At 70.1% G+C, this 41,038-nt stretch carries 40 protein-coding genes; 13 read left to right on the top strand and 27 right to left on the bottom strand.

The window, feature by feature from the left end; all coding sequences use genetic code 11:
- Nucleotides 1–94: 94 nt before the first annotated feature.
- The 6 genes from QSG27_RS09720 (at nt 95) to QSG27_RS09745 (ending at nt 6,004) form a co-directional block, all read left to right on the top strand.
- On the top strand, nt 95–1,129 hold the full coding sequence (locus QSG27_RS09720) for a site-specific tyrosine recombinase XerD (protein WP_306705562.1): 1,035 nt from the start codon (nt 95–97) through the stop codon (nt 1,127–1,129).
- 142 nt (nt 1,130–1,271) lie between these two features.
- A complete protein-coding gene (gene aceB, locus QSG27_RS09725) occupies nt 1,272–2,876 on the top strand; it encodes a malate synthase A (protein ID WP_306705564.1) in 1,605 nt (534 codons plus the stop codon).
- 235 nt (nt 2,877–3,111) lie between these two features.
- On the top strand, nt 3,112–4,038 hold the full coding sequence (locus QSG27_RS09730; RefSeq protein WP_306705566.1) for a DMT family transporter: 927 nt from the start codon (nt 3,112–3,114) through the stop codon (nt 4,036–4,038).
- Between the two features lie 87 nt (nt 4,039–4,125).
- On the top strand, nt 4,126–5,082 hold the full coding sequence (locus tag QSG27_RS09735; RefSeq protein ID WP_306705568.1) for an acetyl-CoA carboxylase carboxyltransferase subunit alpha: 957 nt from the start codon (nt 4,126–4,128) through the stop codon (nt 5,080–5,082).
- A gap of 7 nt (nt 5,083–5,089) precedes the next feature.
- A complete protein-coding gene (locus tag QSG27_RS09740) occupies nt 5,090–5,644 on the top strand; it encodes an MAPEG family protein (protein WP_306705570.1) in 555 nt (184 codons plus the stop codon).
- A gap of 99 nt (nt 5,645–5,743) precedes the next feature.
- On the top strand, nt 5,744–6,004 hold the full coding sequence (locus QSG27_RS09745) for a hypothetical protein (protein WP_306705572.1): 261 nt from the start codon (nt 5,744–5,746) through the stop codon (nt 6,002–6,004).
- Nucleotides 6,005–6,036: 32 nt separating this feature from the next.
- On the opposite strand, the gene QSG27_RS09750 is transcribed toward QSG27_RS09745, so the two are convergent.
- The 9 genes from QSG27_RS09750 to rpmH form a co-directional block, all read right to left on the bottom strand.
- The gene (locus QSG27_RS09750; protein WP_306705574.1) at nt 6,037–7,020 is read right to left on the bottom strand and encodes a magnesium transporter CorA family protein; all 984 of its coding nucleotides are present in this window, start codon (nt 7,018–7,020) and stop codon (nt 6,037–6,039) included.
- 14 nt (nt 7,021–7,034) lie between these two features.
- Nucleotides 7,035–7,358, bottom strand: a complete 324-nt coding sequence (locus QSG27_RS09755; protein ID WP_306705575.1) for a hypothetical protein — start codon at nt 7,356–7,358, stop codon at nt 7,035–7,037.
- A 23-nt stretch (nt 7,359–7,381) separates the two neighbouring features.
- A complete protein-coding gene (gene argB / locus QSG27_RS09760) occupies nt 7,382–8,281 on the bottom strand; it encodes an acetylglutamate kinase (RefSeq protein WP_306705635.1) in 900 nt (299 codons plus the stop codon).
- Nucleotides 8,282–8,370: 89 nt separating this feature from the next.
- Nucleotides 8,371–9,633 (bottom strand): cation:proton antiporter domain-containing protein, encoded by a 1,263-nt coding sequence (locus QSG27_RS09765; protein ID WP_306705577.1) that lies wholly within the window; start codon nt 9,631–9,633, stop codon nt 8,371–8,373.
- 4 nt (nt 9,634–9,637) lie between these two features.
- Nucleotides 9,638–10,300 (bottom strand): ribosome biogenesis GTP-binding protein YihA/YsxC, encoded by a 663-nt coding sequence (gene yihA, locus QSG27_RS09770; RefSeq protein WP_306705580.1) that lies wholly within the window; start codon nt 10,298–10,300, stop codon nt 9,638–9,640.
- A gap of 144 nt (nt 10,301–10,444) precedes the next feature.
- Nucleotides 10,445–12,184, bottom strand: a complete 1,740-nt coding sequence (yidC, locus tag QSG27_RS09775; protein ID WP_306705583.1) for a membrane protein insertase YidC — start codon at nt 12,182–12,184, stop codon at nt 10,445–10,447.
- Between the two features lie 26 nt (nt 12,185–12,210).
- Complete coding sequence (gene yidD / locus QSG27_RS09780) at nt 12,211–12,531, bottom strand: membrane protein insertion efficiency factor YidD (RefSeq protein WP_079285227.1); 321 nt, start codon at nt 12,529–12,531, stop codon at nt 12,211–12,213.
- Nucleotides 12,528–12,995, bottom strand: a complete 468-nt coding sequence (rnpA, locus tag QSG27_RS09785) for a ribonuclease P protein component (RefSeq protein WP_306705585.1) — start codon at nt 12,993–12,995, stop codon at nt 12,528–12,530. The genes yidD and rnpA overlap by 4 nt, the downstream gene beginning before the upstream one ends.
- A 5-nt stretch (nt 12,996–13,000) precedes the next feature.
- A complete protein-coding gene (gene rpmH / locus QSG27_RS09790) occupies nt 13,001–13,135 on the bottom strand; it encodes a 50S ribosomal protein L34 (RefSeq protein ID WP_149468452.1) in 135 nt (44 codons plus the stop codon).
- Nucleotides 13,136–13,364: 229 nt separating this feature from the next.
- Here rpmH and QSG27_RS09795 point away from each other — a divergent pair, with 229 nt between their 5' ends.
- Nucleotides 13,365–14,882, top strand: a complete 1,518-nt coding sequence (locus QSG27_RS09795) for a hypothetical protein (RefSeq protein ID WP_306705588.1) — start codon at nt 13,365–13,367, stop codon at nt 14,880–14,882.
- Nucleotides 14,883–14,971: 89 nt separating this feature from the next.
- On the opposite strand, the gene QSG27_RS09800 is transcribed toward QSG27_RS09795, so the two are convergent.
- From QSG27_RS09800 to QSG27_RS09815, 4 genes are read right to left on the bottom strand one after another with little or no spacing between them, the layout of a single operon-like run.
- Complete coding sequence (locus QSG27_RS09800) at nt 14,972–15,895, bottom strand: glycosyltransferase family 2 protein (RefSeq protein WP_306705590.1); 924 nt, start codon at nt 15,893–15,895, stop codon at nt 14,972–14,974.
- Nucleotides 15,895–16,878 (bottom strand): glycosyltransferase, encoded by a 984-nt coding sequence (locus QSG27_RS09805; protein ID WP_306705591.1) that lies wholly within the window; start codon nt 16,876–16,878, stop codon nt 15,895–15,897. Before QSG27_RS09805 ends, QSG27_RS09800 begins: the two co-directional genes overlap by 1 nt.
- A 29-nt stretch (nt 16,879–16,907) precedes the next feature.
- Nucleotides 16,908–18,074, bottom strand: coding sequence for a hypothetical protein (locus QSG27_RS09810; protein ID WP_306705593.1), 1,167 nt, complete (start codon nt 18,072–18,074; stop codon nt 16,908–16,910).
- Nucleotides 18,075–18,082: 8 nt separating this feature from the next.
- Nucleotides 18,083–19,501 carry a hypothetical protein gene (locus QSG27_RS09815; protein WP_306705595.1) on the bottom strand — a complete coding sequence of 473 codons (1,419 nt, stop codon included), beginning with the start codon at nt 19,499–19,501 and terminating at the stop codon, nt 18,083–18,085.
- A 248-nt stretch (nt 19,502–19,749) separates the two neighbouring features.
- Between QSG27_RS09815 and QSG27_RS09820 the strand changes: the two genes are divergently transcribed.
- Nucleotides 19,750–21,702: a right-handed parallel beta-helix repeat-containing protein gene (locus tag QSG27_RS09820; protein WP_306705597.1), complete on the top strand. Its 1,953-nt coding sequence runs from the start codon at nt 19,750–19,752 to the stop codon at nt 21,700–21,702.
- Nucleotides 21,703–21,714: 12 nt separating this feature from the next.
- Here the strand turns inward: QSG27_RS09820 and QSG27_RS09825 are convergent, their stop codons facing one another.
- The 9 genes from QSG27_RS09825 to QSG27_RS09865 form a co-directional block, all read right to left on the bottom strand.
- A complete protein-coding gene (locus QSG27_RS09825; RefSeq protein ID WP_306705599.1) occupies nt 21,715–22,248 on the bottom strand; it encodes a DUF16 domain-containing protein in 534 nt (177 codons plus the stop codon).
- Between the two features lie 114 nt (nt 22,249–22,362).
- A complete protein-coding gene (locus QSG27_RS09830) occupies nt 22,363–23,511 on the bottom strand; it encodes a glycosyltransferase family 4 protein (RefSeq protein ID WP_306705601.1) in 1,149 nt (382 codons plus the stop codon).
- On the bottom strand, nt 23,511–24,704 hold the full coding sequence (locus tag QSG27_RS09835) for a glycosyltransferase (RefSeq protein WP_306705603.1): 1,194 nt from the start codon (nt 24,702–24,704) through the stop codon (nt 23,511–23,513). The genes QSG27_RS09830 and QSG27_RS09835 overlap by 1 nt, the downstream gene beginning before the upstream one ends.
- Nucleotides 24,701–25,972, bottom strand: a complete 1,272-nt coding sequence (locus QSG27_RS09840; RefSeq protein WP_306705605.1) for a glycosyltransferase family 4 protein — start codon at nt 25,970–25,972, stop codon at nt 24,701–24,703. The genes QSG27_RS09835 and QSG27_RS09840 overlap by 4 nt, the downstream gene beginning before the upstream one ends.
- A gap of 6 nt (nt 25,973–25,978) precedes the next feature.
- Nucleotides 25,979–26,947, bottom strand: a complete 969-nt coding sequence (locus QSG27_RS09845) for a GDP-L-fucose synthase family protein (RefSeq protein ID WP_306705607.1) — start codon at nt 26,945–26,947, stop codon at nt 25,979–25,981.
- Between the two features lie 13 nt (nt 26,948–26,960).
- A complete protein-coding gene (locus QSG27_RS09850; RefSeq protein WP_306705609.1) occupies nt 26,961–27,962 on the bottom strand; it encodes an NAD-dependent epimerase/dehydratase family protein in 1,002 nt (333 codons plus the stop codon).
- Nucleotides 27,963–28,000: 38 nt separating this feature from the next.
- The gene (locus tag QSG27_RS09855; RefSeq protein ID WP_306705612.1) at nt 28,001–29,356 is read right to left on the bottom strand and encodes a nucleotide sugar dehydrogenase; all 1,356 of its coding nucleotides are present in this window, start codon (nt 29,354–29,356) and stop codon (nt 28,001–28,003) included.
- Nucleotides 29,357–29,588: 232 nt separating this feature from the next.
- Nucleotides 29,589–31,034 (bottom strand): flippase, encoded by a 1,446-nt coding sequence (locus QSG27_RS09860; protein WP_306705614.1) that lies wholly within the window; start codon nt 31,032–31,034, stop codon nt 29,589–29,591.
- 146 nt (nt 31,035–31,180) lie between these two features.
- Complete coding sequence (locus QSG27_RS09865; RefSeq protein ID WP_306705616.1) at nt 31,181–33,457, bottom strand: GNVR domain-containing protein; 2,277 nt, start codon at nt 33,455–33,457, stop codon at nt 31,181–31,183.
- A gap of 226 nt (nt 33,458–33,683) precedes the next feature.
- Between QSG27_RS09865 and QSG27_RS09870 the strand changes: the two genes are divergently transcribed.
- Nucleotides 33,684–34,376 (top strand): Crp/Fnr family transcriptional regulator, encoded by a 693-nt coding sequence (locus QSG27_RS09870; protein ID WP_306705618.1) that lies wholly within the window; start codon nt 33,684–33,686, stop codon nt 34,374–34,376.
- 91 nt (nt 34,377–34,467) lie between these two features.
- Complete coding sequence (locus tag QSG27_RS09875) at nt 34,468–34,659, top strand: YgaP family membrane protein (RefSeq protein WP_306705620.1); 192 nt, start codon at nt 34,468–34,470, stop codon at nt 34,657–34,659.
- A gap of 76 nt (nt 34,660–34,735) precedes the next feature.
- On the opposite strand, the gene QSG27_RS09880 is transcribed toward QSG27_RS09875, so the two are convergent.
- Both QSG27_RS09880 and QSG27_RS09885 read right to left on the bottom strand, forming a co-directional pair.
- Complete coding sequence (locus QSG27_RS09880) at nt 34,736–35,320, bottom strand: ActR/PrrA/RegA family redox response regulator transcription factor (protein ID WP_306705622.1); 585 nt, start codon at nt 35,318–35,320, stop codon at nt 34,736–34,738.
- Between the two features lie 14 nt (nt 35,321–35,334).
- Nucleotides 35,335–36,675 carry an ActS/PrrB/RegB family redox-sensitive histidine kinase gene (locus tag QSG27_RS09885; RefSeq protein ID WP_306705624.1) on the bottom strand — a complete coding sequence of 447 codons (1,341 nt, stop codon included), beginning with the start codon at nt 36,673–36,675 and terminating at the stop codon, nt 35,335–35,337.
- A 107-nt stretch (nt 36,676–36,782) separates the two neighbouring features.
- Between QSG27_RS09885 and QSG27_RS09890 the strand changes: the two genes are divergently transcribed.
- From QSG27_RS09890 to lpxD, 3 genes are all read left to right on the top strand, one after another.
- Nucleotides 36,783–37,583, top strand: coding sequence for an ABC transporter ATP-binding protein (locus QSG27_RS09890; protein ID WP_306705626.1), 801 nt, complete (start codon nt 36,783–36,785; stop codon nt 37,581–37,583).
- Nucleotides 37,570–38,418 (top strand): ABC transporter permease, encoded by an 849-nt coding sequence (locus QSG27_RS09895; protein WP_306705628.1) that lies wholly within the window; start codon nt 37,570–37,572, stop codon nt 38,416–38,418. Before QSG27_RS09890 ends, QSG27_RS09895 begins: the two co-directional genes overlap by 14 nt.
- An 80-nt stretch (nt 38,419–38,498) precedes the next feature.
- Complete coding sequence (gene lpxD / locus QSG27_RS09900; protein ID WP_306705630.1) at nt 38,499–39,614, top strand: UDP-3-O-(3-hydroxymyristoyl)glucosamine N-acyltransferase; 1,116 nt, start codon at nt 38,499–38,501, stop codon at nt 39,612–39,614.
- 97 nt (nt 39,615–39,711) lie between these two features.
- On the opposite strand, the gene QSG27_RS09905 is transcribed toward lpxD, so the two are convergent.
- Genes QSG27_RS09905 through QSG27_RS09915 form a run of 3 tightly spaced genes read right to left on the bottom strand, consistent with a single transcriptional unit; the run spans nt 39,712 to nt 41,006 of the window.
- Complete coding sequence (locus QSG27_RS09905; RefSeq protein WP_306705632.1) at nt 39,712–40,221, bottom strand: pyridoxamine 5'-phosphate oxidase family protein; 510 nt, start codon at nt 40,219–40,221, stop codon at nt 39,712–39,714.
- A 36-nt stretch (nt 40,222–40,257) separates the two neighbouring features.
- Complete coding sequence (locus tag QSG27_RS09910) at nt 40,258–40,887, bottom strand: histidine phosphatase family protein (RefSeq protein ID WP_306705634.1); 630 nt, start codon at nt 40,885–40,887, stop codon at nt 40,258–40,260.
- Nucleotides 40,884–41,006 carry an adenosylcobinamide-GDP ribazoletransferase gene (locus QSG27_RS09915; protein ID WP_306705637.1) on the bottom strand — a complete coding sequence of 41 codons (123 nt, stop codon included), beginning with the start codon at nt 41,004–41,006 and terminating at the stop codon, nt 40,884–40,886. The genes QSG27_RS09910 and QSG27_RS09915 overlap by 4 nt, the downstream gene beginning before the upstream one ends.
- Nucleotides 41,007–41,038: the final 32 nt, after the last annotated feature.

The following is a 41,038-nucleotide window of genomic DNA, read 5'->3' on the forward strand; positions in this document are numbered from 1 at the left end:
CGGTGGTGGCGCGGGTGGTGGCCGCCCTGCGCGCCGTCGGGCTGGACGACGACGCCCGCGCCATCGCCCGTGAAGCCGCCGCGGCCCTGGCCGGATGAGCCCCATGCCCAAAACGACCCAGCCGAAAGCCCAGCCGGCCAAAGCCCACCCGAAGCGGCGCGGGCGCCCCTGCAAACCGCGCCCGGTCGCGGCGTCGCCCCATGTGGATGCCTTCCTGGACATGCTGACGGCGGAGCGGGGCGCGGCGCTCAACACCCGCGTGGCCTACGAGCGCGACCTTGCCGACCTCGGCCTGTGGCTGGCCCAGCGCGGGCTGCCGCTGGACAAGGCGGGGACGGAGGATCTGCGCGCCTACCTCGCCTTCCAGTATGTGGAGGGCGGGCAGAAGCCGGCGCCGCGCACGGTGGCCCGCCGCCTGTCGGCGATGCGCCAGTTCTACCGTTTCCTGGTGTCGGAGGGCCGGCGGCAGGACGACCCCGCCTCGGCGCTGGACAGCCCCAAGCAGGGGCGCCCGCTGCCCAAGATCCTGACGGTGGAGGAGGTCACCCGTATGATCGACTCCGCCCAGACCCGCGGCGGGCCGGAAGGGCTGCGGCTGGTCGCCCTGCTGGAGGTGCTCTACGCCACCGGGCTGCGCGTGTCGGAGCTGGTCGGCCTGCCCATGGCGGCCATCCTGCGCGACGGGCGCGGGCTGATCGTGCGCGGCAAGGGCGGGAAGGAGCGCATGGTGCCGCTGTCCGAACCGGCCTCCGCCGCTCTGGCCGTCTATCTGCCCTGGCGCACCCACTTCATCCTGGCGGGGCGGGAAAACGGGCCGGTGGCCTTCATGTTTCCCTCGCGCAGCTCCACCAACGGGCACCTGACGCGCCAGCGATTCGCGCAGTTGCTGAAGGAACTGGCCATCGAGTCGAACATCGACCCGGAGAAGGTCAGCCCCCACGTCCTGCGCCACGCCTTCGCCACCCACCTGCTGGACCGCGGGGCGGATCTCCGCTCGGTCCAGAAGATGTTGGGCCACGCCGACATCGCCACCACCCAGATCTACACCCACGTCGTGTCGGAGCGGCTGAAACAGGTCGTCCACGAACATCACCCGCTGGCCCGGCGAAAAACCGTTCGTACGCAATAGCGTTGCGCGCAAAGGGGTTGGTCCTTTCAAAAAATGCCAATCCGGCTATGGCGGGTCCTCCCGCTGTGGTATAGCCCTTGTTCCAATGGGGGTGGCCGGCGTCCGCGCCGGACCGCCGCGCGACGAACAGGGGGGGAACCGCATGGCCACGACCATTTCCGGGCTTGAGATCCTGGGTCCGATCAAGCCCGGCTTCGAGCAGATCCTGACGCCGGAGGCGCTGGCCTTCCTGGCGGAGCTGGAGGGCCGGTTCGGGTCGGAGCGCTTGCGCCTTCTCGACGTGCGGACGAAGCGGCAGGCGCTGATCGACCAGGGGCACAAGCCGGACTTTCTGCCGGAAACCCGCGCCATCCGCGAGGCCGACTGGACCGTCGCGCCGCTGCCGCACGACCTGCTCGACCGCCGGGTGGAGATTACCGGGCCGGTGGACCGCAAGATGATCATCAACGCGCTGAATTCCGGCGCGAAGGTCTTCATGGCCGATTTCGAGGATTCGAGCTGCCCGTCCTGGGCCAACCTGATCGACGGCCAGATCAACCTGCGCGACGCCGTGCGCCGCAGCATCGCCTTCGACGATCCCGCCTCGGGCAGGAAGTACCGGCTGAACGACAAGACCGCCGTCCTCAAGGTGCGCCCGCGCGGCTGGCACCTGGAGGAGAAGCACGTCCGTCTCGACGGCGAACCGGTGTCCGGCGCGCTGTTCGACTTCGCCCTCTACGCCTTCCACAACGCGCAGGAGCTTCTGGCGCGCGGGTCCGGCCCCTACTTCTACCTGCCGAAGCTGGAAAGCCATTTCGAGGCGCGGCTGTGGAACGAGGTGTTCACGGTGGCCGAAGATTACCTGAAGATCCCGCACGGTTCGGTCAAGGCCACCGTTCTGGTCGAGACGATCCTGGCCGCCTTCGAGATGGACGAGATCCTCTACGAGCTGCGCGACCATTCCGCCGGGCTGAACTGCGGGCGCTGGGACTACATCTTCAGCTTCATCAAGAAGTTCCGCAACGACCCCGCCGCCGTCCTGCCCGACCGGGCGGAGGTGACGATGGCGACGCCCTTCCTGCAATCCTACAGCCTGCTGGCGGTCAAGACCTGCCACCGCCGCGGGGCGCCGGCCATCGGCGGCATGGCGGCCTACATCCCGGTGAAGGACGATCCCGCGGCCAACGAGACCGCCTTTTCCAAGGTCCGCGCCGACAAGGAGCGGGAGGTGTCCAACGGCCATGACGGCACCTGGGTGGCGCATCCCGGCCTCGTCCCCGTCGCGCGGGAGGTGTTCGACGCCTACATGGCGAAGCCCAACCAGATCGACCGCAAGCGCGCCGACGTCACGGTGACCGCCGCCGACCTTCTGGCCGTGCCGGAGGGGCCGAAGACGGAGCGCGGCCTGCGCAACAACGTGGCCGTCGCCATCGGCTATCTGGAGGCGTGGCTGCGCGGTGTCGGCTGCGTGCCGCTGTTCAACCTGATGGAGGACGCCGCCACCGCGGAGATCAGCCGCACCCAGCTCTGGCAGTGGGTCCACCACGGCGCCACGCTGGACGACGGGCGCCCGGTGACGATGGAACTGGTGGACGAGACCATCGCCGAGGAACTGGCCGCCTGGAAGGCCCGCGTCGGCGACCGCGCCTTCGACACGGGGCTGTACGAGGAGGCCGCGGTGATGCTCCGCGACCTCGTGGAGCGGACGGACTTCGTGGATTTCCTGACCCTGCCGGCCTACGACCGCATCGTCGCGCAAGGGGCGTGAGGCCCCCTTTCCAAGCCCTCACCTGAAGGCCCCCACCCTATCCCTCCCCCGTTGCGCAGGGGAGGGGACTGCCGCCGCCTTGCAGAAGGCACCCTCCCCTGCGCAGCGGGGGAGGGCTGGGGAGGGGGCCATGCGTGCAAAGCGCTTTCCCAAGGTGCCCGACCTGCTTGGCAAAAGGCGGGGACTCGCCATGTTCGCTGACCTGCCCGCGTCCCGAGCCGGAGGTTTCGTTCCCGTGTCCACACCCGCCACCGTTCCGCCGGCGTCGCGCGGGGTCGAATCGCTGCTTCTCCTGCTGTCGGTCGGCGGGATGATCGGGGTGATCTTTCCCGTCACGAAATACGCGCAGGCGGCGGGGGTGCCGCCGCTGCCCTGGGCCTTTTCCATGACGCTGGGCGCCGGGCTGCTTCTGGCCGGGCTGGCGCGCATCAAGCGGCAACCGCTGATTCCCGCCGGACCGTCGAGCGGGCGCCGGCTGCGCTATTTCGCGGTGTCCGGCCTGCTGTCGGTGGCCCTGCCCAACGTGGTGCTGTTCTTCGTGCTGCCGCCGCTGGGGGCGGGGCTGTCGGCGGTGGTCTACACGCTGCCGCCGATCCTGACCCTGCTGATGGCCGTGGCGGTGCGGATCGAAAAGCCGGACCGTGGGCGGGTGGCCGGCATCCTGCTGGGCTTTGCCGGTGCGCTGATGATCGTCGGGCCGCGCGGCAGCCTGCCCTCGCCCGATCTGGCCGGCTGGATGGCGCTGGCCTTCGCCATGCCGCTGTCGGTCGCGGCGGGCAACGTCTACCGCACCGTCGCCTGGCCGCCGGGGGGCCAGCCGGTGGCGCTGGCCGCGGGCACCATGCTGGGCGGGGCGGCCTGGGTCGCGCTGGCCCTGCTCGGCACCGGGGCCATGTCGGAGCTGCCCTTGCTGGGGCTGGTGCCGGGGCTGGCCCTGCTCCAGATCGCGGTGACGGCGCTGACCTATGTGCTGTATTTCCGGCTCCAGATCGTCGCCGGGCCGGTTTATCTCAGCCAGATCGGCTATGTGGCGACCTCCGTCGGGCTGGGCACCGGGACGCTGCTGTTCGGGGAACGCTATTCCCCCTGGGTGTGGAGCGGGGCGGGGGTGATCGTGGCGGGCGTGCTTCTGGTCAGCTTTGGCCGCCGTTTCGCGCGATAAGCTGTGGCATCGCCGCCGCGCACCGTGGTACCAAGGCCGGTCCGCGACGTCCGCGTCCAATCTTATTCGGTCCGTGATCCTTCCGGCATGCAAACCTTCCTGGAATTCGAAAAGCCGATCGCCGAGCTTGAAGGCAAGATCGAGGAACTGCGCCATCTGACCAACGCCGGCGACATCAACATCGCCGACGAAGTCACCAAGCTGCAGACCAAGGTCGACAAGCTCCTCCGGCAGACCTACGCGAAGCTCACCCCGGCGCAGAAGGTGCAGGTGGCCCGCCACCCGAACCGTCCGCACTGCCTGGACTATGTGAAGGGGCTGATCGACGACTTCACGCCGCTGGCCGGCGACCGCGGCTTTGCCGAAGACCGCGCGGTCATCGGCGGGCTGGGCCGGTTCCGCGGCCGCTCGGTCGTGGTGATCGGGCAGGAGAAGGGCCACGACACCGAAACGCGCGTGCGCCACAACTTCGGCATGGCCAAGCCCGAGGGCTACCGCAAGGCCCAGCGCCTGATGGACCTCGCCGACCGCTTCAAGCTGCCGGTCGTCTCGCTGGTCGACACCGCCGGCGCCTTCCCCGGCGTCCAGGCGGAGGAGCGCGGCCAGGCCGAGGCCATCGCCAAGAGCATCGAGCGCTGCCTGCGCCTGACCGTGCCCATGGTGGCCGCGGTGATCGGCGAGGGCGGGTCCGGCGGCGCCATCGCCATCGCGACCGCCGACCGGGTGCTGATGCTGGAGCACGCCATCTACTCCGTCATCTCGCCGGAAGGCTGCGCGTCGATCCTGTGGCGCAACCCCGACATGGCCGGCGAGGCCGCCGTCGCGCTGCGCCTGATCAGCCACGACCTGAAGGAGCTCGGCGTCATCGACCGGGTGGTGAGCGAGCCGATCGGCGGCGCCCACCGCGACCCGGCGGAGATCGTCAGGGCGCTGGGCGACGCCATCGAGGAGTCGCTGGGCGACCTGGACGGGCTGGACGGCGACGCGATCCGCGCCCAGCGCCGCCAGAAGTTCCTCGACATGGGCCAGAAGGGCCTGGGGTAAGACGCCCGTGGCCGCCCCGCAGACCCGTCCTCTGAAGACCCGTCCTCCGAAGGCCCGTCTTCTGCGTCTGGCGGCCACCGTCAACCTGTCCGCCGTGGCGGCCACGCTGCTGGCCCTGTGGCTTCTGCATCCGCTGTTCGCGCCCCCGCCCGGCATCGCCGATCCGGGGGCGCGCATGGCCTTCTGGGGGCGGCTGGCCCTGTGGCCGGCGCTGGTCCTGTGCCTGACGGTCGGCGGGGTGATGGTCGCCCGCGCTCGCTCCGTCGCGCTGAACCCCATCGACGATCCCGAATCGCGCCTCTACCGCATCGCCCAGCGCGTGCTGGCCAACACGGTGGAGCAGACGTTGATCTTCCTGCCCGCCCTGGCGGCGCTGGTGGCGCAGATGCCGCTTCCCGACCTGGGCTTCGCCCGGCTGGCGGTGGCGCTGTTCGTGCTGGGCCGCCTGCTGTTCTGGGCGGGTTATCTGATCCACCCCTATGTGCGGGCGCCGGGTATGGCCATCACGCTGACGGTCAACCTTGTCGTGCTGGGCTGGGCGGCTTTGCTCGCCGTCGCCTGATTCCTCCCGGTTTTCACAACCTGTTTCCCCAAGGAGTCCGACTTATGGCATAGGAGGTGCCGCATAACGCGCGCACGCCTTCCGACCGTCGGAGTCGCCATGAGAGTCCTGTTGCGCTGCCCGTCGCTGGTTCAGATCGGGTTGTCCGCCATCCTTCTGCTGAGCGCTCTGCTCGAACTGTTCGACACCATGCTGGAGGACGTCATCGGCGTGGAGATCGGCGCCGCGCATGGCCTGTTCGTCTTCGCCACGGCGAAGATCCTCAAGGAATGGGCGGAGGTCCGCAAGGAATTCTCCGAGACGCGGGAAAAGCTGGGCGGAGTGCGGAAGACGGAAGCGGCCTCGCCCGGCGCGAATTGAGCGGCGCGAATTGAGCGGCGCGGCGGCGACGTCTACAGCCAGCGCCGCCGCTTGAAATAGAGCATGGGCAGCGCCGCCGACAGGATCATCAGCATGACCGCCAGCGGGTAGCCCAGCGTCCAGCCCGTCTCCGGCATGTGCGCGAAATTCATGCCGTAGACGCTGGCGACCAGCGTCGGCGGGAACAGGGCGACCGTCAGGATCGAGACGATCTTCACGATCTCGTTCTGCTCTACGTTGATCCGGCCCAGCGTGGTGTCCAGCAGCAGGCTGACCTTTCCCGACAGGAAGCGGGCGTATTCGCCCAGCCCCGTGACGTCCTGCAGGGCCGCACGCGCCCAGCGCCGGGTCCGCTTGGCCGGGGTCCAGCCCTCGCCGCGGGCCAGGAAGGTCAGCATGCGGTTGAGCGTGGACAGGCTGACATGCGCCTTGCCGACCAGATGCCCGGTGTGGCCGATGCGCTTCAGCGTGCGGGTGTCGTCGCGCCGCTCCCCCTTGACCGGCAGGGCGCGTCCGCGGAAGGACCGGCTGCCCATGGTGTCCAGCTCCAGCCCGACGCGGCGCAGGACGGCGGCGGTGCGCTCCACCACCCCGTCCAGCAGGGCGGCCAGAACGGCCTCCGCCGTGGCCTCCGCGCCGCCGTTGCGGGTCACGCGGCGGCGGACGGCCAGGAAGGGCTGCGGATCGACGGTGTGGATGGTGGCGAGCCGCCCGCCGGCCAGGACGAAGCTGACGGGGACGATGCGCGGCTGGTCGGTGTCGGCCCAGACCAGGACGAGCGCCGTCATGTGCACGGCGCCGGGGGTGATGCGCAGACGGCTCGATTCCTCGATCTCCGCCATCTGCTCCCTCGTGGGCAGCTTGACGCCCATCAGCGCTTCGGCGCGGGCCAGCTCCTCCGGCGTCGGGTTCTGCAGGTCGAGCCAGACCGCCTCGACGGGCAGCGGGGCGGTGACGCCCTCGGCCTCCCTGGCCCAGCGCAGCCGGTCGCCGTCCCGGGCGAAGACGTGCAGCATGGCGGCGGCCCGCCTTAAACGAGGCGGCCGAGACGGCGGGGTTTGCGCGGCGGGGCCGGTTCGGCGGGGCCAGGGAGGCTGAGGGCGTCGCCGCCCCCCGCGTCCGCCGGCAGGTCGAGCGGCGCGCCGTCCTTGCGCAGCGCGTCCTCCAGCTTGCGCCGGAAGGCGCCGCCGTCGTCCTTGGAGTCCAGGAAATGGCCGACGGCCTCCTTGGCGGAGTCGCGGTCGTACGGGACCTTGCCGAAGACCGACAGCTTGGCGCGCTCCAGCAGCTTCGGGTCCATCCGTTCGCGGATGGCCTTCATCTGGCGGAGCAGATCCTTGCGGACGTCGGACATGGCGGTCCCCCTCGCTTCCCCGTTCAGTCGCGGCCGATCAACGTGCCGGCCCCGCCCTCCGTGAAGATCTCCAGCAGCAGGGCGTGCGGCACGCGGCCATCCAGGATGACGGCGGCGTCCACGCCCTGTTCCACGGCGTCGATGCAGGTCTCGATCTTCGGGATCATGCCGCCGGTGGCGGTGCCGTCGGCGATGGCGGCGCGCGCCTGGTCCAGCGACATGCGCGGCACCAGCTCCTTGTTCTTGTCCAGAACGCCGGCGACATCGGTCAGCAGGAAGAAGCGGGTGGCGCCCAGCGCCGAGGCGACGGCGCCCGCCGCGGTGTCGGCGTTGATGTTGTAGGTGTCGCCGTTGCGGTCGAAGCCGATCGGGGCGATCACCGGAATGATGTCCGACTGGGCCAGCGAGGTGAGGATCTGCGGGTTCACCTGATAGGGCTCGCCCACGAAGCCGAGGTCCAGCACCTTCTCGATGTTGCTGTCCGGGTCGCGCTGGGTGCGGCGCAGCTTGCGCGCGGTGATCAGGCTGCCGTCCTTGCCCGACAGGCCGACCGCGCGGCCGCCCGCGTTGTTGATGGCGGCGACGATCTGCTTGTTGATGGAGCCGGCCAGCACCATCTCGACCACCTCGACCGTCTCCTTGTCGGTGACGCGCAGGCCGTCGATGAAGCTGGACTTGATGGCCAGCCGCTGCAGCATCTGCCCGATCTGCGGGCCGCCGCCGTGCACGACCACGGGGTTGATGCCGACCTGCTTCAGCAGGACGATGTCGCGGGCGAACTTCTCCGCCAGGCTGTCGTCACCCATGGCGTGGCCGCCGTACTTGATGACGAAGGTGCGCCCGGCGTAGCGGCGCATGTAGGGCAGGGCTTCGGACAGGGTGCGGGCCTTGGCGAGCCACTCGTCGCGGGTCGTGTTCTGCACGGGATGGAGCCGTTCGTCGGGGTGGGCCAATCGGGTGAGATTCCGCCGACTCTTTAACGGAAAGCGCGGGGGGTGCCTAGGGGGCTTTTTCAGGCGGGCCGCGCGCCGGCCCGTCCGGCCAGCCATCCGGCCAGCAGGGTCATCGGCTGGGTCAGGGCGGTGACCACCACGGCCATCAGCACCATGGCGGAGAAGCAGGCGTCCGACAGCACCCCCGCCTCCAGCAGGATGGTCAGGACGATCACCTCCATCAGCCCCTTGCAGGACATCAGCGTGCCGAGCCGCCAGGAATCCGCGGCGCTCTCGCCCGACAGCCGGGCGGGCAGGGCGGTGCCCAGGACCTTGCCGGCGATGGTCGCCGCCGTCGCCAGCGCGAAGACCCACCATTGCGCCGAGGCGGCGAGGTCGAGATCGACCTTCAGCCCGGTCAGGGTGAAGAAGAAGGGAAGCAGGATCAGCGTGGCGAAATGCTCCAGCCGGTCCAGGATGGCCGCCGCCAGCCGCCGCGGCATGACCGTGCCGGCCACGAAGGCGCCCAGGATGTAGTGCAGCCCGATCAGCTCCGTCACCGCGGCGGAGCCCAGCAGGGCGGCGCAGGTGACCACCACCACCATGTCGCCGACCGCGCCGTCCGGGGCGATGCGGTTCATCAGACGGGTCAGCAGGGGCCGCGCGAACAGCTCGGTCGCGGCGAGATAGGCGAAGCCCAGGACGGCGATCTGCGCCACCCCGGCGAAACTGCCGCTCCCCCCCGCCGCCAGGGCGAGAACCGCGGTGATGAGAATCCACAGGAGCGCGTCGTTGACCGCCGCGTAACCCAGCGCCAGCCGCCCGACCCGCTCCCCGATCAGCCCCATCTCGCGCAGGATGGCGCCCAGCACCGGCAGGGCGGTCACCCCGACGCAGATCCCGAAGCCGGCGGCGAACAGCAGCGGGTCGGCCTTCGGCCCGGCCATCTCCGGAAAGGCGTCGACGATCCACCAGCCGAGCGCCCCGCCGACCAGCGTCGGCACCATCATGCTGGACAGGCTGATCCCGACGAAGGCACGCCCGCGTCCTTTGAACTCCGCCAGATCGAGGTGCAGCCCGGTCAGGAAGGCGAAGAAGACCACCGCCAGCAATGCCAGCCCCGACAGCGGCGCCAGCGAGCCCTTGGCGAACAGGGGGTGCCAGATCTCCGGGGCGGCGTGCCCGAGAACCGACGGACCGAGCGCGATCCCGAACAGGATCTGGATGACCACCATCGGGGCCACATGCTTCAGACCGGAGAGCCGCCACAGCAGGAACGGACCGGCGATCAGCACGATGGCCTGGATGAGGAAGAGCAGGGCCGGCGTCAGCTCGAAGGGCATCGGCTCATCCCAGGCTGGCGAGCTGGGCGAGGCTGGCCCGCAGCTCCGCGATTCCCTGACCCTTCTCGGAGCTGGTGACGTGGATCTCCGGGAAGGCGGCGGGATGCTTCTTGATGGCCGCCACGGTGCGCTTGCTCACCTCGGCCAGCTCCTGCGATTTCACCTTGTCCGACTTGGTCAGCACGACGACGTAGGGCACCGCGGCCTGATCGAGCATCGTCATGATCTCCTCGTCGTTGGGCTTCAGCCCGTGGCGCGAATCGACCAGCACCAGCGCCCGGCGCAGCGTGACGCGGCCGCGCAGGAAACGGCGCACCATGTCGTTCCAGATCTCGATCTTCTCCTTCGATTCCTTGGCGTAGCCGTAGCCGGGCATGTCCACCAGCTTCAGCCGGTTGCCGAGGTTGAAGAAGTTGAGCTGCTGGGTGCGGCCCGGCGTGTTGGAGGTGCGGGCCAGCGTCTTGCGCCCGGTCAGCGCGTTGACGAGGCTGGACTTGCCGACGTTGGAACGGCCCGCGAAGGCGACCTCCGGCAGGTCGGCCTCCGGCAGCTGCTCCGCCGTCTGGGCGCCCCAGATGAAGTCGCATTCCTTGGCGAACAGAAGCCGCCCCGCTTCCAGGGCCTCCTCGTCGAAACCGGAGATCGGGGAGCTGTTGGACGTGGTCATGGACGGCGCTTTCGAAAGACACGGGCTACGGACATTCGTGACCGGCCCAAAACATAACCGCCGGCAAACGCCCGTCAAGGGAGGCGCTTGCCGGCGGTCGATGCCCTGACGTCAGGGAGGCCGGGTGTCAGGCGGGACGGACCGTCAGGTCACCTTCACCCCGTCCTGCCGCATGATGATCCACTGCTGGGCGATGGACAGCGTGTTGTTCCAGGCCCAGTAGATCACCAGACCAGCCGGGAAGCTGGCGAGCATGAAGGTGAAGATGATCGGCAGGAACTGGAACACCTTCTGCTGCACCGGATCGGGCGGCGCCGGGTTCAGCTTCTGCTGGAAGTACATGGTGATGCCCATGATGATCGGCCACAGGCCCAGCATCAGGATGTGCGGCGGCTGCCACGGGATCAGACCGAACAGGTTGAAGATGGTGGTCGGATCGGGCGCGGACAGGTCGTGGATCCAGCCGAAGAACGGCGCGTGCCGCATTTCGATGGTCACGAACAGCACCTTGTACAGCGCGAAGAACACCGGGATCTGGATCAGGATCGGCAGGCAGCCCGACACGGGCGAGACCTTCTCGCGCTTGTAGAGTGCCATCATCTCCTGGTTCAGGCGGACCTTGTCGTCGCCGAAGCGGTCGCGCAGCTCCATCATCTTGGGCTGCAGCTTCTTCATCTTGGCCATCGCGTGATACGACTTGTTGGCCAGCGGGAAGAAGGCAGCCTTCACGATCACGGTGAAGACCAGGATGGCGATGCCGAAGTTGCCGAACAGGCGGCCCAGCAGGTCCAGGCCGTAGAAGAACGGCTTGGTCAGGAAGTAGAACCAGCCGAAGTCGATCGCCAGATCGAAGTTGGCGATGCCCAGCTTGTCCGAATACTCGTCCAGCAGGCGGACCTGCTTGGCGCCGGCGAACAGGCGGTCGGTCAGCTCGATGGTGGCGCCGGGGGCGACCTCCACGGCCTTGCCGAGCGTGTCGACCTGATAGCGGTCGGCGGCGCCGGGGGCGGAGTGGACGAAGCGGGCGGTGATCGGGGCCTTCTGGTCGGGGACCAGCGAGACCAGCCAGTACTTGTCGGTGATGCCGATCCAGCCGCCCGTGCTCTGGGCGGAAATGGTGCCGGCCTTGCGCAGATCGTCGTACTTGTGCTCGTTCAGCTTGCCGTCGAAGACGCCGAGCGGGCCTTCGTGCAGGATGTAGTAGCCGTCGGTGTGCGGCGTGCCGGCGCGGCTGACGAGGCTGTAGGGCAGCAGGCTGACCGGGGTGGAGCCCGTGTTGCGCACCTTCTGGGTGACCGTGAACATGAAGTTCTGGTCGACCGCGATGGTGCGCTCGAACACCAGGCCCTTGCCGTTGTCCCAGGTCAGGGTCAGCGGCTGGTCCGGCGTCAGGGCGGTGCCGGCGGCGGTCCAGCGGGTGTCGGCGCCGGGAACCGGCTGCGACTTGTCCTCCGGGACCCAGCCGAACTCGGCGTAATAGGCATCGGGCGTGCCGGCGGGGGCCAGCAGCACGATTTCCGGGCTCTTGGGGTCGGGGGTGACGCGGTAGTCGGCCAGCGTCAGGTCGTCGATGCGCCCACCCACCAGATTGACCGAACCGTGCAGCGACGGCGTGTTGATCTTGACGCGCGTTCCGGCGGCCATCTGCTCGGCGAGCAGGCCGGCGCGGTCGCGGACCGTGGCCGGGGCCGCGGTGCCGGGCACCGAACCGGGAGCGGCGCCCGGCACGGGAGCGGCGCCGGGGGCGACCGACTGCTCCGTCTGGGCGGCCTGCTGCGCGGCCTGCTGCTGCTTCACCCGGGGTCCGTCGTAGAAATACTGGAATCCCAGGAGGATGGCGATCGACAGAGCGATCGCGAGGATGAGGTTGCGTTGATCGGTCATGGCATCCCGGTTGCCGTGGGCCTTCTTCAAGAAGGGGGCCGAACGCCGGTTTTCAGGCCGGCATGCGAGTTGCTGCATCGATGCGCCGCGTCGTCCGGCCCGTGCGAACAGCGGGTGGACCGCCCCGGCTCGGGCACGGGATCATATCCCCACCCGCCCCAGGGATGGCAGCGCAGAAGCCTCCGGACGGTCAGCCAACTGCCCCGGATCGCTCCGTGCTTAGATAGCGCGTCCAGCGCATAGTTTGAACAGGTCGGCTGAAATCGGCAGTGCCACCCGATGAAGGGCGACAGGGTCCACTGATAGCCGACCACGAGCGCGCGCAGAAAATAGGCAAGCGGGCTCACGCGCCGGCCTCCCCGCCGCCGGAACCGTCACCGGTCCCGCCGTTGGGTTTGACGGCGTTTGGCCCGCCATTCGCCTCGCTCTTGGGCGCATCGCGCCACAGGCCGAGGCGTTTCAGCGCCGCAATCAGATCGCCCAGCAGCTCCGTCCACGGCCTTTCGGCCGTCGCGGCGCGTGCCACCAGCACGAAATCGTGACCGGGGGCCGCATGGGCGGTCAGAATCTGGCGGGCCGCTTCGCGAAGGCGGCGGCGTGCGCGATTGCGCACGACCGCGTTCCCCACCTTGCGGCTCGCCGTCAGGCCAAGACGAATCGGCGGCTCGCCAGGAGCGGGCCGCTGCCGTTCGTCGTGTCGGCGCACCTGCAGGATAAGGCCGGGAGCCACATGCTTGCGCCGGGTACCGGCCACGGCCAGAAATTCCGGCCGCCGCTTCAGGCGCCCGACCCTGGGGTCCGGCGCCGCCATGCGTATCAGGCGCTCAGGACCTTGCGGCCCTTGGCGCGGCGGCGGGCAATCACCTTGCGGCCACCGACGGTCGCCATGCGGGCGCGGAAGCCATGCCGGCGCTTGCGCACGATTTTGCTGGGCTGGAACGTGCGTTTCACGGCACCATACTCCTCGATCTCAGGGCAAAAAATGAGCCCCGCTGTATAGAGGTACCGCCCCCCGGAGTCAATCGCGCGCTGCCCCCCGTGCGTGGGAAATATTCTCCGTCCGGATGGGCAAAGGCGCGAAGGGTGGCGCAAAGGGGGGTGAAAAGGGGTAGGCGGCTGCCTCCCCCGCCGTGCGGTGTGTTTACCCCCTGACATCGCGAAAGGTCCGGGGGAAGTCGGCATGCTGCACCGGCGGCAATTCATCGTGTCCAGAAACGCCCATGCCCTTCGTCCGGATTGGGTGACCCGCGACATCGGCGGGCTGATCCTGTCCCACGGTCCCGACCTGCCGGTCCGGCGCGTGCTGGGTGCCGACAAGACGGTCTGGCATCTGCTGGGCCTGCCCGTGCAGACCGATCCCACCCGACCCGACCCGGTGGAGGCGCTCGCCGACTCGCGGGCCGGGGCCATCGCGGATCTTTGCCGGTCCTGGACGGGCCGCTGGCTTCTTCTGAACAACCGGGCGGTCCATCTGGACACCGGCGGGACGCTCGGCTGCTTTTACGGGATGGTGGACGGGGGGCTGACGCTCGCCTCCAGCGCCGGGGTGATGGCCGAACTGCTGGGGGAGGAGGCCGCCTTCCGCCGCCCGCTCGCCCACGAGGCGGGGCTCGACTGGTACCCGCTGCCGGGCTCCGGGCTGAAGGGGGTGCGGCGGCTGCTGCCGACCCAGGTGCTCGACCCCGCCCGCCCGATGGACGACGCGGGGTTCCTGACCTTCCGCCGGCCCTTCCCGCCGGTTCCGCCGGGATTCTCCGATTCGCTGGCCTACGAGCGGATGGAAGCGATCCTGGTCACCGCCATCCGCAACCTGCACCGCGCCCTGTCGAAGCCGGAAGTCTCCGGGCCGGAGGGCGGGAGCCGCCCGTTGATGCTCCAGCTCACCGCCGGCTACGACACGCGGCTGCTGCTGGCCGCGGCGCGCCGGGCGGAGGTGCCCTTCGCCACCTTCACCTTCGACCACCGCGACCTGACCCCGGGCGACCGCAAGCTGCCGCCGAAGCTGGCCCGGCTGGCCGGGGTGGAGCATCACCAGATCCCCTGCCCGCCGCTGGACGCGCAGCGCGCGCGGGACTACGCCGCCCACACCGGCGGGCACACCGCGGCGATGGACGGGGAGTTCTACGCCAACGGCGCCTGGGACGGCGTTCCGGAGGGCGCGGTCGTCCTGCACGGCGGCGTGTTCGAGGTGGCGCGCTGCTTCTACTGGGGCCAAATCCCGCCGGGCCTCGCCCCGGATGCGGAGGACACGGCGGCCCGCCTGTTCGACGCCTTCCGCGGCAAGCTCTACAACCCGCCGTCCCATTGCGAGGCGCTGCGCGAATGGCTGGCCTGGGTGGCGCGCACGCCGGACGTGCTGCCGGGCGGCGCCATGGATCTGCGCGACCGCTTCTATCTGGAGCAGCGGGTGGCCGGCTGGCTGTCGGCCATCGACCAGGGGGTGGACTTGACCGGGCGGCAGCTGTTCCAGGTCGGCAACTGCGCGGACTTCCTGGCCATCGCGCTGGCCCTGCCGGTGGATGTCCGCCGCTCCAGCCAGCACCACGCGGAGCTGATCCGCCGCATGGCCCCCGACCTGCTGAGCGAGCCGATCAACCCGCCGCAACCCGCCGTGCTGCGCCAGCTCCGCAAGCTGCCGCGCCGCCTCAACAAGCTGCGCACGGCGATCGGGCATCATCTGGCGCGGACGTCGGCGTAGGGAGGTGGTTTAAAGGAGGCGGCTTAAGGAGAGGTGCGGCGGACGGGCGCTCGCTCCCTCCCTAACCTTCCCCCGCTCTCGGCGGACTTTCAGTCCGCCTGCCGCGTCAGCGCAAACCTCTGGTTTGCGCGTGAGCTTCGTAGGGGAGGGGATAGAGGTGCAGCCGTTTTGGACAGGTGCAGCCAGCGGCGGTAGGCATCCTCGCTCACCGGGGCGCGGTGCTTCAGGCCGATGCGGACGATCTCCGGCAGGGCCAGCAGCACCTTCACATCGGTCAGCCGCGGTCCGTGGCGCAGGTTCTTCCAACTGTTGCCGGCCCAGCTCCGCAGGAAGCGCCAGGGGAGCAGGCGGGCGGGGCAGCGGGCGATCTCGCGGATCAGGTCGTTGCGGTGGTTGTAGAAACGCTCCAGCCCCGGCTTGCGGCCCTTCTCGCTCTTGTCGTGATGGACCATCACGCCGGGCAGGGCGACCACCCGGTAACCGGCGCCGATCAGCCGCAGTCCGCGGTCCTTCTCCTCGCCCTGGCGGTACAGCTCCGGCATGTAGAGGCCGGTGGCGGCAACCGCGCTGCGGCGCAGCAGGTGGCCGCAGCCCACATACCAGGGGGCGTCGAAGGGAGCGGCCTGGGGCGGGAAATAGACCAGCCCGTCGCGCGTCTCGATGTTGCAGGCCACCGCCGCCACGTCCGGGTGCGCCTCCATATAGGCCACCGCGCGGGCGAGGCCGTCCGGCTCGACGAACCAGGAATCGTCGTCCACCGACAGCACGCAATCCCCCGCCGTGTTCGCGAAGCCGAAGTTGCGGGCATAAATCAATCCGGCGTTGTGCGGCAGCCGGACATAGCGGACGCTGGGGAATTCCGCCCGCAGCATCGCGTCGGTGCCGTCCGTGGAGCCGTCGTCCACCACCAGGATCTCCGCCACCGGGTGCGTCTGGGTCAGCAGGCGGGACAGCGCGGTGCGAAGCTCCGGCGCGCGGTTGAAGGTGGCGATGACGGCGCTGACGGTCGGCATCAGGCGACCTCGCTGGAGGAGGGCGCGCGCGGGCGCGCGGGCAGGGGGAGCCGGACCGGCGGGCGCTTCAGCTCCTCCGGATAATCGTCGCGCAGGCCGGACAGGTAGTTCGCCAGGAAGACCCGCAACCCTTCGACGTCCCGGTTCAGCAGATAGTGGGCGGAATATTTGGCGATCATGCGCGGAATCACCGCCGCCTTCTCGTAGTTGGCGTGGATGTAGCCCATGTTGCGGAAGAAATGCGGCGCCCGGTCGGCCCGCATCGTCTCCACCGTGCCCAGCCGCCCGCCCAGCACCTTGTGCTCCGTCCGCGACATGCCGGGATGGATGTGGACCGCCTTCACGGCGGTGCCGGCCTTGAGCCCGGCGCGGCGCGCGCGCAGGGTGAATTCGTACTCGTCGCCCCAGATGAACATCTCGCGCTTCACGTTGCCGATCCGCTCGAACACGGTCCGTCCAATCAGCGTGCCGTTGAACAGGGCGATGGTCTCCGGCGCCAGCCCGTCCACCGCCCGTGCCGTCAGGCGGTCCGGGTCGCGGGTGCCCTGCATGGGGAAGGCGAGGGTGGAGCGATCCTCCGCCGCCAGCACCAGCGGGCCGATCATGTCCAGCCGGTGCCGTTCCGCCTGGGCCAGCAGTTCGGCCAGCGCGCCCGGCTGCGGGATGCCGTCGTCGTCGGTGCTCCAGATCCAGCGGCAGCCGAGGCCGAGCGCCGTCTCGAAGGCGGTGTGGTAGGCCCCGGCGGACCCGCAATTGGCCTGCCGCACCACGACCAGCGTGCCGCCATGCTCCTCCCGCTGCGCGGCCAGCCATTCCGGCGTGCCGTCGCCGGACCCGCTGTCCACCACGACCAGCTGCTCCGGACGCGGGCGCTGCCCCAGGATCGCCGCGACACAGGCCGCCAGCAGCGGCAGGCGGTTGTGGGTGACGACGATCGCCACGACGCCGTGGGCGATGTCTGCGGACGGTGCTTCCTGTGCCATGGCCGGGCGGTCCTTCCTGGTCCTGTCCATCAGTCGGTTTGGGTGCGGTAGGGGGTGCAATCGGCCTGCATGGGCCGGCAGGGCAGGGTGGCGACGTCCGGCGACGGCTCGGCGATGGCCAGCACCCCCATGCGCGCCAGCGTCCGGGCGACCGTCCGCGCGGCGTAAAGCTGCCCCTCCAGGCCCCAGCGGCTGCCGTTGGGCGCGTAGAGATCACGCACCCCGCCGGCGGCCAGCGCGGTCAGGCCGGAGGCCAGCGGCACCGCCTGAAGGGTCGGGTCGGCGCCGAGCACCTCGTCCACCGCGGACCGGTGGGGCGGCGGGGCGAGCAGGAAATCGGCGTAGACCGTGCCCTTGTCCGGCGCCACCAGCAGCAGGAAGCGCGTCACCCCGTTGGCCTCCACCGCGTCCTGGATCGCGTGCAGGCGGGCGCGCCGCTCCTCCAGCAGCCGGCGGTCGGCGCGCCAGGGCCGGAAATCCTCGGCGTGGAAGAGGGTCGTCGTCGTGGCGGCGGAGCTGAACAGGCCCGCATAGGCCAGGGTCCGCTCCTCCACCGGTCCGTCGACCACGTTCAGCAGCGTGCGCGGCAGCGCTTTCATCAGCAGGTCCAGCGCATCGCCGACCGGCGGCGGGTTCCAGGCGCGGGCGCGGGCGCGCTCGCGGGGCCGCGGCTGGCGGTCGAGGGGCTGCGCCGCGATGGGGCGCAGGGCCGCGGCCCTGTGGGGACGGGGGGCGGTGACGGTGGACAGGTCGAGGCCGCCGACGCGCTCCTTCAGGTCGCGTTCGGACAGTTGCACGACCAGGATCCGCGGCGGGCGCTCCCGGAAATCGGACGAGGCCAGATAGGCGGCCAGCGGCGGAGCGTCGGCGGGCCGCACCCCCATGCTGAGGCCGGTCAGGTTCCGCAGATGGTCGGTCCAGTATTGGCCGTAGGGGGTGTGGCGCTCCTCCGCATCGGGCCGGGAGAAGCCGTCGCCGAAGACCAGCGCGTCGTAGGAGGCGCCGGGCCGCGCCGCCTCGGCCAGCGGCGGCACGAAGACCGCCTGCGGGACCGTGGGGCCGAAGCGGTTCTCCGTGAAGCCGCCCAGCCGCGTCAGGTCGCCCTCCGGCGGGTCCAGCGCGAAGGCCAGCGGCAGAACCAGCGCCGCGCCCAGGGCCAGCCCGCGCAGCACGATCCGGTCCAGCCCGCCTCTCACCGGTCGCCTCACGCCCGGTCCGCTGGCAGGCGGAAGCCGGGGAGGCGGAAAACGGGCAGGCGGCGCGGGGCGAGCGGGGTTCCGGCGTCGCCGCCGCTGCCGATCCACACGCGCAGCGCCTTGGTCGCCCCGATCCACAGCAGGATGGGCAGCAGCGAGAAGAAGCCGAACTTGACGATGGTGATGTTGCCGTCGCGGTACCATTGCAGCGACAGCGGGATGAAGGCGCAATAGAACAGCACCGCGTAGCGGTTGGTGAAGCCCGATTCCCAGAACCAGCGGTGCAGCCGGCCCAGGATCAGCCCCACCACCACCATGGTGACGATCACCCCGATCCACCCCGCGCTCATCCAGCCGTCGCCGGCCAGCGAGGTGGTCAGGTTGGAGAAATTGCCGAAATCGTGCAGCGACACCCATTTGACCGGCGCGCCGATGGGCTTGTCCGGCCACAGCATGCGCGGGATCGGCTCGGTGAAGAGCTGCAGATACTGGGTGAACCAGGTGTAGGTCCCCGACTGCTGCGGCACCGCCCACAGGATGAAGGCCAGGAAGTCGAAGTTGGCGATGTCCTGGTTCGACACGCTCTCCACGAAGGAGCCCTGGCCGCCCTGGAAGATGCCGAACAGCTTGGCCGGGCTCTCGGTGCCGGCCAGCACGCCGCGCAGGAAGTCGCGGTTGTTGCCCAGCGTGTGGAACAGCAGAAGCACCGGCAGGCCGATGGCGAGCTGCCACCAGCGGAACCACTTCGTGCGGGTGTGGTAGAGCACCAGCAGCACCATGCCCAGCACGCCCATGATGATCGCCCAGCGCCCCCAGCCCAGATAGGCGCGGTAGCTGACAAAGGCGATGAAGGGGATGAAGGACAGCGGGTGGAACCGGCTGACCCAGATGATGCCCAGCGTCAGCGGCAGGCCCATCGAATGGGCCTCGGCGATGTAGCCGGTGGTGTTGACGTAGACCGGCTGGCCGGTCAGCGGATCGCGCTCCATCTGCACGTCGCCGGTGCCGGTGAAGTCGGCCCCGTCCTGCCGCAGGATGGCGGAGTAGATGGCCAGCGGCCCCAGCGCCGCCACCGTCAGGGCGAAGGCGGTGATGTCCAGCCGGTCGAAGGTGAAGGCGGGCGCCCGGCTGAAATCCGGCCTCACCCGCCCGGCCCAGCCGCAGGCGACGGAGAAGGCGACCAGGGCGACCGAACTGACCGTCAGCGACTTCACGAACTCCGCCGCGCTCGGCCAGTAGCCCATGAACAGCCACGCGTTGTCGATCCCGAAGCCGTGGACCAGAAGCGGGCGGATCACGAAGACCAGGGTGTGGAAGATCAGATAGTAGGTCAGCGGGTGGAACATCGACGCGGTGCCGGTGCTCAGGAACACCACGGCGACCAGGGCCACCACCAGCACCTGTGCGATCAACGCCGTTTCGATCATGCCGGGCTCCGCCTTCCTCGTGAACGCGCGTCGCCGCCGGCCACGGCCCGTGGTGACGGCCTGTGGGGCGGTGTTCTCACACCGGAAGCAACGCCGCCGGCACCGGTCGGGTCCCCCCGTCCGGGAACGCAGAGGGTGGAGGCCGCCCGGTCAGGGCTATCCGCGCCGCGCCTTCGGGGCACCCCGTCCGCGCTTTTGCTTCATCCGTCCCTCGCCGCCAGTTTCGCTGGGTGCGGAACGGAGGTGACATGACGCGCCGGATTCCTGGAGTCTTCGCGGGCGGGCTGCTGTGGCTGGTCCTGTTCCTGGCCGGTCCCAATCCGTCCTTCGGGGCGGAGCCGGCGATCCATGTCTCCCCCCAGGGCGACGACCGCTGGTCCGGGCGGGCCGCCGCTTCCACCCCGGACGGGCGGGACGGCCCCGTCGCCACGCTGGCCCGCGCGGTGGAGGAGGCGCGCAAGCGCGGCCTGCACCTGATCCTGCTGCGCGGCGGCACCCACCGGCTGACCGGGACGGTGACCCTGGGGCCGGAGGATTCCGGGCTGCGCATCGCCGCCTTTCCGGGGGAAACCCCGGTGCTGTCGGGTGGGGAGGTGGTGACGGGCTTCACGGCGGAGCGGGATGGTACCGTCTCCGCCCCGCTGGCGCGGGAACCGGGGCTGGACGTGACCGCCGCGGGGGAGCGGCTGCGCGCCGCGCAGAGCGGCGCCTTCGATCCCGCCGACCCGATCCGCAGCGGCTGGTTCATCGCCCAGCAGACCAAGGGCGGCGGCGACAAGCGGCAGTTCCGCTTCCCGCCCGGCACGGTCCAGGCGGCCTGGGCGGTTCCCGGCGTGCGCGTCCAGGCGCTCGACCGCGAGCGGCAGGCCGATGACATCCGCGGCATCGAGCGCATCGACCGGAACGGCACGCTGGTGCTCGACCGCGACGGCTGGTACCCGTTCCGCGACGGCAGCACCTTCCGCCTGCTCGGCCATCCCGACTTTCTGAAATTCCCCGGCCAGTTCGCCTGGAGCGCCAAGGACCGGCGCCTGCTGATCCGCCCCCAGGATCCGGCGGCTTTCGCCCGCGACGGCGAGGCGGTGGTGGCCCGCACCGCACCGCTGATCCAGGCCGAGAAGGCGGCCGCCATCACCCTCGACGGGCTGTCCTTCTCCGACGTGCCCTACGGCGGGGCCGCGGTGAGGCTGGCGGGCGGCACCGGGCACCGCGTCCTGAACAACCGCTTTTCCGCCGTCGGCACGGGCGTGCTGCTGGCGGGCGCGTCGGACAGCGAGGTGCGCGGCAACAGCCTGGAGCATCTGGGGCGCAGCGGGATCGAACTCACCCCCGGCAGCGCCGGCAACCGCGTCGTCGCCAACACCATCCGCCATGTCGGCGAGGTGAACCTCTACAGCGCCGGCATCATGACGGCGGGGGTGACCCGGACCCTGATCGCCCACAACGACATCCGGCACGCCGCCCGTTACGGCATCTCCATGAAGAACTGGAACCCGGAGACGAAGAACACCGACAACGTGATCGAGTACAACCGCATCCGCGACGTCGGGCGGGAGACCGCCGACCTCGGCGCCATCGAGACGCTGGGGCGCAGCGACATCGACACCAGGCTGGTGATCCGTTTCAACGACATCCGGGGCACCGGCGGGCTCGCCACCGACCCGGCGGGGCGCTGGCTGACGCGCTACAAGGGCTTCGGCATCTACCTGGACGACCTGACCAACGGGGTGCGGGTGGAGGGCAATTTCCTGGAGGACACCGGCTGGGCCTCGGTCTTCATCCACGGCGGCGACGGCAACCGGGTGGAGAACAACATCGCCATCCTGACCGACGAACGCGACCGCTTCCTGCGCTTCGAATGGGTGCCGAAGGCGGGAACCGCGGGCTTCCTGCACGACAACGAGGCCAGCCGCAACCTCATCCACGCCCGGGTGCCGGTGGAGCAGCTGGTGACGGCGCTGACCGGCGGCGAATACCGGCTGGAGAACAACATCTTCGACCGCCCGGGCCGCGGCCTGCGCGCGCCGGGGGCGGCCATGGACCGGACACAGGCCCGCTCCGTCCAGGCGGGCAGCCTGCCCGACCCCTATTTCATGAACCCGGCGAAGAACGATTACCGCCTGCGCCCGAACTCCCCAGCCTTCAAGATCGGCTTCCAGGAGCTTCCCTGGTCGCGCATCGGTCCGGAAGGGGCGCGTTGAGCCTGGAGTGGCTTACTTGCTCCGGATTTCCTGGAGCAGGACGCCGAGCATCTGCTTCAACTCCAGGTGGTTGTCGTTGTGGACCTTGTTCGACGCGGCCAGCGAGTCTTCGAGCGTGTCGAACCGCTGGTCCATCGTATCGAGTCGCCGATCGATGCCATCGAGTCGCCGGTCAATGCCTTCGAGTCGCCGGTCAACGCCTTCGAACCGTTGATCGATGGCCTCAAAGCGCTGGTCCACCCTCTCGAAGCGCTGATCCACCCTCTCGAAGCCCTGCACCATGTCGGTGCGCAGGGACTTCACCTCGGTTTCGAGCGCGGTCAGGCGGCGGTCGATGTGGTGGCCGAGATGGTCGATGGCCTCGTTGAACTTGTCTTGCGTCACATAGGCCATGCGAGTCGTCCGTTCCTGCGCGGAAGCCGGCGTGGTGGCGCGCCCAGCCGTCTCAGGGTGAACCGCTTTCGCGTTCCTGTCGATGGATTCTTCCGGCTGGGCCGCCTTGGCCGGGGCGAACCGAATGGGAGGGGGTTTGCCGGCGGGGTGCATGGGGGTCGGTTGGAACGCGGATGTATGCATCGATGATGCCGCATTCCGGCACGCCGGTCCAGCCGGTGCTTCCGAAAAGGCGATCGGAAATGAAAATTTTCCACCGATGAGAGCTTACCCCATCGCGCGCTTCGGGCGGACGGCGGTGCCGGCGGATTCGGGCAGCGGGCCGGCGATGCGGTCCAGCAGCGCGTCGAGCCCGGTGTGCCCGGCTTCAAAAGCGGCGCGGGCGCGGGCGTGGGCCTGCTCGGAGGCGAGCGCCAGCGCGTCGCGGTCTTCGGCCCACAGGCGCAGCGCCGGCATCACCGCCTGGACGAAATCGCGCTCCTGCGCGACGAGGCCGGGGCGGGGGATGTCGCTGCCGATGCAGCCGCGGTCATAGGCCAGCACCGGCACGCCCGCCGCCATGGCCTCGAACAGGACCAGCGGCTGCGCCTCGTTGCGGTAGCGGGTGGGGAAGACGAACACGTCGATGTCGCGGTAGAAGGCGGCCTTGGCGTCGTCGTCCACCGGGCCGCGGTACTCCACATCGCCGTCGAAGGCGACCAGCCCCGCCGCGACCAGCGCGTTGTCCATGCGCCCCAGACCCGGCCCGGCCAGCACCAGCTTGACGTCCACCTCCTCCGCCTTCAGGGCGCGCAGCAGGGTGAACAGCGTGTCCAGCCCCTTGTCGGTGCACAGGTTGGACAGGTGGCCGATGCGCAGCGGGCCGGTCTTCCCGTGGCGCGGGCGCGGCACGGGCGGGGTGAAGATGGCGTTGGAGACGCTCATCGCCGTCCGCGCCGCGGGATAGAGCGCCTGGAACCGCGCCTGCATGGCGGGGCAGAGCAGCACATGCATGCAATCCGCCCCGGCCACGCGGGTCAGCAGGCTCATCCGCCATGTGGGCCGGGAGATCGTGGCGAAGGAATGGTGGTGCAGCGTGCGTTCATAGCCGAACAGCCGCGCCGTGCCGGCCAGCGCCGCCGTGTAGACGATTCCCAGCCCCGAATCCACCGGCATGTAGAAGCGCCGTCCGGGGATCGTCGCCCCGGCCGCCAGCCGCAGCCCCGCAAGCAGCACGCGCATCGCCTTGGCGGCGTGATAGCGCAGGCCGCCGCCGTTCCAGCCCGGCGACAGGTCCGCGACCTCCACGCTGGCCTCCATGGGGCCGCGGGCGCGCAGGCGGTCCAGCACCAGGGCGGTGACCCGGCTCATCCCGTCGGTGGGCGGGGGAAGGCGGCCCGAGACGACGACGTGGGGGGTGTTGGGGCGGTCGGTCATCAGGCTTCGCTTTCACGGGCACCCTCTCGGGCGCTGTCTTGAGCGGTCGGGGACGGGAGGGCGCCCAGGGCGTGCAGGGTCCTTTCCACGGATTCCGCGAAGAAGCCGGCGTCGGCCAGCGCCTGGAAGGGCCGCCCGTTGAGGCTGAGGCGGCGCCATTCCCCCTCGTCCGACGCGACGGACAGCATGTGGCGGGCCAGCCCCTCCGGGTTGTCGGGCTCGACGATGTGCCCGTTCAGCCCGCTGCGGATCAGCACGTCGCGGGCGCCGCACTGGTCGGACAGGATGGTCGGAACGCCCATCGCCAGCGCCTCGTTCACCACCAGCCCGAACTGCTCCTCCAGCGAGGGCAGCAGCAGGCACAGGGTGGAGCCCAGCGTCTGTGCGATCGCCTTCTCCTGAAGGAAGCCGCGGAAAAGGATGTGCCCCTCCAGCCCGCGCTTCGCGACCTCCGCCCGCAGATCGGCCTCCAGCGGGCCGGAACCGCAGAGGTGCAGGGGCCGCGCCCCATCTCCGGCCAGCCGGCGGTACAGGTCGTAGGCCTCCACCGCGCGGAACAGGTTCTTCTTCGGCACGAAGCGGGCGATGATGGTGAAGTGCCGCTCGGCGAAGGGCACGCCGTCCGGGGCCGGCGTCATGCCGGACAGGCGGCGCACCCGCTCCAGCGACAGGGTGTCGTAGCCGATGAACAGCCGGTCCTTGGGCAGCCCCAGGAAGCGGTAGTAATCGACGGTGCGGTGGCTGCCTCCGATGGCCGCCTGATAGGGCTTGTAGAGCAGGGACTTCAGCGCCTCCCGCCAGAGGACGCGCGGTTTGTCGTCGAATTTCGAGGCGTTCATGTTGACGACGCGCCGGCCCGTCAGCCGCATCGTCACCGCCAGGGCGAAGACGTCCGGCTCCTCGTAATGGCACAGGAAGACGTGGCTGGCCCGCGCCTTCCGGCATTCGCGCAACAGCGCGCGGTAGACCCGGAAGGCCGGGACGTCGGCCTTGGAGCGTCCGGGGAACAGCGTGACCTTGCGGAAGCATTTCCCCTCCCCGGTGGAGTCCCAGGCGTAGGTGTGGGACTTCGACCCGACCTCCAGCCCGACCACGTCGTAGAGATGGCCGAGCCGCCGGCCCACCGCCTCCAGCCGGTCCATGTGGTAGGGGCCGAACATCTCCCAGGAAAAGACCAGGGCGGGCTTCGTCATGCGGGGTCGTCTCCCAGAAGCAGCGCGGCGTAGCGCGCCAGGACGGCGCTGCGGCTGGCGTTGCCCTCCACCCAGGCGCGGCCCCGGCGGCCCATGGCGGCGCGCCGGGCGGGGTCGTCCAGCAGTTCGGCCACCGCCTTCGCCATGGCTTCCGGCGCGTCGGGCGGGGTGCGCAGGAAGGCGTCGATCTCCGTCCCCAGCCGGTCGAGCGCCGACCCCGGCAGGCAGGTGCAGACGAAGGGCCGCCCGGCGGACAGGATGGTCACCGCCTTGCCCGGCATGGCGAAGGCCGCCCCCTCCGGACGCTGCGGCACCAGATGCACGTCCCCCTCCGCCAGCCCCTCGGCGAGCCGGTCGGACGGGATCAGTGGAGCGAACTCCACGTTGGACAGCGCCATGGCCTGTGCCTGGGCCTTCAACTCCTCCTCCAGTCCGCCCTGGCCGCGCAGCAGGACGCGGGCGTCGGGGCGCAGGGCGTGGAGGTGGCGGGCCATCTCCAGCACTTGGTCCAGCCCCTGCTTGCGGGCGAAGGCGCCGCTGTAGAGCACGGTCGGCGGCTGGCCATCGGGCCGGGGCAGGGGGCGGATGGCGTCGGCGTCCACATGGGGCGGGATCACCGTGACGGGCCGCCGCACGCCGAGGTTGCGCAGCACGTCGGCCATCGCCTCCGACAGCACGACGATGCCGTCGGCGCGGTTCAGCGCGGTGCGCTCCACCGCCTGGATGGCCTTCAGCGCGGCCCCGCCGCCCATGCCCAGCGCGCCGGCGAGGCCCGACTGGATGTCGTGCACGATGGCGATGTGCCGCCCGCCCGGCGCCCGGAAGCGGTCGGCGACGGCGACGCTGAAGATGGAGGGGCAGAGCGACAGCACCGCCTTGTGCCGCCCGACCCGCCCGCGGGCGCGGGCGGCCAGGAAGCCGGCGTGCAGCACCCCTTCGTGGATCAGCCGGGCCTTCATGCCGCCGCCCTTCGGCGGGATGGTGAACAGACGCTCGATGCGGACGCCGTTGACGGTGCGGCGGTCCTCCCGCCCGTCGGCGTAGCCGTCGTAGATCCGCTGGCCCGGATAGTTGGGGCGCGCGGTCAGCACGGTCATGTCCGTTCCCGCCGCGGCGAAGGCGGTGGCGAGGTCGGTCATCATCGGCGCGCTGCCGGCGGGTTCCGGCCAGTAGCTCATCGCCACCAGCAGGACCGCGGGGGGCAGGGCGGCGCGCGGCGCCGGCCCATCGGTGACCGGTGCGCGCAGGGCGGTGGAATCATCGGGCATCGGCGGTCACTCCGCGGCTTCGCTGCCGGCGGTCCGGGGAACCGGCGGGGCGGCGTTCTCCAGGAACCAGCCGTAGGTGCGGCGCAGCCCCTCCTCCAGCCCGACCTTGGGCCGCCAGCCGGTGGCGGACAGACGCGACACGTCCATCAGCTTGCGCGGGTGGCCGTCCGGCTTGCTCAGATCCTGGGTCAGCGCGCCCTCATAGCCGACCACCCCGCGGATCAGCCGGGCCAGTTCCCCGATGGCGACGTCCTCGCCGGGGCCGACGTTGATGATGTCCTCCCCGTCGTAGGTTTCCATCAGGTGCAGGCAGGCGTCGGCCATGTCGTCGACATAGAGGAACTCGCGCCGCGGCGTGCCGGTGCCCCACAGGGTGACGCTGGGCGCCCGCTCCATCTTCGCGTCGTGAAAGCGGCGGATCATGCCGGGGATGGCGTGGGAGCCCTCCGGGTCGAAATGGTCGCCGGGGCCGTAGAGGTTGGACGGCATGGCGCAGATGGCGTTGAAGCCGTACTGCCGCCGGTAGGCTTGGCACAGGGTGATGCCGGCGATCTTGGCGATGGCGTAGGGCTTGTTGGTCGGCTCCGGCGGGCCGGTCAGCAGCGCTTCCTCCTTCAGCGGCTGCTCCGCGAACTTCGGGTAGAGGCAGGAGGAGCCGAGGAACAGCAGCTTCCGCACCCCCGCCCTCCAGGCGGCGTCGATGACGTTGGTCTGGATCAGCAGGTTGTCGCGGATGAAATCGCCGCCGAACCGGTCGTTCGCCAGGATGCCGCCGACCTTGGCCGCGGCCAGCAGCACATGGTCGATCTTCTCCCGGTCGAAGAAGGCGCGCACCGCCGCCTGGTCGGTCAGGTCCAGCTCGTCGCGCCCGCGCAGCACGAGGTCGGTGAAGCCGTCCTCCACCAGGCGGCGGACGATGGCCGAACCGACGAGGCCGCGGTGTCCTGCGACGAAGATGCGGCTGTTTCGTTCCATGAGGTTCCGTCCCTTATTCGGCGGCGCTGGGGATGCCGGACCGCCCCTGGTCGCGGCTGCGGGCGGCGTACCAGTCCACCACGCCCGGCAGGCCGTCCTTCAGCGGGATGCGCGGCACGTAGCCGAGCGCGGACAGGCGCGCGATGTCGGGGCAGCGTCGCTGCGTGCCGCCGGGTGCCGGTGGTCCGATCTGGATGTCCGCCACCCGCCCCAGCACGGCGACGATCTGCCGGGCAAGTTCCGCAATGGAGATCTCCTCCGGGTTGCCGACATGGTAGATGCCCAGATGCGCGCCGCGTTCGATCACCGTGACGATGCCCTCCACCGCGTCGTCGATGTGGACGAAGGCACGGGTCTGGGTGCCGTCGCCTTGGATGGGGAAGGGCACCGGCCCCCGCGGCGTCAGGTCGATGGCGGCCACGGCGCGGCGCGCGAATTCCGGCACCACATGCTCCCACCCCATGTCGGGGCCGTAGACGTTGTGCGGACGGAAGATCGCCACGCGGTCGAAGCCGGTGCGGCCCCAGTTAACCGCCAGAAGCTCCGAGATCAGCTTCGACCCGCCGTAGCTGTAGCGCGGGTTCAGCACGTCCGGCACGACCAGCGGAATGTCCTCCGGCGTCGGCACCGCCGGCGGGGTCTGGTAGGCCTCGGAGGAGGAGGCGACCACCAGATCGCCCACCCCGTTCGACCGGCAGGCGTCCAGCACGTTCAGCATGCCGCGCACGCCGACGTCCAGGACCACCTCCGGCTTCTCGTAGAAGTGTCTGGTGCCGTTGACGGCGGCCAGATGCAGCACGCCGTCGACGCCGCGCACCGCCCGGTCCACCGCCGCCGGGTCGCGGATGTCGCCGGCCACGAATTCCACCGCCTGCGCGGCGTCGCCCAGCCGGCGCGGATGGCCGCGGGAATTGTCGTCCAGCACGCGGACGCGGTGCCCGTCGCGCACCAGCCGGCGGACCAGGGCGGCGCCGATGAAGCCGCTGCCCCCGGTCACAAGGTAATGTTTCGGCATTGGATTTCCCTCAGGCGACAGCTTTGAGCGACGCTTTTTCAAGCGACATGGGCGAAGCGGGCGGCGCCGTGGCTGCCCAGCGCCACGTAGGCCGTGCCTTCGGGCAGGTCCACCTCGCGGCTGTTGAAATTGTTCCAGAAATCGTAGATGACCCCCGGACGGTCCATGCGGCGCGCCAGATCGGGCAGCGGCATGGAAGTGAAGACCGGGTGGTTGTTCAGGATGACCGCGAGGTTGGCGCCCTCCACCGCCTCCGCCATGCTGTTGGCGGGGTCCAGCCCGAAGCTGCGGATGTCGTCCGCCGCCACCACCGCGTCGAAGCCGCGCCAGCGCGCCTTGGGGAAGCGGGTGCGCAGCTCCTCGAACAGGGGTTTCGCCATGGTGCCGCGCAGGTCGTCGGTCGCCGGGCGGCCCTTGAAGGCGAGGCCCATCAGGCTGATGGTCGGTTCCTGCGGGAAGCCCTGCATGGAGCCGGTCAGCCTTTCCAGGAAGCGCGACACCTCGTGGGGCTGGCTTTCGTTGATGCGGCGCCCGGCGGCGGTGATGCCCATCTCCACCCCGACCTCGCGGGCGGATTCGATCAGGATGTGCGGGTCCTTCTCCAGGCAGGGGCCGCCGACCGGGCCGGGCAGCGGAAGCTGCGTGCGCGGATAGCCGAGCCGGCCCGCCCGCGACACCTCCAGCGCCGACACCTCCATGGCGTCGCACAGCCGGGCGATCTCGTTGGCGAAGGCGAAGGTGACGTCGCGGTAGGTGTTGTCCACCAGCTTGATCATCTCCGCCGTCTCCAGCGTGGAGACCTTGACCGTCGTCGGGGTCAGCATGCCGAAGATCTGCGAGGCGCGGGCGGCCACCTCGATGCTTTCCGCGCCGATGATCTGGGGAAGCTGGTTCAGCTCGATCAGCGCCTGCCCCTCCAGCGTGCGTTCCGGGCAGAAGGCGATGTCGAAGCGCTTGCCGGTGCGCCGCAGGATCGGCGCAACCACCTCGCGGGTCGTCCCCAGCTTCACGGTGGAGCGCAGGATCACGAGGTCGCCGTCGTGGATGCAGTCGGCCACCTGCCGGGTCGCCGCTTCGATCATGTCGGTGCGCACGCGGCCCTCGCGGTCCAGCGGGGTGCCGACCGTGATGATGAACACGCTGCAATGGCCGCAACCCTCCGGCGTGCGGCCGAAGGTGAAGCGCCCGCGCTCCACCACATGCCGCAGCTTCTCGGCGAGGCCCGGCTCATGGAAATGGGGAACGCCGCGCGCCAGCTTGTCCAGCACCTCGCCCCGCACTTCCACGCCGTGCACCTGGAACCCCGCGTCCGCCATGGCAACGGCCAGCGTCAGCCCGACATAGCCGAGACCGAGCACGCAGACATTCCGGTCGGGAAAGGACTTTGGGAGCATAGTCTTTCGATCCTGCCGTTGATTGGAGCATGCATCCAAAGGCGCCGCCGCCATCCGCCACCCGCGCCATGCGCAATCCGAACGTCTTGCAACGCGGCATTGTTCCGGCCCTTCGGGGTGGCGTGAAATGGCTATGCCGTTGATCGGGTGGTGTTTTGTTTGTGGTACCCCGGTCCGGTGGCAAGGGTGCGTCCGGTCGGCGCCGTCTGAGTTCCGGATTAAGGCGGGCGGGTCATGCCGCCGCCGTGACCAGCCGGCGCAGCCGCGACGGGCGCACCAGCCCGGTCAGCAGCGCCGCCAGCGCATAGACCGCCACCAGCGCCGTCCCGCCGATCAGCAGGGCGGGAAGCGGGTGGGCGGGGGCCATCAGGTCCGGCAAGGCATGGGTCAACCCCATCGTGGCCGCCATGGCGAGAGCGCCGCACAGCGCCGCCCGCGCGGCGATTCCCAAATAGAGCTGGCCGACCGCCCGCCGGTGCTGCCAGGCGAGGCCGGCCATGGCGGTCAGCTCCGCGACGATGGTGGCGGCGGCGGACCCCTCGATCCCATAGCGCGGGATCAGGATCAGGTTCAGCGCCGCGTTGGTCAGCCCGCCGATCAGGATGGCGGTCATGTAGCCGGTCTGCCGGTGCCAGACGAGCAGCGGGTTGCCCAGCGTCAGGTTGAGGTGGACGATGGCGACCGCGATCATCAGCAGGCGCAGCGTGTCGGCGGCGGGGGCGTAGGCCGGGCCGAAGACGGTGCCCAGGATGGCCGGCGCCAGGGTGAAGCCGCCCGCCGCGATCAGCGCGCCGACGGACAGGATGGTGGCGGCGTAGTCGCGCATCCGCGCCTGCATCGCCTCGCGGTCGCCATAGGCGGCGGCGAGTTGCGGCATGAAGGCGGCGAGGATGATGTTTCCGGCGGTCAGCGACAGCACCAGCAGCTTGGTCACCGCGGCGTACCAGCCGACCTCCGTCTGCGGTGCCATGAAGCCCAGCATCACCAGATCCAGGTGGGAGAACAGCGCCCAGGCGAAGACGCTGACCGCCATCGGGGCGGAGGTCTTCAGGATCTCCCGCCATGTGGCGAGGTCCACCCGCGGCCGCGGCATGCGGAAATCGCGGCCGAAGCGGGCCAGCATCAAAGAGGCGTTGATGACGAAGGAGGCGGCGGTGATCCCGGCGGCGACCGCCAGATCGTCCGGCCCGTGCACCAGCGCCAGCACGGCCACCATGTTGCCGAGCGACGTGCCGATCTCGCGCACCGCGATGACGCCCATGCGCTCCGTCGCCTGATAGACGAAATCGAGCAGCAGCGCGTTGCCGAGAAGCTGGACCGCCTGCACCAGCAGCACCGTCCTGACCAGCGCCGGCTTGTCGAGCTGGAGCACGAACAGGGCGTAGAGCCCGCCGACCGCCATCGCCAGCAGCAGGCGCAGGGTCAGCACATGGTCGGCGAGATCGGCGGCCTTCTCCCGGTCGCGGGCGATCTCGCGCACCGCGTAGGTGGACAGGCCGAGATTCACGAACAGCGCGGCGTAGGCCAGCATGGAGGTGCCGAAGCCCAGCACGCCGAACCCGTCCGGTCCCAGCGCGCGGGCCGTCCAGGCGGTGGTGACCAGCCCGCTCAGCAACGTCGCGGCGCGGGCCAGCCCCAGCGCGCGGATGTTCAGGAAGATGCGTCGTCCGGCGGTCATGGGGCCTTTCGGGGGTGTGCTGGGGGATGCGGGAGCTTGGCCCCCACCCAACCCTCTCCCCGCTTCGCAGGGGAGGGCTTTATCTCCTCCCCCTGCGAAGCGGGGGGAGGCCGGGAGGGGGGCCGGCGCGACCGCCTCTTCTCGGATCAGTTCGCGTAATACCGGCGGTAGCCGTGGTAGCGCCCGCTGTCGGGGAACTCGTACTGGGCGTGGCGGCGGATATCGACCTGGGAGAACAGGACGCCGACGACCTCGCCGCCCGCCTCGACGATCTCCTTCAGCCCGGCCATGGCGGTCTCCCGCTTGGTCTTGCCCCAATGCACGATGAAGACGGTCTGGTCGGCCAGCGCCGCCAGCAGCTTGCCCTCCGAAACGGCGAGCACCGGCGGGCTGTCCAGGATCACCCGGTCGTACTCCAGCGCCAGCCGCGAGATGAGCTGGTGCATCCGGCTGGACCCCAGCATGTCCTGCGGCAGCGCGGAGCCGCGGCCCGAGGCGATGAAATGCAGGCCGGTGCGCGGGTCGGTCTGGATCACCTCGTTCGGCGCGCATTCGCCGGACAGCACCTCGTAGAGGCCGCGCTTGTTCTCCAGCCCGAGCATCTGGTGCAGCCCCTTGCGGCGCATGTCGCAGTCGAGAATGATCGTCTTCTGGCCGGAATTGGCGCAGATGCGCGCGAAGGCCGCGGCGATGGAACTCTTGCCCTCGCCGGGGACGGAGGAGCTGAACAGGATCACCCGCTGGTGACCGTCCGGGTTGGCCAGCAGCAGGGTGGTGCGCAGGTTCTGCATCGCCTCCGCGAAGGCCGACATGGGGCGGTCGATGGCGTAGGCGGCGGGCGAGGTGCCGAGGCGCCGCCGCCGCCCGATGGCCGGAACGATGCCCAGCGACCGCACGCCGGTGGCCGCCTCGAACTGGTGCGGGCTGCGGAAGCCGCGCTCCGACTGCTCGCGCAGCATCGCCAGCAGCACGCCCAGCGTGGCCGAGGCGACCAGGGCCAGCAGGACGATCATCTTCTTGTCGGGCTGCGACGGGTTCAGGGGAATCGCCGCCTCCGACACGATGCGGGCGTCGGGCTGCTGGATGTCGGTCTGGCCGGCGATCTCCTGGAAGCGGGTCAGCATCGCCTCGTACATGGTCTGCGAGGTCTCGGCGTCGCGCTCCAGCGTGCGCAGGGTCACGTTGGATTCCTGCTGCTGGTTGCGCTGGGCCTGGAGCTGGTCGAGGTTGGCCTTCAGGGCGGCCTCGCGCCCGCGCTCCAGTTCCACGTCGTTGCCCAGGTTCTGGACGATGCGGTCCACGTCGGACTTGATCTGGCGCTGCAGGTCGCGCAGCTCGCTTTGCAGGGCGGTCAGCGTCGGGTGCCGGGCGCCGTACTTGTTGGCCGCCTCGGCGATCTTGCGCTGGACCTCGACCTCCTGCTGGCGCAACGCCTGGATCAGCGGGGAGCCCAGCACGTCGCCGATGGCCGACACGCCGCGCGGGCTCTGCGCCAGGGTGGTGACCTCGCGCAGCTTGGCCTCCGCCTCCTGGCGCTTGGTGCGGGCCAGCACGTAGTTGGTGTTCAGCTCCGCCAGCTGCTGGGCGATCAGGGTGGTTTCGCCGTTGGCGTTGGTCAGGCCGCTTTCGGCGCGGTACTTCTCCGCCGCCTCGCCGGTGGTCTTGGCCTCGCGGCGCAGCTCGGTGATGCGCTCCTCCAGCCAGGCGGTGGCGCGCTTGGCCGCCTTGAACTTCTCGTCGAGCTGGTCGACGAGGTACAGCTCGCCGAGGGTGTTGGCGATGAGGGCGGCCTTGCGCGGGTCCTCGCTGTCGAAATCCACGGCGATGACGTAGGAACGGCCCTGCGGCCTGACCGCCAGATTCTCAAGGAAGGTGTTGACGACCGAGGTCTTCTCGTTGGCCGTCTTCTCCTCCGGGCTCAGCGCGATCTGGGGGCGGTCGCCGCGGGCGGTGTTCCACCAGGAGTCCGGCAGCCAGTTCTTCGGGTTGAGGTAGTAGAACCAGTTGGTTTCCTCGGGCCGGAGCGCCGCGTTGAACTCCGGGTCGTTCATCAGGCCGAGCTTGTCCACCACCTTCTCCGCGAAGGCCGGGGATTTCAGGATCGCCACCTCGCTTTGCAGCGCCCCCAGCTCCGTGGACAGGCCGGAGACGACCTCCTGGTAGTTCATCACCTGATTTTTGCGATGCTCCACCATGATCAGGGTCTGGGCGGTGTAGAGCGGCGTCATCCGCAGCGCCACGAGCCCCGCGATGCCCGTCCCCAGCACGATCACCGTCCCGATCAGCAGCTTGTGGCGCAGCAGCATGCCGGTGGTGCGGCGCACCGCGCTGGCCGCCGCGGTGGACAGATCGAAGGAGACCGGCGCCGGAACCGGCCCCGTCTGCCGCCGCTGGGGTTGATCCTGAATGTCCTGGGTGGCCAAAGCGGGTTCCTCCTCGCATGCCGAACGGCACCCCGTTCGGGGCGTTACGGTGCCTAGAACGCCATCCGCCGTCCGGCCGTTTCATGCGGACCCGAGTGCATACGGTGAGGAAGACACGCTCATTGGGTACTCTGCCCGGATTCGCTTTCGGATTGCCCGGCGGGCGGGGTGGACCGGAGGAGCCCCTTCGCGGATAATGGTCATCGATGAACGGAGGAAACCGGGCATGTTGCCGGAGCGCGTTGGAAAGGCTGAGGATTTCTGGACCGGGGCCTTTCCCGCCCTGTCCGCGCTGGAGTCCGGCGCGCTGGCCGTCCTGCGCGATCGAGGGGCCCGGATGACGGTGCCGCGCGGCACGGTGCTGTTCCGCATCGGCAGCCTGTGCCGCAATTTTCTCATGCTGCTGGACGGCACGGTGCGGGTGCAGATGACCTCCGAGAGCGGGCGGGAGATCGTTCTGTACCGGGTCGGGCAGGGCGAGACCTGCATCCTGACCACCGCCTGCCTGATGACGCGCGCCGACTACAGCGCCGAAGGGGTGGCCGAAAGCGACCTGGACGCCATCGCCCTGGAAGCGGGGGCCTTCCACGAGCTGCTGGCCTGCTCCGCCGTCTTCCGCGATTTCGTCTTCGCCTCCTTCGGCACGCGGCTTCAGGGCATGATGCTGCTGGTGGAGGAGGTCGCCTTCGGGCGCATCGACCTGCGGCTGGCCCGTTTCCTGGTGGAGCACCGTGACGCTCGCGGCGGGCTGGACACCACGCACCAGACGCTGGCGGTCGAGTTGGGCACGGCGCGCGAGGTGGTCAGCCGCCAGTTGAAGGAGTTCGAGCGGCGCGGCCTCGTGGAGCTGTCCCGCGGGCGCGTCGCGGTGCGCGACCCGGACGCGCTGCTGGCGCTGGAGCACGCGGACGGCGTGTGACGGAGTCACAGACCGGCGGGCGGAAAGCGGCTTGGATGGGCGCACCATCCGCCCAACCCAAAGAATCCAACCCAAAGAATAAGGTGCATCCATGCCCGTCAACGTCGGCACCATCGACCGCGCGCTCCGCGCCATCGTCGGCCTCGTCCTGATCGCGCTCGTCTTCGTCGGCCCGCAGACCGCCTGGGGCTGGATCGGCCTCGTCCCGCTGCTGACCGCGGTGGTCGGCTTCTGCCCGGCCTACACCCTGTTCGGCGTGAAGAGCTGCTCGATCAAGGAGTAGGGCCGCCGCCTCCAAAGGAAAAGGCCCCTCTCCGCAAGGACAGGGGCCTTTTCCTTTGTGATCCGGTAAGCGCCGGTCACCCCCGCGGGGCGTGCTTGTTCAGGATGCGTTGCAGGGTGCGGCGGTGCATCTTCAGCCGGCGGGCGGTTTCGGAGACGTTGCGGTCGCACTGCTCGAACACGCGCTGGATGTGCTCCCACCGCACGCGGTCGGCGGACATGGGGTTTTCCGGCGGGGAGGGCAGGGGGCGGCCATCGGCCAGCAGGGCGGATTCCACGGCGTCGGCGTCCGCCGGCTTCGGCAGGTAGTCCACCGCGCCGGCCTTCACCGCGGCGACCGCGGTGGCGATGTTGCCGTAGCCGGTCAGCATGACGATGCGGGCGTCGGGGCGGGCGTCGCGCAGGGTCTTGACCACATCCAAACCGCTGCCGTCCGCCAGCCGCAGATCGACCACCGCGAAGGCCGGGGCCGATTCCTGGGCGACTTCGATCCCAAGCTGCACGCTGTCCACGGCCACCACGTTGAAACCGCGCTTCTCCATGGCGCGCGCGAGGCGGGTGCGGAAAGGCGCGTCGTCGTCGACGATGAGGAGGCTGCGGGTAACGTCACCGGTGAACGTCAGCTTGGCGGTTTCGCCCGTTGGACTCTCGTCCGTGGTCATCGCGCTATCCACCACTAGTCCTCTGGTTCTAAGACACCACGGTCCCAACGTACGACAACTCGCGCGCCGCCGCTACGGTTATTGCTAAAGGCTACCAAGGCACCCGTTTTCTCTAGCAGGGTTTGTGCAATAAAAATTCCCAGCCCCATATGGCCCGACCGCTCGGTCCTTGCCGACAGGTAGGGTTCGCCGATGCGGCTCAGCAGATGGGCGGGGTAACCCGGCCCGTCGTCCATCACCACCACGGTGGCGGACTTGGCGTCCCAGGAGGCGGTGACCGTCACCCGCGCGTCGGCGAACTGGTGGGCGTTCTGGATGAAGTTGCCCAGGCCGTGGATGATCTCCGGGCTGCGGCGGACGATGGGTTCCTCGACCCCCGCGGCGTCCCCGGCGGCGCTGTTGCGCTCCACCACGAACTGGATGTGGCCCAGCCGGTGCGGCGCCCCCGCCGCCTCCACCAGCGCGGTCAGGGGCAGCCGCTCGAACGGGTCGCCGCCGTCCGCCTCCGGCTTGCGGGCCAGCTCCGCCAGGATCTCGCGGCAGCGCATCACCTGGCTTTGCAGCAGGGTCACGTCCTCGGTGTAGGGGCTGCCCGGCGGCAGGTCGTGCAGCAGCTCCTTCGCCACCACGGCGATGGTGCCGAGCGGCGACCCCAGCTCGTGCGCGGCGGCGGCGGCCAGCGCGCCCAGCGAGGACAGCCGCTGCTCCCGCGCCAGCGCCACCTGCGAGGCCGACAGCGCGTTGGCGAAGCGCCGCGCCTCCTCCGCCACGCGGAAGACATAGCCGCTGATGAAGCTGGCCGACACCGACAGCGACAGCCAGATGCCGAAGGCGTAGAGCGGGGCGACCGACGGCACCGGCTCCGGCCAGGGCAGGGGGAAGTGCCACAGCGCCAGCACGGTCAGGCAGACGAGGTTCAGCCCGGTCAGCAGGACCACGCTGTAGCGCGACAGGATCGCCGCGGCCACCGTCATCGGCGCCAGCAGCAGGATGGCGAAGGGGTTGGCGAGGCCGCCGGTCAGGTACAGCAGCAGCGTGAGCTGCAGCATGTCGTAGCCGAGATAGAGCGCGGCGTCCCGGTCGGCCAGCCGCAGCCGCCCGCCGCGCTGGGCCATCGCCACGAGGTTCAGCAGCACCGACGCCCCGATGGCCGCCAGAACCGGACCCAGCGGCAGGGGGAAGCCCATGACGAGCTGCACCGCCGCCACGGTGGCAAGCTGCCCGATAACGGCGATCCAGCGGATCAGGATCAGGGTGCGCAGCGTGACCCGGCCGTCCAGGTTGGTCCACAGGGCCGGTCCCGGACGGTGGGCGTGCGTCACGGCATGGCGGACGGCGGAGGCGGTAGCGGTCATGGGCGGGCTTTCCAGCAGGGGCCGCTGTTGCCGCGGCTTCATACCGATTGTCGGATGCTGTTTTGCCACTCTGGCGTTTGCGCGCCAAGCGGCCATATTCTCCGCCTATGGATCAATGCGCGAAACAGCACGCCATCCGGGCCGAAAAACTGACCAAACGCTACGGCACCGCCCGGTCCGGCGAGGTCACCGCGGTGGACGGCATCTCCTTCACCGTGGCGGCGGGGTCGGTCACCGGGCTTCTGGGCGGCAACGGGGCCGGGAAGACGACGACCATCTCCATGCTGCTGGGGCTCCTGCTGCCGACCTCCGGCACGGTGGAGGTGCTGGGGGTGGACATGGTGCGCCACCGCCACGCGGCGCTGCCCCGCATGAACTTCTCCTCCCCCTATGTGGAGCTGCCGCACCGGCTGACCGTGCGGGAGAACCTGACCGTCTACGGCCACCTCTACGGCCTGAAGGGGGTGAAGGGGCGGGTGGAGGAGCTGGCCGAGCATCTGGAGCTGACGCGCTTCCTTGAGCGGCCCTCCGGCGGTCTGTCGGCGGGGCAGAAGACGCGAGTGGCGCTGGCCAAGGCGCTGCTCAACCGGCCCGAGCTTCTGCTGCTGGACGAGCCGACCGCCTCGCTGGACCCCGACACGGCCGATTGGATCCGCACCTATCTGGAGCGCTACCGCTTCGAGTCCGGGGCCACCATCCTGCTCGCCTCCCACAACATGCTGGAGGTGGAGCGGCTGTGCGACGACGTGCTGATGATGCGCCAGGGCCGGATCGTGGACCGCGGGTCCCCGGCGGGGCTGCTGTCCCGCTATGGCCGGACCTCGCTGGAGGAGGTGTTCCTCGACATCGCCCGCGACCGCGCCAATGGAGAGGACATCAGCCGGGAGGCCGCCGATGCCGCCGAGTGACGCCGCCCTGAAGGCCGACGCCATGGTTCACCCCAACCCCGCCTTCTCCGCCCGGCGGGTGGGGGCGATGGTTCTGCGCTACTGGTATCTGCTGCGCGGGTCTTGGCCGCGCTTCCTGGAGCTGGCCTACTGGCCGACCATGCAGATGATCCTGTGGGGCTACATCAACCAGTTCATGGCCTCCTCCAGCGCCTGGGTGGCGCAGGGGGCGGGGGTGCTGGTCAGCGCGGTGCTGCTGTGGGACGTGCTGTTCCGCGGGCAGCTCGGCGTGTCGGTGTCCTTCCTGGAGGAGATGTGGTCGCGCAACCTGGGCCATCTCTTCGTCAGCCCGCTGCGCCCCGGCGAATGGGTGGCGGCGCTGTTCGGGATGAGCCTGATCCGCACCATCATCGGCGTCGTGCCGGCGGCGCTGCTGGCGATCCCGCTGTTCGGCTATTCGGTGTTCGGGCTGGGGCTGCCGCTGGCCGGCTTCTTCGCCAACCTGATCGTCTTCGGCTGGTCGCTGGGGCTGGTCATCGTGGCGCTGATCCTGCGCTACGGCATGGGGGCGGAGGGGCTGGCCTGGATCGTCGTCTTCATGCTGGCCCCGGTCAGCGCCGTCTATTACCCGGTCAGCGTCCTGCCGGAATGGCTGCAATGGGTCGCGCTGTCCCTGCCGTCCAGCCACGTCTTCGAGGGCATGCGCGCCATCCTGTTCGACGGCACCATGCGCTGGGACCATCTGGCCTGGGCGGTGGGCTTGAACGCGCTGTTCATGGGGCTGTGCAGCGCGGCCTTCCTCTACTCCTTCCATCAGGCGCGGGTGCGCGGGGCGTTGCTGCAAACGGGGGAATGACAAAAAGCGCGGCCCCTCGCCAGCACCGGCCAGCCGTGGTAGCGTCCCGGCCTCTTCGGACCGCAAGCCAGAGCGCCGCCATGATCCCCGTTTCTCCTGCCGCCCCGGTCACCCTCGCCGAGATCGCCGCCGCCCTGGGCGCCGCGCTGGAGGGCGACGGCACCGTCCGCATCGCCCGCGCCGTCCACCCGTCGGAGGCCGAGGGGCCGGAGGATCTGGCGCTCGCCATGGACAAGGGCCTGACGGACCTGCTGGCGAACGGCAAGGCCGTCGCCGCCGTGGTCGCGGAGGGGGCGGAGGTGCCCGCCAACCTGAAGGGCTGGATCGTCGTGAAGCGCCCGCGCTTCGCCATGGCCGGGCTGACCACCCTGTTCGAGAAGCCGGTCCACGCCGAGCCGGGCGTCCACCCCGCCGCCTTCGTGGCGCCGGAGGCCGTTCTGGGCGCGGGGGTGTCGGTCGGCCCCTTCGCCTATGTCGGGCCGAAGGCGGTGCTGGGCGAGGGCGTGATCGTCATGCCGCACGCCACGGTCGGGGCGGAGGCGGTGATCGGCAAGGGCAGCCTGCTGCACCCCGGCGTCCGCATCGGCGAGCGGGTGGTGATGGGCGAGCGCTGCATCATCCACCCCAACGCCGCGGTCGGCAACGACGGCTTCAGCTTCGTGACGCCCGAGCCGGGCAGCGTGGAGTCGGCCAAGGCGACGGGCCGGGTGGTCGGCACCAACGTGCTGATCCACCGGGTGAACTCCATCGGCACGGTGATCCTGGGCGACGACGTGGAGGTCGGGGCCAACGCCACCATCGACCGCGGCACCATCACGGCGACCCGCATCGGCTCCGGCACCAAGATCGACAACCTTGTGCAGATCGGCCACAACGTGCAGATCGGCACCAACTGCATGCTGTGCGGCCATGTCGGCATCGCCGGCAGCACGACCATCGGCGACCGCGTGGTCCTGGCCGGCAAGGTGGGTGTGGCCGACCATGTGAAGATCGGCAACGACGCGGTGGTGGCCGCCAATTCCGGCGTCGGCACGGACATTCCGGCGAAGGCCGTCTACATGGGCTATCCGGCGGTGCCGCGCGATCGCGCCTTCGACCAGTACAAGGGGCTGGCCCGGCTGAAGCGGATGTACGCGGACGTGACCGACCTGAAGAAGCGGGTCGGGGTGTTGGATGGCGGTGGGAAGGCGGAGTAACGCGGCGCTTTGCCCCCACCCCGACCCTTCCCCTGCGAAGCGGGGGAGGGAAGGGGCCCGCGGCGCAGCCGTGGGAAGGGTGGGGGCAAGTGTACCCCTACTGGAACGCGATCTTCGCGTGATCCCCCGGGCTCGGCGGCTCGCCGGTCAGCTTGGCCTTCACATAACCGTAGGCGTAGACCATCGCGCTCGACGGGCTGTCCCAATATTCGGCCTGATCGACGCCGACCTTCAGCAGCGCCAACTCCGGGTCGTCCGCCCCCTGCGGGAACCAGGTGGACAGGATGTCCCGCCACAGGAAACGGATCTTGTCCCGGTCGCGCACCGTTTCCGCCACCCCCGACACCGACACGTAATCCTGCTTGTCGGGGTCGGCGTAGGACAGGTTCACGCGCCAATGCGTCTTCAGCTCGTGAACCTTCGGCGAGTCGACCCGCGTGAAGAACCACAAGGTTCCATCGTCGAATCCCGCGTGGGGCAGGGTCGCCATGGGGCGGGAATGCAGAATGCCGTTCTCGTCCAGCGTCGTCATCATGCAGATGCGGACGCCCTTGATCATGCCCCAGAGCTTCTCGGCGGCCTCGCGATCGTCAGCGCTTCTTGCCATGGTCTGACCCTCTATCGGTAGCCCAACGGAGTCCGGTCAACGCCCGCTGCCCGAAAAGGTTCCGAGCGCGTTCAGGGCCGTCACCGACCAGGAACCGCCCGCCTCTCCACCGCCGTAATGGTCGATCCGCGACAGCGACAGCGGCGCCACGGCCAGCCGGAGCGCCGCCTGCGGCGTCAGGTCGAGGGCGAGCGCCAGCGCCGCGCGGATCGGGCCGCCGTGGATCACCGCCACGATGTCCCGGCCCGCGTGGACCGCGTTCAGGCGGGCGACGGCGCCGGCCACCCGCTCCATCACCGCGGCGAAGCTCTCGCCCTCCGGCGGGGCCTCCGCCGCCGGGTCGGTCCAGAAGCGGCGGGCCTCCTCTGGGTGCCGGTCCGCCGCGTCGTCGTGGGACAGCCCCTCCCACCGCCCGAAATCCTGCTCGGCGAGGTCCCGCTCGACCAGCGCCATGTCGCTGCCGGGAAGGCGCAGCGCCGCCGCCGTCTGGCGCGTGCGGCGCAGGTGCGAGGTCACCCAGACCGCCTGCGGCGGCAGACGCGCTGCCAGCTCCGCCAGGGCCGCGGCGTCGCCGGTGTCGGCGGACGGATCGCTCCGCCCGTAGATCAGCCTGTCCGGATTCGGGACGGGGGCATGGCGGATCAGCCACCAGCGTGTGCTGTTCATGCCACAGCCGCCGCCAGGGTGAGCAGCACGGCGGCCTCCGCCACCTGCTGGGCGGCGCCGAACACGTCGCCGGTGTGGCCGCCGATCTGCCGCCGCGCCTGCCACGCCACCGCCGCCACGGCCTTCTGGCGGGCGGCGGTCAGGCTTCGCT

The sequence above is a fragment of the Azospirillum isscasi genome, from assembly GCF_030849505.1.
GTDB lineage: Bacteria > Pseudomonadota > Alphaproteobacteria > Azospirillales > Azospirillaceae > Azospirillum > Azospirillum isscasi.

Excerpts from the sequence above, each read along its gene's own strand:
- rnpA (WP_306705585.1), bottom strand. The coding sequence starts at position 12,995 with ATGGCGGCGCCGGACCCCAGGGTCGGGCGCCTGAAGCGGCGGCCGGAA.
- aceB (WP_306705564.1), top strand. The coding sequence starts at position 1,272 with ATGGCCACGACCATTTCCGGGCTTGAGATCCTGGGTCCGATCAAGCCC.
- QSG27_RS09835 (WP_306705603.1), bottom strand. The coding sequence starts at position 24,704 with ATGACGAAGCCCGCCCTGGTCTTTTCCTGGGAGATGTTCGGCCCCTAC.
- QSG27_RS09885 (WP_306705624.1), bottom strand. The coding sequence starts at position 36,675 with ATGACCGCTACCGCCTCCGCCGTCCGCCATGCCGTGACGCACGCCCAC.
- QSG27_RS09745 (WP_306705572.1), top strand. The coding sequence starts at position 5,744 with ATGAGAGTCCTGTTGCGCTGCCCGTCGCTGGTTCAGATCGGGTTGTCC.
- QSG27_RS09855 (WP_306705612.1), bottom strand. The coding sequence starts at position 29,356 with ATGCTCCCAAAGTCCTTTCCCGACCGGAATGTCTGCGTGCTCGGTCTC.
- QSG27_RS09755 (WP_306705575.1), bottom strand. The coding sequence starts at position 7,358 with ATGTCCGACGTCCGCAAGGATCTGCTCCGCCAGATGAAGGCCATCCGC.
- QSG27_RS09860 (WP_306705614.1), bottom strand. The coding sequence starts at position 31,034 with ATGACCGCCGGACGACGCATCTTCCTGAACATCCGCGCGCTGGGGCTG.
- yidC (WP_306705583.1), bottom strand. The coding sequence starts at position 12,184 with ATGACCGATCAACGCAACCTCATCCTCGCGATCGCTCTGTCGATCGCC.
- QSG27_RS09825 (WP_306705599.1), bottom strand. The coding sequence starts at position 22,248 with ATGCACCCCGCCGGCAAACCCCCTCCCATTCGGTTCGCCCCGGCCAAG.
- yihA (WP_306705580.1), bottom strand. The coding sequence starts at position 10,300 with ATGACCACGTCCAACAGCTCCCCGATCTCCGGTTTCGACGAGGAGGCC.
- QSG27_RS09800 (WP_306705590.1), bottom strand. The coding sequence starts at position 15,895 with ATGCCGACCGTCAGCGCCGTCATCGCCACCTTCAACCGCGCGCCGGAG.
- QSG27_RS09870 (WP_306705618.1), top strand. The coding sequence starts at position 33,684 with ATGTTGCCGGAGCGCGTTGGAAAGGCTGAGGATTTCTGGACCGGGGCC.
- QSG27_RS09815 (WP_306705595.1), bottom strand. The coding sequence starts at position 19,501 with ATGATCGAAACGGCGTTGATCGCACAGGTGCTGGTGGTGGCCCTGGTC.
- QSG27_RS09830 (WP_306705601.1), bottom strand. The coding sequence starts at position 23,511 with ATGACCGACCGCCCCAACACCCCCCACGTCGTCGTCTCGGGCCGCCTT.
- QSG27_RS09905 (WP_306705632.1), bottom strand. The coding sequence starts at position 40,221 with ATGGCAAGAAGCGCTGACGATCGCGAGGCCGCCGAGAAGCTCTGGGGC.
- QSG27_RS09880 (WP_306705622.1), bottom strand. The coding sequence starts at position 35,320 with ATGACCACGGACGAGAGTCCAACGGGCGAAACCGCCAAGCTGACGTTC.
- QSG27_RS09765 (WP_306705577.1), bottom strand. The coding sequence starts at position 9,633 with ATGCCCTTCGAGCTGACGCCGGCCCTGCTCTTCCTCATCCAGGCCATC.
- QSG27_RS09895 (WP_306705628.1), top strand. The coding sequence starts at position 37,570 with ATGCCGCCGAGTGACGCCGCCCTGAAGGCCGACGCCATGGTTCACCCC.
- QSG27_RS09845 (WP_306705607.1), bottom strand. The coding sequence starts at position 26,947 with ATGGAACGAAACAGCCGCATCTTCGTCGCAGGACACCGCGGCCTCGTC.
- QSG27_RS09820 (WP_306705597.1), top strand. The coding sequence starts at position 19,750 with ATGACGCGCCGGATTCCTGGAGTCTTCGCGGGCGGGCTGCTGTGGCTG.
- lpxD (WP_306705630.1), top strand. The coding sequence starts at position 38,499 with ATGATCCCCGTTTCTCCTGCCGCCCCGGTCACCCTCGCCGAGATCGCC.
- QSG27_RS09910 (WP_306705634.1), bottom strand. The coding sequence starts at position 40,887 with ATGAACAGCACACGCTGGTGGCTGATCCGCCATGCCCCCGTCCCGAAT.
- QSG27_RS09795 (WP_306705588.1), top strand. The coding sequence starts at position 13,365 with ATGCTGCACCGGCGGCAATTCATCGTGTCCAGAAACGCCCATGCCCTT.
- QSG27_RS09850 (WP_306705609.1), bottom strand. The coding sequence starts at position 27,962 with ATGCCGAAACATTACCTTGTGACCGGGGGCAGCGGCTTCATCGGCGCC.
- QSG27_RS09735 (WP_306705568.1), top strand. The coding sequence starts at position 4,126 with ATGCAAACCTTCCTGGAATTCGAAAAGCCGATCGCCGAGCTTGAAGGC.
- QSG27_RS09890 (WP_306705626.1), top strand. The coding sequence starts at position 36,783 with ATGGATCAATGCGCGAAACAGCACGCCATCCGGGCCGAAAAACTGACC.
- QSG27_RS09750 (WP_306705574.1), bottom strand. The coding sequence starts at position 7,020 with ATGCTGCACGTCTTCGCCCGGGACGGCGACCGGCTGCGCTGGGCCAGG.
- QSG27_RS09840 (WP_306705605.1), bottom strand. The coding sequence starts at position 25,972 with ATGCCCGATGATTCCACCGCCCTGCGCGCACCGGTCACCGATGGGCCG.
- QSG27_RS09875 (WP_306705620.1), top strand. The coding sequence starts at position 34,468 with ATGCCCGTCAACGTCGGCACCATCGACCGCGCGCTCCGCGCCATCGTC.
- QSG27_RS09805 (WP_306705591.1), bottom strand. The coding sequence starts at position 16,878 with ATGGCACAGGAAGCACCGTCCGCAGACATCGCCCACGGCGTCGTGGCG.
- QSG27_RS09720 (WP_306705562.1), top strand. The coding sequence starts at position 95 with ATGAGCCCCATGCCCAAAACGACCCAGCCGAAAGCCCAGCCGGCCAAA.